49 protein-coding genes and 1 riboswitch (1 of these 50 running past the window's edge) are annotated in these 57,671 nt (G+C 70.2%); of the genes, 39 read left to right on the top strand and 10 right to left on the bottom strand.

What is annotated here, in order from left to right:
• Both ACIBEI_RS43295 and ACIBEI_RS43290 read left to right on the top strand, forming a co-directional pair.
• Nucleotides 1–706, top strand: the 3' portion of a protein-coding gene (locus tag ACIBEI_RS43295; protein WP_398896458.1) for a carbohydrate ABC transporter permease. The gene continues 254 nt to the left of window position 1, outside the view; only the last 706 of its 960 coding nucleotides appear in the window; its start codon lies beyond the left edge, outside the window; the stop codon is at nt 704–706.
• Between the two features lie 11 nt (nt 707–717).
• Nucleotides 718–1,632, top strand: coding sequence for a carbohydrate ABC transporter permease (locus ACIBEI_RS43290; protein WP_398896457.1), 915 nt, complete (start codon nt 718–720; stop codon nt 1,630–1,632).
• A 59-nt stretch (nt 1,633–1,691) separates the two neighbouring features.
• Here the strand turns inward: ACIBEI_RS43290 and ACIBEI_RS43285 are convergent, their stop codons facing one another.
• From ACIBEI_RS43285 to gcvT, 4 genes are all read right to left on the bottom strand, one after another.
• Nucleotides 1,692–3,059, bottom strand: a complete 1,368-nt coding sequence (locus ACIBEI_RS43285) for an L-serine ammonia-lyase (RefSeq protein WP_398896455.1) — start codon at nt 3,057–3,059, stop codon at nt 1,692–1,694.
• Nucleotides 3,060–3,196: 137 nt separating this feature from the next.
• The gene (glyA, locus tag ACIBEI_RS43280; protein ID WP_398896453.1) at nt 3,197–4,474 is read right to left on the bottom strand and encodes a serine hydroxymethyltransferase; all 1,278 of its coding nucleotides are present in this window, start codon (nt 4,472–4,474) and stop codon (nt 3,197–3,199) included.
• A gap of 13 nt (nt 4,475–4,487) precedes the next feature.
• Nucleotides 4,488–4,865: a glycine cleavage system protein GcvH gene (gcvH, locus tag ACIBEI_RS43275; protein WP_143640549.1), complete on the bottom strand. Its 378-nt coding sequence runs from the start codon at nt 4,863–4,865 to the stop codon at nt 4,488–4,490.
• Nucleotides 4,866–4,997: 132 nt separating this feature from the next.
• The gene (gene gcvT / locus ACIBEI_RS43270) at nt 4,998–6,125 is read right to left on the bottom strand and encodes a glycine cleavage system aminomethyltransferase GcvT (protein WP_398896451.1); all 1,128 of its coding nucleotides are present in this window, start codon (nt 6,123–6,125) and stop codon (nt 4,998–5,000) included.
• 163 nt (nt 6,126–6,288) lie between these two features.
• Nucleotides 6,289–6,394: riboswitch (glycine riboswitch) on the bottom strand.
• A 234-nt stretch (nt 6,395–6,628) separates the two neighbouring features.
• On the opposite strand from gcvT, the gene ACIBEI_RS43265 reads away from it, so the two are divergent.
• The 11 genes from ACIBEI_RS43265 (at nt 6,629) to ACIBEI_RS43215 (ending at nt 18,313) form a co-directional block, all read left to right on the top strand.
• Nucleotides 6,629–7,315, top strand: coding sequence for an AAA family ATPase (locus ACIBEI_RS43265; RefSeq protein WP_189843682.1), 687 nt, complete (start codon nt 6,629–6,631; stop codon nt 7,313–7,315).
• A gap of 91 nt (nt 7,316–7,406) precedes the next feature.
• Entirely contained in the window at nt 7,407–8,198 is a 792-nt protein-coding gene (locus ACIBEI_RS43260) for an enhanced serine sensitivity protein SseB (RefSeq protein WP_398896449.1), read from the top strand.
• A 233-nt stretch (nt 8,199–8,431) separates the two neighbouring features.
• Entirely contained in the window at nt 8,432–9,223 is a 792-nt protein-coding gene (locus ACIBEI_RS43255; RefSeq protein WP_398896447.1) for an enhanced serine sensitivity protein SseB C-terminal domain-containing protein, read from the top strand.
• A gap of 397 nt (nt 9,224–9,620) precedes the next feature.
• Nucleotides 9,621–10,634, top strand: coding sequence for an ABC transporter permease (locus tag ACIBEI_RS43250; protein WP_189843679.1), 1,014 nt, complete (start codon nt 9,621–9,623; stop codon nt 10,632–10,634).
• 61 nt (nt 10,635–10,695) lie between these two features.
• A complete protein-coding gene (locus ACIBEI_RS43245) occupies nt 10,696–12,486 on the top strand; it encodes an ABC transporter substrate-binding protein (protein ID WP_398896445.1) in 1,791 nt (596 codons plus the stop codon).
• 117 nt (nt 12,487–12,603) lie between these two features.
• Entirely contained in the window at nt 12,604–13,602 is a 999-nt protein-coding gene (locus ACIBEI_RS43240) for an ABC transporter permease (RefSeq protein WP_143640771.1), read from the top strand.
• Complete coding sequence (locus ACIBEI_RS43235; protein WP_398896443.1) at nt 13,599–14,696, top strand: ABC transporter ATP-binding protein; 1,098 nt, start codon at nt 13,599–13,601, stop codon at nt 14,694–14,696. Before ACIBEI_RS43240 ends, ACIBEI_RS43235 begins: the two co-directional genes overlap by 4 nt.
• 23 nt (nt 14,697–14,719) lie before the next feature.
• Nucleotides 14,720–16,009, top strand: coding sequence for an ABC transporter ATP-binding protein (locus tag ACIBEI_RS43230; RefSeq protein ID WP_398896500.1), 1,290 nt, complete (start codon nt 14,720–14,722; stop codon nt 16,007–16,009).
• Nucleotides 16,010–16,051: 42 nt separating this feature from the next.
• Nucleotides 16,052–16,753 (top strand): trimeric intracellular cation channel family protein, encoded by a 702-nt coding sequence (locus ACIBEI_RS43225; RefSeq protein ID WP_398896441.1) that lies wholly within the window; start codon nt 16,052–16,054, stop codon nt 16,751–16,753.
• 77 nt (nt 16,754–16,830) lie between these two features.
• A complete protein-coding gene (locus ACIBEI_RS43220) occupies nt 16,831–17,691 on the top strand; it encodes a thioesterase family protein (protein WP_398896439.1) in 861 nt (286 codons plus the stop codon).
• Between the two features lie 229 nt (nt 17,692–17,920).
• Complete coding sequence (locus tag ACIBEI_RS43215; protein ID WP_398896437.1) at nt 17,921–18,313, top strand: hypothetical protein; 393 nt, start codon at nt 17,921–17,923, stop codon at nt 18,311–18,313.
• Nucleotides 18,314–18,416: 103 nt separating this feature from the next.
• Here the strand turns inward: ACIBEI_RS43215 and ACIBEI_RS43210 are convergent, their stop codons facing one another.
• A complete protein-coding gene (locus ACIBEI_RS43210) occupies nt 18,417–19,034 on the bottom strand; it encodes a TetR family transcriptional regulator (protein WP_398896435.1) in 618 nt (205 codons plus the stop codon).
• 194 nt (nt 19,035–19,228) lie between these two features.
• On the opposite strand from ACIBEI_RS43210, the gene ACIBEI_RS43205 reads away from it, so the two are divergent.
• The 3 genes from ACIBEI_RS43205 (at nt 19,229) to ACIBEI_RS43195 (ending at nt 21,097) form a co-directional block, all read left to right on the top strand.
• The gene (locus tag ACIBEI_RS43205) at nt 19,229–19,393 is read left to right on the top strand and encodes a hypothetical protein (RefSeq protein ID WP_398896433.1); all 165 of its coding nucleotides are present in this window, start codon (nt 19,229–19,231) and stop codon (nt 19,391–19,393) included.
• A gap of 74 nt (nt 19,394–19,467) precedes the next feature.
• Complete coding sequence (locus ACIBEI_RS43200; protein WP_143640563.1) at nt 19,468–19,737, top strand: DUF4190 domain-containing protein; 270 nt, start codon at nt 19,468–19,470, stop codon at nt 19,735–19,737.
• A 190-nt stretch (nt 19,738–19,927) separates the two neighbouring features.
• Nucleotides 19,928–21,097 (top strand): cysteine desulfurase family protein, encoded by a 1,170-nt coding sequence (locus ACIBEI_RS43195; protein WP_398896430.1) that lies wholly within the window; start codon nt 19,928–19,930, stop codon nt 21,095–21,097.
• 116 nt (nt 21,098–21,213) lie between these two features.
• On the opposite strand, the gene ACIBEI_RS43190 is transcribed toward ACIBEI_RS43195, so the two are convergent.
• Nucleotides 21,214–21,918, bottom strand: coding sequence for an N-acetylmuramoyl-L-alanine amidase (locus tag ACIBEI_RS43190; protein ID WP_398896428.1), 705 nt, complete (start codon nt 21,916–21,918; stop codon nt 21,214–21,216).
• Between the two features lie 60 nt (nt 21,919–21,978).
• On the opposite strand from ACIBEI_RS43190, the gene mnmA reads away from it, so the two are divergent.
• Nucleotides 21,979–23,103, top strand: coding sequence for a tRNA 2-thiouridine(34) synthase MnmA (mnmA, locus tag ACIBEI_RS43185; protein WP_398896426.1), 1,125 nt, complete (start codon nt 21,979–21,981; stop codon nt 23,101–23,103).
• Nucleotides 23,104–23,126: 23 nt separating this feature from the next.
• On the opposite strand, the gene ACIBEI_RS43180 is transcribed toward mnmA, so the two are convergent.
• Both ACIBEI_RS43180 and ACIBEI_RS43175 read right to left on the bottom strand, forming a co-directional pair.
• Nucleotides 23,127–23,909 (bottom strand): alpha/beta fold hydrolase, encoded by a 783-nt coding sequence (locus ACIBEI_RS43180; protein ID WP_398896424.1) that lies wholly within the window; start codon nt 23,907–23,909, stop codon nt 23,127–23,129.
• A 37-nt stretch (nt 23,910–23,946) separates the two neighbouring features.
• Entirely contained in the window at nt 23,947–24,270 is a 324-nt protein-coding gene (locus ACIBEI_RS43175; protein ID WP_142940575.1) for a DUF427 domain-containing protein, read from the bottom strand.
• Between the two features lie 156 nt (nt 24,271–24,426).
• On the opposite strand from ACIBEI_RS43175, the gene ACIBEI_RS43170 reads away from it, so the two are divergent.
• The 16 genes from ACIBEI_RS43170 to ACIBEI_RS43095 all read left to right on the top strand — a co-directional run bounded on the left by ACIBEI_RS43170 (nt 24,427) and on the right by ACIBEI_RS43095 (nt 45,050).
• Nucleotides 24,427–25,233: a class I SAM-dependent DNA methyltransferase gene (locus ACIBEI_RS43170; protein WP_398896422.1), complete on the top strand. Its 807-nt coding sequence runs from the start codon at nt 24,427–24,429 to the stop codon at nt 25,231–25,233.
• On the top strand, nt 25,230–25,769 hold the full coding sequence (locus ACIBEI_RS43165; RefSeq protein WP_398896420.1) for a TIGR00730 family Rossman fold protein: 540 nt from the start codon (nt 25,230–25,232) through the stop codon (nt 25,767–25,769). Before ACIBEI_RS43170 ends, ACIBEI_RS43165 begins: the two co-directional genes overlap by 4 nt.
• Before the next feature lie 73 nt (nt 25,770–25,842).
• Complete coding sequence (locus tag ACIBEI_RS43160) at nt 25,843–26,541, top strand: SDR family oxidoreductase (RefSeq protein WP_398896418.1); 699 nt, start codon at nt 25,843–25,845, stop codon at nt 26,539–26,541.
• A 101-nt stretch (nt 26,542–26,642) separates the two neighbouring features.
• Nucleotides 26,643–27,662, top strand: a complete 1,020-nt coding sequence (locus ACIBEI_RS43155) for a methionine synthase (RefSeq protein ID WP_398896416.1) — start codon at nt 26,643–26,645, stop codon at nt 27,660–27,662.
• Nucleotides 27,663–27,677: 15 nt separating this feature from the next.
• Nucleotides 27,678–29,885, top strand: coding sequence for an NAD-dependent DNA ligase LigA (gene ligA / locus ACIBEI_RS43150; protein WP_398896414.1), 2,208 nt, complete (start codon nt 27,678–27,680; stop codon nt 29,883–29,885).
• A 259-nt stretch (nt 29,886–30,144) separates the two neighbouring features.
• Complete coding sequence (locus ACIBEI_RS43145; protein WP_398896412.1) at nt 30,145–32,448, top strand: putative bifunctional diguanylate cyclase/phosphodiesterase; 2,304 nt, start codon at nt 30,145–30,147, stop codon at nt 32,446–32,448.
• A gap of 356 nt (nt 32,449–32,804) precedes the next feature.
• On the top strand, nt 32,805–33,101 hold the full coding sequence (gene gatC, locus ACIBEI_RS43140) for an Asp-tRNA(Asn)/Glu-tRNA(Gln) amidotransferase subunit GatC (RefSeq protein ID WP_015036350.1): 297 nt from the start codon (nt 32,805–32,807) through the stop codon (nt 33,099–33,101).
• A gap of 5 nt (nt 33,102–33,106) precedes the next feature.
• On the top strand, nt 33,107–34,612 hold the full coding sequence (gene gatA, locus ACIBEI_RS43135; protein ID WP_398896410.1) for an Asp-tRNA(Asn)/Glu-tRNA(Gln) amidotransferase subunit GatA: 1,506 nt from the start codon (nt 33,107–33,109) through the stop codon (nt 34,610–34,612).
• On the top strand, nt 34,609–34,851 hold the full coding sequence (locus ACIBEI_RS43130; RefSeq protein ID WP_398896408.1) for a hypothetical protein: 243 nt from the start codon (nt 34,609–34,611) through the stop codon (nt 34,849–34,851). The genes gatA and ACIBEI_RS43130 overlap by 4 nt, the downstream gene beginning before the upstream one ends.
• Nucleotides 34,852–34,867: 16 nt before the next feature.
• Nucleotides 34,868–36,379 carry an Asp-tRNA(Asn)/Glu-tRNA(Gln) amidotransferase subunit GatB gene (gatB, locus tag ACIBEI_RS43125; protein WP_307521245.1) on the top strand — a complete coding sequence of 504 codons (1,512 nt, stop codon included), beginning with the start codon at nt 34,868–34,870 and terminating at the stop codon, nt 36,377–36,379.
• A 495-nt stretch (nt 36,380–36,874) separates the two neighbouring features.
• A complete protein-coding gene (locus ACIBEI_RS43120) occupies nt 36,875–39,130 on the top strand; it encodes an MMPL family transporter (protein ID WP_398896405.1) in 2,256 nt (751 codons plus the stop codon).
• Entirely contained in the window at nt 39,108–39,674 is a 567-nt protein-coding gene (locus ACIBEI_RS43115; RefSeq protein ID WP_398896403.1) for a GNAT family N-acetyltransferase, read from the top strand. Before ACIBEI_RS43120 ends, ACIBEI_RS43115 begins: the two co-directional genes overlap by 23 nt.
• Before the next feature lie 150 nt (nt 39,675–39,824).
• Nucleotides 39,825–40,436 (top strand): hypothetical protein, encoded by a 612-nt coding sequence (locus tag ACIBEI_RS43110; RefSeq protein WP_398896402.1) that lies wholly within the window; start codon nt 39,825–39,827, stop codon nt 40,434–40,436.
• 175 nt (nt 40,437–40,611) lie between these two features.
• Entirely contained in the window at nt 40,612–40,806 is a 195-nt protein-coding gene (locus ACIBEI_RS43105; RefSeq protein WP_398896401.1) for a hypothetical protein, read from the top strand.
• A gap of 659 nt (nt 40,807–41,465) precedes the next feature.
• Nucleotides 41,466–44,516, top strand: a complete 3,051-nt coding sequence (locus tag ACIBEI_RS43100; RefSeq protein ID WP_398896499.1) for an AAA family ATPase — start codon at nt 41,466–41,468, stop codon at nt 44,514–44,516.
• Nucleotides 44,517–44,690: 174 nt separating this feature from the next.
• Entirely contained in the window at nt 44,691–45,050 is a 360-nt protein-coding gene (locus ACIBEI_RS43095; protein WP_398896400.1) for a DUF6191 domain-containing protein, read from the top strand.
• A gap of 20 nt (nt 45,051–45,070) precedes the next feature.
• Here the strand turns inward: ACIBEI_RS43095 and ACIBEI_RS43090 are convergent, their stop codons facing one another.
• On the bottom strand, nt 45,071–46,213 hold the full coding sequence (locus ACIBEI_RS43090; protein ID WP_398896498.1) for a PQQ-dependent sugar dehydrogenase: 1,143 nt from the start codon (nt 46,211–46,213) through the stop codon (nt 45,071–45,073).
• A gap of 189 nt (nt 46,214–46,402) precedes the next feature.
• The gene (locus ACIBEI_RS43085; protein WP_398896399.1) at nt 46,403–47,410 is read right to left on the bottom strand and encodes an aldo/keto reductase; all 1,008 of its coding nucleotides are present in this window, start codon (nt 47,408–47,410) and stop codon (nt 46,403–46,405) included.
• 75 nt (nt 47,411–47,485) lie between these two features.
• On the opposite strand from ACIBEI_RS43085, the gene ACIBEI_RS43080 reads away from it, so the two are divergent.
• The 6 genes from ACIBEI_RS43080 to serA all read left to right on the top strand — a co-directional run bounded on the left by ACIBEI_RS43080 (nt 47,486) and on the right by serA (nt 57,472).
• A complete protein-coding gene (locus tag ACIBEI_RS43080) occupies nt 47,486–48,427 on the top strand; it encodes a 2-hydroxyacid dehydrogenase (protein ID WP_398896398.1) in 942 nt (313 codons plus the stop codon).
• A gap of 406 nt (nt 48,428–48,833) precedes the next feature.
• Nucleotides 48,834–51,812 (top strand): putative bifunctional diguanylate cyclase/phosphodiesterase, encoded by a 2,979-nt coding sequence (locus tag ACIBEI_RS43075; protein ID WP_398896397.1) that lies wholly within the window; start codon nt 48,834–48,836, stop codon nt 51,810–51,812.
• 239 nt (nt 51,813–52,051) lie between these two features.
• Nucleotides 52,052–53,908 (top strand): acetolactate synthase large subunit, encoded by a 1,857-nt coding sequence (locus tag ACIBEI_RS43070; protein ID WP_398896396.1) that lies wholly within the window; start codon nt 52,052–52,054, stop codon nt 53,906–53,908.
• A gap of 26 nt (nt 53,909–53,934) precedes the next feature.
• On the top strand, nt 53,935–54,462 hold the full coding sequence (ilvN, locus tag ACIBEI_RS43065) for an acetolactate synthase small subunit (protein WP_200395719.1): 528 nt from the start codon (nt 53,935–53,937) through the stop codon (nt 54,460–54,462).
• Nucleotides 54,463–54,592: 130 nt separating this feature from the next.
• Nucleotides 54,593–55,591 carry a ketol-acid reductoisomerase gene (ilvC, locus tag ACIBEI_RS43060; RefSeq protein ID WP_143640586.1) on the top strand — a complete coding sequence of 333 codons (999 nt, stop codon included), beginning with the start codon at nt 54,593–54,595 and terminating at the stop codon, nt 55,589–55,591.
• Nucleotides 55,592–55,882: 291 nt separating this feature from the next.
• Nucleotides 55,883–57,472: a phosphoglycerate dehydrogenase gene (gene serA, locus ACIBEI_RS43055; protein WP_398896395.1), complete on the top strand. Its 1,590-nt coding sequence runs from the start codon at nt 55,883–55,885 to the stop codon at nt 57,470–57,472.
• Nucleotides 57,473–57,671: the final 199 nt, after the last annotated feature.

Below are 57,671 nucleotides of genomic sequence, written 5' to 3'. Positions count from 1 at the left end.
CGCCCTGCACGACACCGAGTTCCGCACCGCCGTGATCTTCACGGTCGAGTACACGCTCATCACCACGCCTGTGCTGTTCGTCCTCGGACTCGCGATGGCCCTGCTGGTCCGCCGGAAGCACCGCGGTGCCCGCTTCTTCCAGGCCGTGTACTTCGTGCCGGTCGTGGTCGGTCTCGCCTCGTCGGCCTTCCTGTGGCTGTTCATGTTCCAGTCCGACATCGGTCCGGCCGGGGACCTCGCCGACCACCTCGGTCTCGGCAGCCGTACGACCAACTGGTTCGCCGGATCGACGTCCGCGATGCTCGTGGTCATCGGCATGGTGACCTGGAAAGTCGTCGGTCTGCAGATGCTTCTGCTGCTGACCGGGCTCCAGTCGATCCCCACCGAGGTGGAGGAGGCCGCCAGAATCGACGGCGCGAGCCGCCTGCAGACCTTCCGCTACGTCGTCCTTCCGCTGCTGCGCCCGACGCTGGCCCTGGTCCTGGTCTTCTCCGTCGCCGGTTCGCTGCTCGCCTTCGACCAGTTCTACGTCATGACCGGCGGCGGCCCGTCGAACTCGACGATCACCGCGGTGTACGAGATCTACCGCACGTCCTTCATCAAGTTCCAGCTCGGCTACGGCTCGGCCCTGTCCGCCCTGCTGATGATCGTGCTCGTCGCGGTCAGCGCGGTGCAGCTGCTGCTGTTGCGCTCTTCCGACCAATGAGGACCCGAATCGTGAGCACGCGCAGCACGAAGAGCCGAGACCTGGAGAGAAGGCCGGTGGGGACGGACTCCAAGAACCTGGTGGCCGCCATCCGGCAGTCGCTGCCGCGCGCCGCCTGGTGGGCGGTCTGCGCCGCCCTGGCCGTGCTGTTCCTCTACCCGATGTACGTGATGTTCTCGCAGAGCCTCAAGACACCGGGCGAGGCCGCCGCCGCGCCGCCCACCCTCTATCCGCACGAGCTGTCCCTGGACAACTTCCGGGCCCTCGGCGGTGACACGGGGATCGACATCGTGGCCAGCGCCGGCAACAGCCTGCTGGTGTCCCTCGGCGCCACACTGGCGACGGTGGTCCTCAGCACCGTCGCGGGCTACGGGTTCGCGCGACTGCGCTTCCCCGGCAGCAACGTCCTCTTCTTCGCCGCCCTCGCCACCTTCATGGTCCCCTTCCAGGCGGTCATCACCCCGCTCTACCTGCTCCTCAACAACCTCGGCCTCCAGAACTCGCTGCTCGGACTGGCCGCCGTCTACACCACCTTCCAGCTCCCCTTCGGGCTGTTCCTGATGCGCAACTCCTTCGCGGCCGTCCCCCGTGAACTCGAAGAGGCCGCGCTGATCGACGGCTGCGGCATCCTGAAGGCGATGTTCCGCGTCGTTCTGCCGGTCGCCGCGCCGGGCGTCATCACCACCGCCCTGCTCACCTTCTTCGCCTGCTGGAACGAGTTCTTCGCGGCGCTGATCCTCGTCACCGAGCAGGAGAAGTTCACTCTTCCGGTCAGCCTCGGCGTCCTCGCCAGCGGCAACCTCGGAAGCGTCGACTGGGGGGTCCTCCAAGCCGGCGTCGCGGTGACCATCGTCCCCTGCGTCGTCATCTACCTGCTGCTGCAGAAGTACTACGTCGGCGGACTGCTCAGCGGCCCGGTGAAGTAGGCGCCGGTGAAGTGGGCGCCGGTGAACGTGGTCGCTCCACCGCCGCCCGGCCCGGTCTCTCAGCACTCGATGATGTTGACCGCCAGCCCGCCCCGCGCCGTCTCCTTGTACTTGACGCTCATGTCCGCGCCCGTTTCCTTCATCGTCTTGATGACCTTGTCGAGGGACACCTTGTGGGAGCCGTCGCCGCGCATGGCCATCCTGGCCGCCGTGACGGCCTTGACCGCGGCCATGCCGTTGCGTTCGATGCAGGGGATCTGGACGAGGCCGCCGACCGGGTCGCAGGTGAGGCCGAGGTTGTGCTCCATGCCGATCTCCGCGGCGTTCTCGACCTGTTCGGGGGAGCCGCCGAGGACCTCGGCCAGAGCGCCCGCCGCCATCGAGCAGGCCGAGCCGACCTCGCCCTGGCAGCCGACCTCGGCGCCGGAGATGGAGGCGTTCTCCTTGAAGAGCATGCCGATCGCGCCGGCCGCGAGCATGAAGCGGACCACGCCCTCCTCGTCGGCGCCGGGCACGAAGTTGATGTAGTAGTGCAGGACCGCCGGGATGATGCCGGCCGCGCCGTTCGTCGGGGCGGTCACGACGCGGCCGCCCGCCGCGTTCTCCTCGTTCACCGCCATCGCGTACAGCGTGATCCACTCCATCGCGTGGGCCAACGGGTCGCCCTCCGCGCGCAGTTGGCGGGCCGACATGGCCGCGCGGCGGCGGACCCTGAGGCCGCCCGGCAGGATGCCCTCGCGGGACATGCCGCGCGAGACGCACGCCTGCATCACCCGCCAGATGGCGATGAGTCCGTCGCGGATCTCGTCCTCGGTGCGCCAGGCCCGCTCGTTCTCCAGCATCAGGGCGGAGATCGACAGGCCCGTCTCGCGGGTGAGGCGCAGCAGCTCGTCGCCCGTGCGGAAGGGGTACTTGAGGACCGTGTCGTCCAGCTTGATGCGGTCCGCGCCCACCGCGTCCTCGTCGACGACGAACCCGCCGCCGACCGAGTAGTACGTCTTCGACAGCAGCTCGGCGCCCGAGGCGTCGTACGCCCACAGCGTCATGCCGTTCGCGTGGTACGGCAGGGTCTTGCGGCGGTGCAGGACCAGATCGTCGTCGAAGGAGAAGTCGATCTCGTGCTCGTCGAGCAGGTTGATCCGCCCCGAGGACTTGATGCCCTCCACCCGGTCGTCGGCGCCCTCCACGTCCACCGTGCGCGGTGAGGCGCCCTCCAGGCCGAGCAGCACCGCCTTGGGGGTGCCGTGGCCGTGTCCGGTCGCGCCCAGTGAGCCGTACAGCTCGGCGCGTACCGAGGTCACGGAGGACAGGACGTCCTCGGTGCGCAGCCGGCGGGCGAACATCCGCGCGGCGCGCATCGGGCCGACCGTGTGGGAGCTGGACGGGCCGATGCCGATCGAGAACAGGTCGAAGACCGAGATGGCCACGGGGACTCCTCAAAGCGGGGGTGGTGCAGAAGAACGAAAGGCGCGAAGCGCCGCGACCGGGGCGGTGGTGGTGGGTGTCGGGCGGACGGGGCACCGCGCACACCTCCCAGTGTGCGCGGTGCCCCGGTGAAACGGGACTACTGGCCCAGACCGGGGTACAGCGGGTGCTTCTCCGCCAGTGCGGACACCCGGGCCTTCAGCGCCTGCGCGTCGGCCTCCCCGAAGGTCGCGGGGGCCTTCAGCGCCTCGGCGATGACGTCCGCGACCTCGGCGAAGTCCTCGGCGGTGAAGCCGCGGGTGGCGAGGGCGGGCGTGCCGATCCGCAGGCCGGAGGTGACCATGGGCGGGCGCGGGTCGTTCGGGACGGCGTTGCGGTTGACCGTGATGCCGACCTCGTGGAGGCGGTCCTCGGCCTGCTGGCCGTCCAGCTCCGAGTCGCGCAGGTCGACGAGGATCAGGTGGACGTCCGTGCCGCCGGAGAGGACGTTCACGCCGGCCGCGCGGGTGTCGGGCGCGGTGAGCCGCTCGGCGAGGATCCGTGCGCCCTCGACCGTACGGCGCTGACGCTCCTTGAAGTCCTCCGAGGCCGCGACCTTGAAGGAGACCGCCTTGGCCGCGATCACGTGCTCCAGGGGACCGCCCTGGAAGCCCGGGAACACGGACGAGTTGAGCTTCTTCGCGAAGGCCTTCTTGGCGAGGATGATGCCGCCGCGGGGCCCGCCCAGCGTCTTGTGGGTGGTGGAGGTGACCACGTCCGCGTGCTCCACCGGGTTCGGGTGGAGTCCGGCCGCGACCAGACCCGCGAAGTGCGCCATGTCGACCCACAGGAAGGCCTCGACCTCGTCCGCGATGCGGCGGAACTCGGCGAAGTCCAGCTGCCGCGGGTACGCCGACCAGCCCGCGATGATCACCTTCGGGCGGTGCTCCTTGGCGAGCCGCTCGACCTCGGCCATGTCGACCAGGCCGGCCTCGTCCACGTGGTAGGCGACCACGTTGAACTGCTTGCCGGAGAAGTTGAGCCGCATCCCGTGGGTCAGGTGGCCGCCGTGGGCCAGGTCCAGGCCGAGGATGGTGTCGCCGGGCTGGGCCAGCGCGAAGAGCGCGGCCTGGTTGGCGGAGGCGCCCGAGTGGGGCTGGACGTTGGCGTACTCGGCGCCGAACAGCTCCTTGACCCGGTCGATGGCGATCTGCTCGGCGACGTCGACGTGCTCGCAGCCGCCGTAGTAGCGGCGGCCCGGGTAGCCCTCGGCGTACTTGTTGGTGAGGACCGAGCCCTGGGCCTCCATGACCGCGACGGGGGCGAAGTTCTCCGAGGCGATCATTTCGAGGGTGGACTGCTGACGGTTCAGCTCGGCGTCGACGGCGGCGGCGACGTCCGGGTCGAGCTCGTGGAGGGACTGGTTCAGAAGCGACATCGGTCAGGAGTCCTTAGCTGCCGGAGAATTCGGTGTACTCGTCCGCGGAGAGCAGGTCCTTCGGCTCCTCCGCGACACGCACCTTGAACAGCCAGCCACCCTCGAACGGGGCGGTGTTCACCAGCGCGGGGTCGTCCACGACGTCCTGGTTGATCTCGGTGATCTCACCGGAGACGGGCGAGTACAGATCGCTCACCGACTTGGTCGACTCCAGCTCGCCGCAGGTCTCGCCCGCGGTCACCGTGTCACCGACCTCCGGGAGCTGGACATACACCACATCGCCGAGCGCGTTGGCCGCGTGCTCCGTGATGCCGACCGTCGAGACGCCGTCCTCGGCGCCCGACAGCCACTCGTGCTCCTTGCTGTAGCGCAGCTGCTGGGGGTTGCTCATGGCCTGAATTCTCCTGTACGCGGGGGAGTGCTGATGCAGGGGGACTGGGGGTGACCTGGGCTGATGTGCTCAGGGTCACTTCATGACGCTCGCGGACCGGGGTTCACGGTCCGGCGCTCGCCGTACCAGGGTCTACTTCTGGCGCTTGTAGAACGGCAGCGCCACGACCTCGTACGGCTCGTGGCTGCCCCGGATGTCCACGCCGACACCGGGCGTGCCGGGTGCGGAGTGCGCGGCGTCGACGTACGCCATCGCGATCGGCTTTCCCAGGGTGGGTGAGGGCGCGCCGGAGGTGACCTCGCCGACGACCTTGCCGTCGGCGACGACCGGGTAGCCGGCGCGCGGCACGCGGCGGCCCTCGGCGATCAGGCCGACGAGAACGCGCGGGGGCTGCGACTCGGCCCGGGCGGCGGCCTCCGTCAGCGCCTCGCGCCCCACGAAGTCGCCCTCCTTCTCGAACTTCACGACCCGGCCGAGCCCCGCGTCGAACGGGGTGAGCGCGGTGCTCAGCTCATGCCCGTACAGCGGCATGCCCGCCTCCAGGCGCAGGGTGTCCCGGCAGGAGAGGCCGCAGGGGACGAGCCCGACCGGGGTGCCCGCGTCGGTCAGCGCCTGCCACAGCTTCTCGGCGTCGGCCGGGGCCACGAACAGCTCGAAGCCGTCCTCGCCGGTGTAGCCGGTGCGCGCGATCAGCGCCGGGACGCCCGCGACCGTGCCGGGCAGGCCGGCGTAGTACTTCAGGCCGTCCAGGTCGGCGTCGGTGAGGGACTTGAGGATGCCGGGGGACTCGGGTCCCTGGATCGCGAGCAGGGCGTACGCGTCACGGTCGTCGCGGACCTCGGCGTCGAAGCCCCCGGCCCGCTCCACGAGCGCGTCCAGGACGGTCTGGGCGTTGGAGGCGTTGGCGACGACCATGTACGTGGTCTCCGCGAGCCGGTAGACGATCAGGTCGTCGAGGATGCCGCCGTCGGCCCGGCAGATCATGGTGTACCGGGCCCGGCCGGGCTTCACGCCCCCGATGTTGCCGACCAGCGCGAAGTCGAGCAGCGCGGCCGCCTGGGGCCCGGTCACGGTGATCTCGCCCATGTGGGAGAGGTCGAAGAGACCGGCCTTCGTCCGTACGGCGAGGTGCTCGTCGCGCTCGGAGCCGTATCGCAGGGGCATGTCCCAGCCGGCGAAATCGGTCATCGTCGCGCCGAGCGAACGATGGAGGGCGTCGAGCGCCGTATGGCGCGGTTCAACGGGGGCGTTACTGCTCACGGTGGGGCTCCCAAGGCATGACGGCGAGGTCGTTCCTCCCCATCTGTCATCGGAACCTGAGAGGTTCGCCGTGACCCCCGGTCGAACGGGACGGTCACTGACTTGCACCTTGGGTGGAGCCGACGCCCTGGCGACAGGGAGAAGACCCGCTTTTCAGATGTGCCTCGCCCGCGCGGTAACGGTGCCTGAGAGATTCAAGGGAGGGACTTGCTCCTTCGGCGCCCGGACCACGTACACAAACGTGTCCGGAACTCTCCCGCGCGGATTCAAGCGGCCGGTATGCAGTTGGCGGGCACATCATTGCACGCATCGGAGCGGCGCGGCAGGGGACTCTTCGCGAGGGGGCGGTGCACGGCGTCGCGGCCGGGCCCCACGGCGTCCGCACAGAGTCCACAGGCATCCACAGTGATCTGTGACGGGGCTGTGGCAGGACGGGAACAGAAATGAGGGGACCAGCGCATTACCTTCTCTTTACACTCGACGGGGATGGGTCTCCCGACCCCATGGGGAGGACGATCAGGGTGAACAGGACCACGGCGTACGCCACGAGCGCGGCCATCGCGCTGCCCAAGCAGCCCACTGCCCCGGCCGGGGAGGCGTGCGGCCCGCTTCCGGCGCCCGTCGTCCGCGATCTGCGGGAGCGCGCGGGACACAGCCCGCACGGCCTGCGCTTCGGCACGTCCGACCTGGTGGTGGTCACGGGCCTGCCCGGCAGCGGCAAGTCGACCCTGATGCGCCGGGCGGTGACGGGCCGCCGCATCGACTCCCAGGACACCCGCGACCGCTGGGACGGCCGCCTCGCCCGCTTCCTGCCGTACGCGGTCTACCGGCCCCTGGTCCGTGCCGCGCACTACGCGGGCCTGCGCCGGGCCCTGCGGTCCGGCGAGGGGGTCGTGGTGCACGACTGCGGGACGCAGGCCTGGGTGCGCAGCTGGCTGGCCCGGGACGCCCGGCGGCGCGGCGGCGCCCTGCACCTGCTGCTGCTCGACGTGGACCCGGGTACCGCCCTGGACGGCCAGCGCGAGCGGGGCCGCGGCGTCTCTCGGTACGCGTTCGCGCGGCACCGCGGCGCGTTCGGCCGGCTGCTGCGTTCCGTGGAGAAGGGCGACCTGCCGGAGGGCTGCGGTTCGGCGGTGCTCATCGACCGGGCCGCGGCGGACGTGCTGCGGCGGGTCGACTTCGGCGACTGAGGCCCCGGTGACCGGACGGACCGCCGCGCGTGACGGCGCGTACGCGTAATCTCGACAGCCGCAGACGGCGGTTCGAGCAGGCGGTAGAGAGATGGACTTCCCGGCACACGACATTCCGGTGCAAGCGCACCCACACCCCCATGTCGGCTGGCCCGGCAACGAGTTGGAGGAGGTACTGGCCGCCTCCCTCGGCGCGGCGCCGTCGCCTTCGGCGGGGGCCCGGATCGTGGAGGTCATGGGCCGCAGCTTCATCTGGGTGCCGCTGCCCGAGGGCGGCGGCCCGCACAGCGGTCCGCTCGACCTGCCCACGATGGAGTTCGGCGGCCAGGCGTTCGTGCCGGTCTTCTCCTCGGAGCAGCAGTTCCGCCAGGTCGTCGGCGACCACATGTCGTACACGGTGGCGCCCGCCGTCGAGTTCGCGCGCGGTCTGCCGCCCCAGGTGGGCATCGTGGTGAACCCGGACGGCACGGTCGGGGTACCTGTGCCGCCGCTCGCCGTGGCCGAGCTGTGCCGGGCCGGGCGTACAGAGCTGGACGGGTCGGCGAGCGGCGGCCGGGTGCGGCTCTTCCAGCCGGACTGGCAGCACGACCCGGTGGACTTCCTGGCCGCCGCCTCCGCCGAGTTCGCCGCGACCGGTGTCGTCCTGAGCGCCCGCCGCTGTCTGGCGAGCATCGAGGGCGCCGACCCCGTGATGTTCGTCGGCGTCGAGCTGGCCCACTGGCACGACGACGCCCGCACCCTCCCCCTGGACGCCGTGGGCCGGGCCCTCGGCCAGGTCCCCGTGCCACACCCGGTGAACCTCGTCTTCCTGGACGTGGCCCAGGACCCGGTGGGCGACTGGCTACGGGCCCAGGTACGGCCGTTCTACACCCGGGCCCACTAGGCGCCCCGAAGGGGCGCGGGGAACGGCGCGCTCAGCCACACACAACCCGCAGGCTGCAGCGAACGGAAAGTCCCGAGCTCTCAACAGCTTTCCAAGCGGAGCGCAACGGTGCTGTCGGGATCGCCACTTAAGCTGGTTTCATGGCTCGGTCGGGGTGGTGCCATGTTCAAGTGAGCACGACGCCCCGTCGAATGGACCCGTATGTCAGGGATGTCACGAAGGGGCGGTAGAAGGTGAGCGCGTCGGGCACGGCCGCGGCCGGGCAGGTCGAGCACATGCTGCGCCAAGTGACGCCCGGGCGTTACGACGCCTACGAGGCGCTGTTGCGCGCTCTCGCGACCCCGTCGTCCGGCCAGGTCTGGATGCTGCTCTGGCACGGCCAGGCGGGCTCGCCCGACGCCCAGTACGGGAACATGGAGGTCGACGGCTTCGGCTACGCGCCCTGTGTGACCTCCGCCCAGGAGCTCTCGGCGAGCGGCTGGAACCGCTCGTACGAGGTGGTCGACGGGCTCGACGTGGCCCGCACCCTCTACCCCGACCACTTCGGCCTCTGGCTGAACCCGCACGCGCCGGGCGGCGGCGTCGGCATCCCCTGGCTGGATCTTCGCCGGATCGCGACCGGCCTGGAGCGGCAGCCCGCGGGCCCGCTGCGGCTGTCCGAGCCGGGCATCGAGATCCCGCAGTTCTACGCCCTGCTCACGCAGAACGCGCACCGGACCACCGCCGTCAGATCGCTCCGCCGCGCCTGGGTGCAGCCCGCGCTCGGGGCGCCGTACCTCGCCATCGGGCTCGATGTGTACGACACCAGCCCGCCCGCCGTGGACTCGGTGCGGGCGATGATGCAGCAGTCCATCAGCGCGGTGCCGGACGGCCTGCCGGTGTCGACGGTCGCGATGTCCGACGAGTACGACCCGGTGGCCCTGTGGCTGCGGATCAACGCACGGCCGTTCTACGATCGTGAGGCCCACGCGGCGCCCGCCCAGGCGCCGGCGGCCGGCGGATACGGATTCCCGGGCACCTACTGAGACGAATCGAAGCACCTGAGACGATCGGGTCGAAGTACCCGGGCGAAGCACCTGAGACGATCCGGGTCCGGTCGAGTCCAACCCGTGGAGCACCGGCTTCACCTCCCGCATCACGGGCGGGCGGTATGTCCAGATCTACGCGGGTAAATGGGCTGCGAGGCCCCTTTCGTACCAAAACTCCCGCGTCCGACCCCCGTTACCCGGCGTTCGGATAACGGAACCCTCCTGACAGCATCACGTTTGCGCATCCATTCACCGTCAGGTCTGGCAACAGATCGCCGAGGCGTTGAAGACTCCCGGTCCAGGGGGTTTCGCCCCCGTGTACGACGGACTGATCACGCCGCTACAGCGGCAAGTGTGGGCCGGCTACCGCCGGTTGAGAGGGGTCCCTGCCACGATGACGGCACCATTGCACGAGCCGACGGCCGAAGCCGCCCCGAGCGCGGCCGAGGAGGCGGCGCTCGTAGCCGGCTCCGCCGAGGCGAAGGCGGTACAGGGTCGTTCCCTCGGCCGCATCGCCTGGGAGCGCCTGAAGCGGGACAAGCTCGCCCTGACGGGCGGCGTCATCGTCCTCGTGCTGATCGCGATCGCGCTGCTCGCTCCCGTGATCACGAACCTGGTCGGGCAGGACCCCGAGACCCACCACGAGGACCTGATCGATCCGCTCTTCTCGACCCCCACCGGGTCCTTCGGTGGAATCAGCGGAGACCACCTTCTCGGCGTCGAACCGGTCAGCGGCCGCGACATCTTCGCCCGGATCGTCTACGGCGCCCGCATCTCGCTGCTCGTCGGCTTCCTGTCGGCCCTGGTGGCCGTGGTGCTCGGTACCGTGCTCGGCGTTCTCGCCGGCTACTTCGGCGGCTGGGTCGACGCCCTCATCAGCCGCGTGATGGACGGCCTGCTGGCCTTCCCGCAGCTGCTCTTCATCATCGCGCTGGTCTCGGTCATGCCGAACGAGATGCTGGGTCTGACGGGTACGGGCGTGCGCCTGTTCGTCATGATCCTGGTGATCGGCTTCTTCGGCTGGCCCTATGTGGGACGCGTGGTGCGCGGTCAGACGCTGTCCCTGCGTGAGCGCGAGTACGTGGAGGCCGCGCGCAGCCTCGGGGCCGGGCGGTTCTACATCCTGTTCAAGGAGCTGCTGCCCAACCTCGTCGCGCCCATCATCGTGTACACGACGATGATGATCCCGACCAACATCCTCACCGAGGCGGCGCTCAGCTTCCTGGGCGTGGGCGTCAAGCCGCCCACCGCCTCCTGGGGACAGATGCTCTCCTCCGCGATCGACTACTACGACTCGGACCCCATGTACATGGTGATCCCGGGTGTAGCGATCTTCATCACCGTGCTCTCCTTCAACCTCTTCGGCGACGGCGTACGCGATGCGCTCGACCCGAAGGGTTCCCGCTGAACTGCCGTACCCCCAGGGCCCCGTCATCTGTCGACGGGCCGCTACAAATCGGAGGATCCGAGTGAGTACCCAACGCACCACAGGGCGGCGCAAGCAGGCCGCGGCCGCCGCAGCCGTGGTCGCTGCGCTGCTGTCCACGGCGGCGTGCGGCGGCGGCGGCAGCGACGACGACGGCGGCTCGAAGAACGGCGCGGCCGGCTTCAACGCAGCCAACAACAAGGTCGCCCAGGCCTCCCTCGCCAAGAAGGGCGGCGAGCTGAAGTTCGCCGGCGCCCAGGACGCCGACTCGTGGGACACCACGCGCGGCTACTACGGCTTCGCCTGGAACTTCATGCGGTACTACAGCCGCACGCTGGTGACCGGCAAGGCGGAGCCCGGAGCCAAGGGCGCCGAGGTCACCCCGGACCTCGCCACCAGCACGGCGAAGATCTCCGACGACGGCAAGACCTACACGTACACGCTGCGTGACGGGGTCACCTGGGAGGATGGCAAGCCCATCACCTCCAAGGACGTCAAGTACGGCATCGAGCGCGTCTGGGCGCAGGACGTCCTGTCCGGCGGTCCGGTCTACCTGAAGGACGTGCTCGACCCCAAGGGCGAGTACAAGGGCCCGTACAAGGACACGTCCAAGGACAAGCTCGGTCTGAAGGCGATCGAGACGCCGGACGACAAGACCATCATCTTCAAGCTGCCCGAGGCCAACTCGGACTTCGAGGACATCCTCGGCCTGGCTTCGGCGTCCCCGGTCCGCCAGGACAAGGACACCAAGTCGAAGTACGGCCTGAAGCCCTTCTCCTCCGGCCCGTACAAGTTCCAGTCGTACACGCCGAACAAGAAGCTGGTCCTGGTCCGCAACGAGAACTGGAAGCAGTCCTCGGACCCGATCCGCAAGGCGTACCCGGACAAGATCTCGCTGACGCTGTTCACCAACGCCAATGACATGGACCAGCGTCTGATCAACGGCGACTACGACCTGGACATCGGCCAGACCGGTCTGTCCCCGCAGGGCCGCACCACCGCCCTGAAGCAGCACAAGGCCAACCTGGACAACCCGGTCTCCGGCTACATCCGCTACGCGGTCTTCCCGCAGAGCGTCAAGCCGTTCGACAACGTGCACTGCCGCAAGGCCGTGATCTACGGCGCCGACCACGAGTCGCTGCAGACCGCTCGCGGTGGCCCGGTCGCCGGTGGCGACATCGGCACCAACATGCTGCCGCCGTCCGTCCCCGGTTCCGAGGGCCAGAAGTACGACCCGTACGAGTCGGCCACGACGAACAAGAACGGCAACGTCGCCAAGGCCAAGGAAGAGCTCAAGGCCTGCGGTCAGCCGAACGGCTTCAAGACCACCATCGCGGTCCGTAACAACAAGCCGGTCGAGGTCGCAACGGCCGAGTCCCTCCAGGCCTCGCTGAAGAAGGTCGGCATCACCGTCGACATCGACCAGTTCGACGGTGCCCAGACCACCGGCATCATCGGTAGCCCCGAGAACGTGAAGAAGAAGGGCTACGGCATCATCATCATGGGCTGGGGTCCGGACTTCCCGACCGTCCAGGGCTACGGCATGCCGCTGTGGGACAGCAAGTACATCCTCGAGAGCGGCAACAACAACTTCGCCCTGATCAAGGACAAGTCGATCGACGGTCTCTTCGACGACTACGTCAAGGAGCTCGACGAGGCGAAGAAGGTCGAGATCTCCACGGAGATCAACCACAAGGTCTCGGAGGGCGCGTACTACCTGCCCTTCGTCTTCGAGAAGTTCATCAACTGGCGCTCCAGCCGGCTCGCGAACGTCTACACGACCGACAACTACAGCGGTCAGTACGACTTCGTGAACCTCGGCCTGAAGAAGTAACACCGACCGGCGCACCCGCCATACGGCACGAAAGGCAGGTGAAGGCCGGCGCGGCGTGACCCGCGGGCCACCGGACAACCTCCGGTGGCCCGCGGCACCGCCGCCGGGCCGAGAGCAGTGCTCGCATACCTCATCAGGCGGCTCTTCGCCGCCGCAGTGATGCTGGTGGTCATCATTCTGGTGGTCTTCGGCATCTTCTTCCTCGTCCCCCGCTGGGCGGGCGTGGACCCGGCCACGATGTTCGTGGGCAAGCAGGCCGACCCCGCGGCGATCGAGGCCGTGCGGCAGAAGCTCGGTCTGGCCGACCCGATCTTCGTCCAGGTCTGGGAGTTCTTCAAAGGCCTCTTCGTCGGGCGCACCTACGCGGCCGGCGGCGACGTGACGAACTGCGCGGCGCCCTGCTTCGGCTACTCCTTCCGTAATGAGCAGGCCATCTGGCCGGTGCTCACCGACCGCTTCCCAGTGACCCTGGCTCTCGCGCTCGGTGCCGCCTTCCTGTGGCTGATCTTCGGTGTCGCGGCGGGCGTGCTCTCCGCGCTCAAGCGCGGTTCCCTCTGGGACCGTGGCGCGATGATCGTCGCCCTCGGCGGCGTCTCGCTCCCCATCTACTTCACCGGCCTGCTGTCGCTCGCGATCTTCAGTTACGGACTGGGCTGGATCGACGCCCAGTACGTACCCATCGAGGAGAGCTTCACCGGCTGGTTCGGCGGCATGATCCTGCCCTGGGTCACGCTGGCCTTCCTCTACGCGGCGATGTACGCCCGGATCACCAGAGCCACCATGCTGGAGGTCCTGGGCGAGGACTACATCCGCACGGCCCGCGCCAAGGGCCTGCGCGAACCCGTCGTCATCGGCAAGCACGCGATGCGGTCCACCATGACGCCGATCCTCACCATGCTCGGCATGGACCTCGGCGCCCTGATCGGCGGCGCGATCCTCACCGAGACCACGTTCAGCCTTCCCGGTCTCGGGCAGGCGGTTCTCAAGGCGATCAGCGACAAGGACCTGCCCGTCATCCTGGGCGTCACGCTGATCACCTCGCTCGCGGTGATCGTCGCGAACCTCCTGGTGGACCTGCTGTACGCCGTGATCGACCCCCGCGTGAGGCTCTCATGACCGAACTCAGCAAGAGTGGAGCCGCGGTGGGCGAGCCCGTCAAGGACTCGCCCGCCCCCTCCGCCTTCCTCGAAGTCCGCGACCTGAAGGTGCACTTCCCGACCGACGACGGCCTGGTCAAGTCCGTCGACGGGCTCAGCTTCACGCTGGAGAAGGGCAAGACCCTCGGCATCGTGGGCGAGTCGGGCTCCGGCAAGTCGGTGACCTCGCTCGGCATCATGGGCCTGCACACCGCGGGCCAGTACGGCAAGCGCAAGGCGCAGATCTCCGGCGAGATCTGGCTCGACGGCACGGAACTGCTCTCCGCCGACCCCGACTACGTGCGCAAGCTGCGTGGCCGCGAGATGGCGATGATCTTCCAGGACCCGCTGTCGGCGCTGCACCCGTACTACACGATCGGCCAGCAGATCGTGGAGGCGTACCGGATCCACCACAAGGTCGACAAGAAGGTGGCGCGCAGGCGTGCCGTCGAGATGCTCGACCGGGTCGGCATCCCCCAGCCCGACAAGCGGGTCGACAGCTATCCGCACGAGTTCTCCGGCGGTATGCGCCAGCGCGCGATGATCGCGATGTCGCTGGTCAACAACCCCGAGCTGCTGATCGCGGACGAGCCGACGACCGCCCTGGACGTGACCGTCCAGGCGCAGATCCTCGACCTCATCCGGGACCTGCAGCAGGAGTTCGGCTCCGCGGTCATCATCATCACCCACGACCTGGGCGTCGTCGCCGAGCTCTCCGACGACATCCTGGTGATGTACGGCGGCCGCTGCATCGAGCGGGGCCCGGCCGAGAAGGTCTTCTACGAGCCCAGGCACCCGTACACGTGGGGTCTGCTGGGTTCCATGCCGCGTCTTGACCGTGAGCAGACCGAGCGGCTGATCCCGGTCAAGGGCTCCCCGCCCTCGCTGATCAACATCCCGTCGGGCTGCGCCTTCAACCCGCGCTGCTCGTACGCGGACGTCCCCAAGGACAACGTCACCCGCACGGTCCGCCCCGAGCTGACCGAGGTCGGCAGCCAGCACTGGGCCGCCTGCCACATGACGCAGGAGCAGCGGGAACGGATCTGGACCGAAGAGATTGCGCCGAAGCTGTGAGTGACAAAGCAGAGGACAAACCCGTGGTCATCCCCGCGCAGAGCGACGGCGTGGCGACCCTCACCAAGGACGCCGCCCCCGGCGAGACGCTCCTGAAGGTGACCGGCCTGCAGAAGCACTTCCCGATCCGCAAGGGCCTGCTCCAGCGGCAGGTCGGCGCGGTGCGGGCGGTCGACGGCATCGACTTCGAGGTCAGGTCCGGCGAGACGCTCGGTGTCGTGGGCGAGTCGGGCTGCGGCAAGTCGACGATGGGCCGGCTGATCACGCGGCTGCTCGAACCGACGGCCGGCAAGGTCGAGTTCGAGGGCAAGGACATCACGCACCTCAGCGTCGCCGGCATGCGCCCGATGCGCCGTGACGTCCAGATGATCTTCCAGGACCCGTACTCGTCGCTGAACCCGCGCCACACGATCGGCACGATCATCAGCGCCCCCTTCAAGCTCCAGGGCGTCATGCCCGAGGGCGGCATCAAGAAGGAGGTCCAGCGGCTGCTGTCGGTGGTCGGTCTCAACCCCGAGCACTACAACCGCTACCCGCACGAGTTCTCCGGCGGCCAGCGCCAGCGCATCGGCATCGCCCGCGCGCTCGCGCTCAACCCGAAGATGGTCGTGGCGGACGAGCCGGTCTCCGCGCTCGACGTGTCGATCCAGGCGCAGGTGGTGAACCTGCTGGACGACCTCCAGCAGGAGCTGGGCCTCACGTACGTGATCATCGCGCACGACCTGTCCGTCGTACGCCATGTCTCGGACCGTATCGCCGTGATGTACCTCGGCAAGATCGTCGAGCTGGCCGACCGCGAGTCGCTGTACAAGGCGCCGATGCACCCGTACACCAAGGCGCTGATGTCGGCGGTGCCGATCCCGGACCCCCGGCGCAGGTCGGCCAAGAGCGAGCGCATCCTGCTCAAGGGTGATGTGCCCTCGCCGATCTCGCCGCCGAGCGGGTGCCGCTTCCACACGCGGTGCTGGAAGGCCACGCAGATCTGCACGACGACCGAGCCGCCGCTCCTGGAGCTGAAGCCCGGTCAGCAGGTGGCCTGCCACCACCCGGAGAACTTCGAGGACCAGGCCCCGCAGGACACCGTGCTGCTGACCGCCGCCAAGGAGGCGGCGGAGCTGGTGGCCGACGAGGTGCTCGCGGAGTCCGCGGCCACGTCGGCGGCGGTCGCGGCCGAGGTGGCGGCTGCCACGGAGACACCGGCTGCCAAGGAGTCGCCGGCGGTTTCCAAGGAGGCTCCGGCGAAGGAGGCTGCTCCCGAAGCGGCCTCCGAGGCCGACGAAGCCTCCGCGGGTGACGCTCCCGCCAAGGAGTAGCCTGCCAAGGAGTAGTAAGTATCACCGAGCCCCTGCCTTGCAATGGAAGGCAGGGGCTCAGTGCTGGGCGAGAATGTTCGGGTGATCCAGGAACTCTTCACCCCGTCCGTCCAGCACACACTCGACCTGGTCGGCATCTTCGTCTTCGCGATCTCAGGTGCCCTGCTGGCCGTCCGCAAGAACTTCGACGTCTTCGGCATCGCGGTCCTCGCCGAGGTCACCGCGCTGGGCGGCGGGCTGTTCCGGGACCTGGTCATCGGAGCCGTGCCGCCCGCGGCCTTCACGGATCTGGGGTACTTCCTCACCCCGCTGCTCGCCGCCCTGCTGGTCTTCTTCCTCCACCCCGAGGTGGAGCGGATCCAGCTCGGCGTGAACATCTTCGACGCGGCCGGACTCGGCCTCTTCTGCGTCGCGGGCACGACGAAGGCGTACGAGTACGGGCTCGGCCTCACCGCCTCGGCGACCCTCGGACTCGCGACCGCGGTCGGCGGCGGTGTGCTGCGGGACGTCCTCGCCAACGAGGTTCCCTCGCTGCTGCGCTGGGACCGGGACCTCTACGCCGTGCCCGCCATCGTCGGCAGCGCGATGGTCGCGCTGTGCATCCGCTACGACGCCCTGAACACCTTCACCTCCGCGCTCGCCGTCGTCACGGCCTTCGCGCTGCGGCTGCTCGCGATGCGATACCACTGGCGCGCGCCCCGGGCGTGGCACCGGCGCTCGACGGCGGTCGAGGTGGCGGAGTGAGGCGGGCCACGGGCCGTTTCACGTGATCGAAACAGAAAAAGCTACTGCTTAGTAACGAACTGTTGTACCGTTCAGGCATGTCAGAAGCAGCTTCCGTGCACGCGGTAAAGGCCAGGATCGGCGACAGCGAGTTCGACCGCGACACCGCGGTCACCCGTCGCGCACCCGGCGTCTACGACATCGACCTGTCCGCCGGGTGGACGATCATCAGCGCGGTCAACGGCGGCTACCTGCTCGCCGTCCTGGGCCGCGCGCTCGCCGACGCCCTGCCGCACGCCGACCCGTTCACGATCTCCGCGCACTACCTGACCGCGTCCCAGCCGGGCCCGGCGGTCGTCCGCACCGACGTCGTACGCACCGGTCGCACCCTCTCTACCGGCCAGGCCTCCCTGTTCCAGTACGACGACCAGGGCCGCGAGGTCGAGCGGATCCGCGTGCTCGCCTCCTACGGGGACCTCGATGCCCTGCCCGACGACGTCCGTACGGCGGCCCGGCCGCCCGCGATTCCGCCCATGGACCAGTGCTTCGGACCCGAGGACGGACCCGCCCCCGTCTCCGGCAGCTCCGCGATCGCCGACCGGCTGATGCTCAAGCTCGACCCCGCCACCCTGGGCTGGGCCCTCGGATCGCCGTCCGGCAAGGGCGAGATGCGGTCCTGGTTCGGCCTGGCCGACGGCCGCGACCCGGACCCTCTCTCGCTGCTCCTCGCGGTGGACGCGCTGCCGCCGACCGCCTTCGAACTCGGCCTGTCCGGCTGGGTGCCGACAGTCGAGCTGACCGTGCACGTGCGCTGCCGTCCGGCGCCGGGCCCCCTCCGCGTCTCCATCACCACCCGCAACCTCGCGGGCGGCTTCCTGGAGGAGGACGCCGAGGTCTGGGACAGTGCGGACCGGCTCGTCGCCCAGTCGCGTCAGCTGGCCAGGGTGCGGCTCGGCTGATCCGTACGCGGTCGGCCGCCTCCTGGCCTCTGTCACGGACCTGTACCAGTGAGGGAGTTGGGCCGAGCGGATGTAAGTGCAGGTCAGGACGGGTTTGTTGAGGTGGTCTTTGCGTCGGCCACAGGCGGGCCACAGCGCGGGCCCAAGCTGGTCCTAAGGGCGGTTGGTTGCATGCGGCTCTCAGATTCCGCTCATCCAAACGGGAGTTGCCCTCATGAAGCCTGTCCGCATGACGCGCGTACGTCACGTCCCCGCCATCGCCCTGCTGGCGCTGTCACCGCTCCTGTTGACGGCCTGCGGTTCGAGCGACTCCTCGTCGTCCTCGGGCAATGGCAACGGCAACGGCGGCTCGGGGCAGCAGAGTTGCCAGGCACCGTCGGGCGCGCCGAGCGGTGCGCCTTCAGGGATGCCCAGCGGGGCGCCGTCCGGGGCGCCCTCGGGAGCGGCTTCCGGTGCTCCCTCCGGTGCCGCCACGGGCAAGGCCCCGTCGGGCGCGCCCTCCGGGATGCCGTCGGGCGCGGCCGGCGGCGGCCCCGGCGGCGGGCAGGGCGGCGGCCCGGGCGGAGGCTGCGGGACCGGCGGTCAGCAGGGGCAAGGGCAGGGGCAGCAGGCCCAGGGCTGACCCGCTCGCGGCCAGTGGTGAAGGGCGCGAAGGGTGCGAGGGGCGCGTACGGCACTGTCGTACGCGCCCCTCGCGCGTGTGGGCCGAGTCGTGTCGCGGGGTGTCAGCCCAGCCAGTGGCGGCGGCCGATGCTGATCAGCCGCATCCGGCGGGTGGCCACCCGGGCCACCTGGTCCTGTTCCTCGGGGGCGGCCTCCAGGAACGTACTGGCGGTCATCAGCATCTGGTCGACGTACAGTCCGGCGAGCATCAGCAGGTCGTCGTCGCTCCAGCCGGCGGACTCGGGCTGCTTGACCAGTTCGGCCTTCACCTCGTCGGCGAACCGGGCCATCTGTTCCGCGATCGCGGACCGGACCTTCTGTACCCCGCCGTTGCGCTCCCGGGCGATGAACCGGATGTGCGCCGGGTGCTCGCGCACATGACGGGCGATCAGGGCGACGGCGCGGTCTATGCGTTCGTCGCTGTCGCCGGACGCCGACACCGTTCCGGCGATCATCGGGTGCAGGCTGCCCAGCGCCTCCTCGACCAGGGCGACTCCGAGATCCGCGGTCGAGTGGAAGTGCCGGTAGAAGGCGGTCGGGGCGACGCCGACGGCTCGGGTGACCTCGCGCAGGCCCAGGCTGCTGAGGCTCTGCTCCTCCAGCAGGCTCAACGCGGCGTCCAGGAACGCCTGTCGGGTCTTCTGCTTCTGGGCCTGCCGGATGCCGAGGGTGTGACTCATGCCATGTAGTTAACAACTGTTCTCCGTGATGGGAAAGTCGTGGGGCGCGCTAGACTCTGGAGTCAGTGAACAACTGTAACCACAAGCGTTCACCGAGTTGTTGGGTCCCGGAAACATCCGGGGACATTCGCCTCCGTACGGAGCTGTGCGGAGCGGACACGGCGGCTCGCCGGACTCACCACGAGAGGCATCTCATGCTGTTCCTCGTCGCAGCGCTCCTGCTGCTGGGCCTCATGCTCGGCACCGTGGCCCACGCCCCGCTGTCCTTCACCCTCGTCGCCGCCGCCGTCATCGGCGTGTGGCTGGCCGTCTTCGCGGTCCGCGAGCGCCACGGCCGGCGCCGCGAGACGTCGGGCTGAACCGGCCCAACCGGCCGAACCCCTCAACCACCCACGCCCACCTGACTGTTCGACTGCCTGTTGGGAGCAGACACATGGAACTCACCACCGCCGCCCCGCGGCGCCGGAGCACCGTCCGTGACGCCGACGGCATGGCCGTCGCCTCGTTCATCCTCGGTCTCGTCGGCCTGCTGGCCCTGAACATCTTCCTCGGCCCCATCTCCATCGCCCTCGCCTCGGCGGCCCTCTACCGCGGCACCACCCGCCGCGGCCGAGCCTTCCTCGGCCTGGGCCTCGGAATCGCCGACCTCCTGGTCCTACTGGCGTTCATGTCGGCGGACAGCACGCTGTCCTGGAGCTTCTGAGGTCGCCGGCCCACTGTCGCTGTGGGCAGGCGTTCCGCAGGGCGGAACGGGTGGGCACAGCCTCCGACTCCGGGTGCCTGGCCTAGGAGAGGCTGAGAGAGAGCCCCGGTAGGCACCCCCGGCGTGCGCCCCGCAAACAACCCCCGCCCGACCAGCCCACCAGATAGCGGGCCCTAGAATCGGGCCTACCATGGCATACCTCGACCACGCCGCGACCACCCCGATGCTCCCGGAGGCGGTCGAGGCAATGACCTCGCAGTTCTCCGTCACCGGCAACGCATCCTCCCTGCACGCCGCCGGCCGCCGCGCCCGCCGGACGGTCGAGGAAGGCCGCGAAACCCTCGCGGACGCCCTGGGCGCCCGCCCGAGCGAGGTGGTCTTCACCTCCGGCGGCACCGAGGCCGACAACCTCGCCGTGAAGGGCCTGTACTGGTCCCGCCGCGACGCCGACCCGGCCCGCACCCGGGTCCTCGCGAGCCCCGTGGAGCACCACGCCGTCCTCGACGCGGTCCACTGGCTCGGCGAGCACGAGGGCGCCACGGTCGAGTACCTCCCCGTCGACCGGTACGGCCGCGTCGACCCCGAGGCGCTCCGCGAGGCCATCGCGCGCAACCCCGACGACGTAGCCCTCGCGACCGTCATGTGGGCCAACAACGAGATCGGCACGGTCATGCCGGTCCGTGAACTGGCCGATGTGGCAGGGGAGTTCGACATCCCGCTGCACGCCGACGCCGTCCAGGCCTTCGGTCAGGTCCCCGTCGACTTCGGCGCCTCGGGCCTCGCCGCGATGACCGTCTCGGGCCACAAGATCGGCGGCCCGTACGGCATCGGGGCGCTGCTGCTGGGCCGGGAGTACAGCCCCGTACCGGTCCTGCACGGCGGGGGGCAGGAGCGGCACGTACGCTCCGGCACCCTGGACGTGCCGGCCGTCGCCGCGTTCGCCGTGGCGGGCCGGACCGCCGCCGAGCAGCGCGAGTGGTTCGTCCGCGAGATCGGCGGGCTGCGCGACGACCTGGTCGACGCCGTGCTCCAGGCCGTGCCGGACGCGATTCTCGGCGGCGATCCGGCGAGCGGGGGCCGCCTGCCGGCCAACGCCCACTTCACGTTCCCCGGCTGCGAGGGGGACTCGCTGCTCCTGCTGCTCGACGCGCAGGGCATCGAGTGCTCCACGGGCTCCGCGTGCACGGCCGGTGTGGCCCAGCCGAGCCACGTACTCCTCGCCACGGGCACCGACCCCGACCTCGCCCGCGGCACCCTCCGCTTCTCCCTCGGCCACACCTCGACGGAGACGGACGTCGAGGCGGTCGCGAAGGCGATCGGGCCGGCGGTGGAGAGGGCGCGGACGGCGGGGCTGAGCTGAGCGCTCCGCTGGATGTGCGGTTCTTGGGTGCGGGCCGTTCGTAGCTGCGGGCCTGCCGTGGCTGAGCGCGCAGTTCCCCGCGCCCCTGACGGGCGCGCCAGCCGTCACGCGCCCGGCTACGCGCCGCGCGTGGACGGCTCCGCCGACGGGGAGGCCGACCGCTCGGCTGCCTCGCGCACCAGGGGTATGTATCTCTTCCAGTCCCAGTGCGGGCCCGGGTCCGTGTGGTCCGTGCCCGGTACCTCGACGTGGCCGATGATGTGCTCCCGGTCGACCGGGATGTCGTACCGGGCGCAGATACGGGCCGTCAGACGGGCCGAGGCCTCGTACATCGCGTCCGTGAAGTCCTTCGGGCGGTCCACGAAGCCCTCGTGCTCGATGCCGACGCTCCGCTCGTTGAAATCGCGGTTGCCCGCGTGGAAGGCCACGTCCAGCTCGCGGATCATCTGCGTGACGCGGCCGTCCTGGCGGACGATGTAGTGCGTGGCGGCGCCGTGCGCGGGGTTCTGGAAGACCTTCACCGCGCTCTCGTAACTGCCCTGGGTGACATGGATGATCACGCGGTCTATGCCGAAGTCGTCGGGCCGGTCGGCCATACGCCAGTTCGACGAGGACGCCGCCACCCAGCGCGCGCCCCGGAAGTCGACCGCCCCCTCCTCGCGCGGCTTCTCCACGCTCGGCAGCCGCCACCACATGCGTCTCAGATCGTCCTGGGCCAGCACGGCGGTGCCCACGGCGGCCACGGCCCCGCCGATGAGCAGCGCACGGCGTCCGATCCGCCGGTCCGTGTCCTTCGCCGTATCCCCACCCTGATCGTGCATGTCTAGTCGAACGGATACTCGTGGGCTCCGGTTCCCACGGACCCGTACCCTTGAAGGGTTATGACTGAGACCTCGCAGCGCCCCCTTCGCGTACTGGCCGCCATGTCCGGTGGTGTGGACTCCGCCGTCGCCGCCGCCCGTGCCGCGGAAGCAGGGCATGACGTGACCGGTGTCCACCTCGCCCTCTCGGCGAACCCGCAATCGTTCCGCACGGGTGCGCGTGGCTGTTGCACCATCGAGGATTCGCGCGACGCCCGCCGCGCCGCGGACGTCATCGGCATCCCGTTCTACGTGTGGGACCTCGCCGAGCGCTTCCGCGAGGACGTGGTCGAGGACTTCGTCGCCGAGTACGAGGCCGGCCGCACCCCGAACCCCTGTCTGCGCTGCAACGAGAAGATCAAGTTCGCGGCTCTGCTCGACAAGGCCCTCGCCCTCGGCTTCGACGCGGTCTGCACCGGCCACTACGCCAAGGTGATCGTGCGCGAGGACGGCACGCGTGAGTTGCACCGCGCCTCGGACATGGCCAAGGACCAGTCGTACGTCCTCGGTGTGCTGGACGACCGTCAGCTGGCGCACGCGCTCTTCCCGCTCGGCGACACGCTCACCACGAAGGACGAGATCCGCGCGGAGGCCGAGCGCCGCGGCCTGGCGGTCGCCAAGAAGCCGGACTCGCACGACATCTGCTTCATCGCCGACGGCGACACCCAGGGCTTCCTCGCGAACCGCCTGGGCAAGGCGGAGGGCGACATCGTCGACGAGTCCGGCACGGTCGTCGGCAGCCACGAGGGCGCGTTCGGCTTCACGATCGGCCAGCGCAAGGGCCTGCGCATCGGCACCCCGGCCCCCGACGGCAAGCCGCGGTACGTGCTCGACATCTCGCCCGTGGACAACACCGTGACGGTCGGCCCGGCGGCCGCGCTGGACGTCTCCGCCCTGACGGCCGTCAAGCCCCGCTGGTGCGGTGCCGCTCCGGCGGGCCCGGGCACGTACACGGCCCAGCTCCGCGCGCACGGCGGCGAGACGGAGGTGACGGCGGAACTCGTCGACGGCTCCCTGGAGGTCACCTTCACCGAGCCCGTCCGCGGCGTCGCCCCCGGCCAGGCGATCGTCCTCTACGACGACACCCGCGTGGTGGGCTCGGCGACGATCGCGACGACTACGCGCGTGGCGACCGCACTGGCCTGAGGCACCCCGGCCCTGCCGTACGGCTACACGGCGAAGAACTCCGCCAGCGCCGGAGCCAGTACCCCCGGATCCACCATGTGGGTCTGGCCCTCCAGCACGCGATACGCCCCGTCCGGTGCCGCCTCCGCGGTGGCCCGGGCGGACTCGCGCATCCACTCGGGGCTCGCGCCGCCCGCCAGGGCCAGCACGGGCACGGGGACGGAGGCGAGGCGCTTGCGGGGGACCAGTCCGTCGCCCATCACGGCGTTGTCGTACGCGAGGGTCGGGGCGACCGCCTCCAGGGCCGGCCACACCGCGGAGTGCCGCATGCCCCTGATGACCTCGGGGGGAGCCCCGGTCAGGGCGATGAACAGTTCCACCGCGTCTCCGCGCCTGTCCTGCGCCAGCAGCTGGGTGAGGCGCTCGGTGTACTCCGCGCGCTGTTTTTCGCCCCCTTCGTAGACGGCGAACGGCGGTTCGTAGACGGCCACTCTGCCGACCGGCAGCCCGCTCGCCGCCGCCTCCAGGACCAGTGCGGCGCCCGACGACATGCCGTACAGCCCCGCGCTGCCGTCGCCCGTGGCCTCGATGAGGGCCGCGATGTCCTCGACCTCCCGGGCCACCGCGAAGGGCTGTGTGTCACCGCTGTCGCCGCGGCCCCTGCGGTCGTACACGACCGCGCTGAACCGGTCCGACAGGAGCGAGGCCAGGGGCGCGTCGGAAGCGCCCGTGGCCATGGCCCCGGTCACGAGGATGACCGCCGGGCCCTCACCACTGACTTCGTACGCGATGGGCGTGCCGTCGCGCGAGATCGTCTTCTTCTCCATGCCGGTGAGGACTGCCGGGCGGTCCGGAACTCATCGGTCAAACGGCTTCTACTTCGTAGAAGCACAGGTGGTCCTTGATCTCGGCGACCTCCGGCTTGGGGTCGGGGTAGCTCCAGACGAGGTCGGGAGCGTCCGGCAGCGACCAGTAGGACGCGTCACCCTTGAAGGGGCAGTGGGTGCGGGTCTCCGACGGGGTCAGCAGATCGAGGCGTACGTCCTCCGCGGGGAGGTAGTAGCGCACGGGCAGGCCCGTCTCGCGAAGGAGCAATGGGCGTGTGCTCTCGGCGAGCACCTGTCCGCCGTGTACCACACGGACGTGCTCGGTGCCCTGCTCGATGGTGATGCGGTGGCCTTGGGTCACGGCTTTTCGGCCTCCTCGGGTAGCGGTCTCGTCCTCTACAGCGCAGGCTGCTGTCGTGTTCTTCCCCGGCTTTCCGGCCACTTTTCCCACCTTCTGCTGTCCTGTTCCGTCCGCTTCTTCCGTTTCTTTCCTGGCCGCTCTCCGGCGGAGGTCCTCATGGGAGCCACGCGCCTGACCCGCAACCGCAAGACCCTGGCCCACCAGGTGCGATACGCCCTGCGGTACCCCGAGAGGGTCCCCGCGCACGCGCGCAGGGCCACGCGTGACGCCTGGCTGCGGCTGAGGTACGGCCATGACCACATCGCGTACTACCGGGCCGTGATGGCCTCGGACACCGCGCGCGGCGCCGAATCGGCGGTGGGGCACAACCCGTCACGCGACCGGTGGACACAGATCGGCCGGATGCAGTTCGACTACCTGACGGGGCACGGGCTCAAGCCGGAGCACCGGATGCTGGAGATCGGCTGCGGGAACCTGCGCGCCGGGCGGCTGTTCATCGACTACCTGGAGAGCGGCCACTACTACGGGATCGACATCTCGCCGGACATCCTCATCGCGGCCCAGGACACCCTCGTACGGGAGGGTCTGCAGGACCGGCTGCCGCATCTGACGCTCACCGACAACCTGACGTTCGCGTTCCTGCCGGACGCGCACTTCGACGTGGTGCACGCGCACAGCGTGTTCTCGCACTCGCCGCCGCACGTCATCGAGGAGTGCTTCGCGCACGTCGGCCGGATCCTCGCGCCAGGCGGCTTCTTCGACTTCACCTTCGACCGGACCGAGGGCAGGGAACACCAGGTCCTCCGCGAGGACTTCTACTACCGCACGGAGACCCTCGTCGCACTCGCCGCGACCCACGGCCTGTCGGCCCGCTTCATGGACGACTGGGAGGCCCTGCCGCACCGTCAGTCGAGGATGAGGGTGACGGCGATGTCGGTGCCGGGTCGTAGCGTGGAGCCATGAATATCTGCGTCTTCCTCTCGGCCGCCGACCTCGACGAGCGCTACACCCGACCCGCCCGCGAGTTCGCCGAGCTGCTCGGCAAGGGCGGGCACACGCTGGTGTGGGGCGGTTCGGACGTCGGGCTGATGAAGGTGGTCGCCGACGGTGTGCAGGAGGCCGGAGGACGGCTGCTGGGCGTCTCCGTGGAGTTCCTGGCGGTCAAGGCGCGCACGGGCGCCGACGAGATGGTCATCGCTGGCGACCTCGCCGAGCGCAAGGCCCTGCTCCTGGAGAAGGCCGACGCGGTCGTGATCATGGTCGGCGGCACGGGCACGCTCGACGAGGCGACGGACATCCTGGAGCTGAAGAAGCACGGGCACACCGACAAGCCGGTCGTCCTGCTCAACACCGCGGGCTTCTACGACGGCCTGAAGGAGCAGTTCCGCCGCATGGAGGACGAGGGCTTCCTGCCGCTGCCCCTCACGGAGCTCGTGTTCTTCGCCGAAGAGCCTGTCGGGGCACTGGCCTACCTGGAGGAGAGCCAGGGCACTCAGTGAGCCGCCAGGGCTCACGGCGGGCCCGGGGCAGCGGCCGTAGGGCCCGGCGGGGGAGGGACATGCGCGTGCGAGCATGGCGGGCATGCCTACTCATCTGATCACCGGGGCCGGTTCCGGCATCGGCGCGGCCGTCGCCCGCCGCCTCCACGCGCGCGGGGACGAACTCGTCCTGCACGCGCGCGACGCGGGCCGCGCGAAGGAGCTGGCCGCCGAGTTCCCCGGATCCCGGACCCTCGTCGGCGACCTCGCGGACCCGGACCGGCTCTCCTGGGCGTTCTCGCACCAGACGCTGCCCGACCGGATCGACTCACTCATGCACATCGCGGGTGTGGTCGACCTCGGCCCGGTCGGCGAGCTGACCCCCAAGACATGGCGTCACCAGCTCGATGTGAACCTGATCGCGCCCGCCGAGCTGACCCGCCACTTCCTGCCCCAACTCCGCGTCACCCAGGGGCATGTGATCTTCGTCAACTCCGGCGCCGGACTCAGCGCCTCCGCCGGCTGGTCCGCGTACGCCGCCTCCAAGCACGGCCTGAAGGCCCTCGCCGACTCCCTGCGCAACGAGGAGCACGCGAACGGCGTCCGGGTCACGACCGTCTATCCCGGCCGCACCGCGAGCCCCATGCAGGCCAAGGTCCACCAGCAGGAGGGCAAGGAGTACGACGCCTCGAAGTGGATCGACCCCGAGTCCGTCGCGACGAGCATCCTCATGGCCCTCGACCTGCCCCGGGACGCGGAGATCAACGACATGACGGTACGTCCCGGCCGCTGACGGGGAGCCGAATCCGGACCCGCGCCCGGACCCGCGCCCGGACCCGAGCCCGGACACGGACTGTGGCGTCCCGTTCCGCGGGCATTCCGTAGGCTGCCCGGGTGAGCGAAAACAGCGAGTTCAGGCCCGGCCCCGCGACCGGTGTCGGGTCGATGCCGGGCGGGGACGCCCGGGAGGCCGCCAAGACCGTGGCCGGGACCTTCGAGGGCCCCGAGACGGGCATGCCGTTCCTGGCGGAACTGCCCGCGCGGGGCCCCGGCGCCGACATGATCGGGCGTACCGCCGGGATGCTCGCCGAGCTGTACGCGCGCGTGGAGCCCAGCGGCTGGCGGCTCGGGGACCGGCCGGGGCGGGACACCAAGCGGGCCAGGTCCTGGCTCGGCGAAGACCTCGACGCCCTTGAGGAGTTCACCCAGGGCTACCAGGGACCGCTGAAGGTCCAGGCGGTCGGCCCCTGGACGCTCGCCGCCGCTCTGGAACTGCGCAACGGCGAGGTGGCGCTCTCCGACCCCGGCGCCTGCCGCGACCTCGCCGGATCGCTCGCCGAAGGACTGCGCGAACACCTCGCCGAGGTACGCCGTCGCGTGCCCGGCGCCGATGTCGTCCTGCAACTCGACGAACCGTCCCTCTTCGCCGTACTGAGCGGCCGGGTGAGGTCCGCGAGCGGCTACCGCACCCACCGTGCCGTCGACCGGCAGCTCGTCGAGGCCACGCTGCGGGACGTCGTCGCAGTGCAGGCCGGCGGTCCGGTCGTCGTGCACTCGTGCGCCCCCGACGTCCCGTTCGCGCTGCTGCGCAGAGCCGGGGCGAGCGCCGTCTCCTTCGACTTCGCTCTCCTCACCGAGCGTGACGACGACACGATCGGGGAAGCGGTGGAAGGGGGGACCAGGCTCTTCGCCGGTGTCGTCCCCGGGACGGATGCCGCATTGTCAGACCCTGCCGGTAGCGTCATGGGTGTCAGGACGCTGTGGCGCAGGCTGGGGCTGAATCCGGGGCTTCTCACGGAGGCGGTCACACTCACACCGTCGTGCGGACTCGCGGGCGCCTCCCCCGAGTACGCGCGCCGGGCGCTCGCCCACTGCGCCCGGGCGGCGAGATCCCTCGCGGACAACCCAGAGTAACGGGAGGACGACACGGTGGCCGGCGACAAGGACGCACAATTGGCCTCGGCTGCGGGGCCCGTGCCCGCCGAGGCGCGGGAGAAGCACGCGCAGCTCGCTGAGCAGATCGAGGAGCACCGCTTCCGGTACTACGTGAAGGACGCGCCGGTCGTCAGCGACGCCGACTTCGACAAACTCCTGCGCGCCCTGGAGGCGTTGGAGGACGAGCATCCCGAGCTGCGCACCCCCGACTCACCGACCCAGAAGGTCGCGGGGGCGTACGAGACGGAGTTCACGGCCGTCCAGCACCGGGAGCGCATGCTCTCCCTGGACAACGCCTTCGACGACGAGGAGCTGGCCGGCTGGGCGGACCGCGTCGCCAAGGAGGTCGGCACCTCCGACCACCACTTCCTCTGCGAGCTGAAGGTCGACGGCCTCGCGGTCAACCTCACGTACGAGCACGGCCGTCTCACGCGCGCGGCGACCCGCGGCGACGGCCGCACCGGCGAGGACATCACGCCCAACGTCCGTACGATCACGGAGATCCCCGACCGCCTCCACGGCGACCGCATCCCGGACGTCGTGGAGATCCGCGGCGAGGTCTACTTCCCGATGGAGAAGTTCGAGGAGCTCAACGCCCGTCTGGTGGAGGCGGGCGACAAGCCCTTCGCCAACCCGCGCAACGCGGCGGCGGGTTCACTCCGCCAGAAGGACCCCCGCATCACGGCGACCCGGCCGCTGCACATGGTCGTCCACGGCATCGGCGCCCTCCAGGGCTTCGACGGCATGAGCCGCCTCTCCCAGGCGTACGACCTGCTGCACGCGTGGGGACTGCCGACCACCCGCTACGGCAAGGTGGTCGACGACCTCGACGGCGTACGGGAGTTCATCGCCTTCTACGGAGAGAACCGCCACTCCGTGGAGCACGAGATCGACGGCGTCGTCGTCAAGCTCGACGAGATCCCCCTCCAGGGCCGCCTCGGCTCGACCTCCCGCGCACCTCGCTGGGCGATCGCCTGGAAGTACGCGCCGGAGGAGGTCAACACCAAGCTGGTCAACATCCGTGTGGGCGTGGGCCGCACGGGCCGCGTCACTCCGTACGCGCAGGTGGAGCCCGTGACGGTGGCCGGCTCCGAGGTCGAGTTCGCCACCCTGCACAACCAGGACGTGGTGAAGGCCAAGGGCGTCCTCATCGGCGACACCGTGGTGCTCCGTAAGGCCGGAGACGTGATCCCGGAGATCCTCGGCCCGGTCGTCGACCTGCGGGACGGCAGCGAGCGGGAGTTCGTGATGCCCGCCGAGTGCCCGGAGTGCGGCACACCGCTGGCGCCCGCCAAGGAGGGCGACATCGACCTCCGCTGCCCGAACGGCCAGACCTGCCCGGCCCAGTTGCGAGAGCGCCTCTTCTACCTCGGCGGCCGCAAGTGCCTGGACATCGAGAACTTCGGTTACGTCGCCGCAGCCGCGCTCACCAAGCCCCTGCAGCCGGCCGAGCCGCCCCTGAGGGACGAGGGCGACCTCTTCGACCTCACCATCGAGCAGTTGCTGCCCATCAAGGCGTACGTCCTCGACCAGGACAGCGGACTGCCCAAGCGGGACCCGAAGACCGGCGAGGAGAAGATCGCCACGGTCTTCGCCAACCAGGAGGGCGCCCCGAAGAAGAACGCGCTCGCGATGCTGGACTTCATCGCGGCCGCCAAGGAGCGTCCGCTGGCCCGGATCATCACCGGCCTGTCCATCCGGCACGTGGGGCCGGTCGCGGCCGAGGCCCTGGCACGCGAGTTCCGCTCGATCGACCGCATCCAGCAGGCCACGGAGGAGGAGCTGGCCGCCGTCGAGGGCGTCGGGCCCACCATCGCCGCCTCGCTGAAGCAGTGGTTCACGGTGGACTGGCACCAGGAGATCCTCCGCAAGTGGAAGGCCGCGGGCGTCCGTATGGAGGAGGAGAGCTCGGGCGAGGACGAGGGACCTCGCCCGCTCGAAGGGCTCACGGTCGTCGTCACCGGCACCCTGGAACATCACACCCGCGACGGAGCGAAAGAGGCACTCCAGAGCCGGGGAGCGAAAGTGACCGGTTCTGTTTCGAAGAAGACGGCTTTTGTTGTCGTGGGTGACAATCCTGGATCGAAGTATGACAAGGCAATGCAGCTCAAAGTGCCGGTTCTGAACGAGGAGGGCTTCGCCGTTCTGCTCGAACAAGGACCGGAGGCAGCGGCCGAAGTCGCGCTTCCGATCGAGGAGTAGCGGTTGAAGACCACCCGTTCGGCGCATACCAGATGCATACGGGTGGCCGGGTCGCATTCGGGCAACCGTCGACGACCGCTGCCCGTGGAAGCCTTCTGCGGCCTACTGTTGAGATGTGCGCCTGCCGTGCCCAGCTGCGGTTGGGGCATCCCCTGCTCTTCGGGAGCCTGGGGAAGGGTTATCAGACGCGGTGCCGTTGAGGGTTAGTCGGGCATCGGGCCGCGTGGCGTGGGCACCGCCGGCTGTGAGAGGGACGGGAATGGAACCGACCGAGAGCGCCGCCCCGGACTCACGGCTGCGTCCACGCTGGGTGACCGGCGTGCGGCGATGGGGGCACCCCTTGCTGGAGCGAAGCCGGGAGTTCGGGGCGGGCCTCAGGGTCGCGCGGCCCACAGGGCGTCCGGGCGGGCAGGTGCGCGCCGCCGGACAGTACAGCGCGGCGGCCGGGAACGGCCCGGGCCGCCTCACCTCCGTCCCCGGATCCCCGTCCCACATGCCGGGCCACGAGTCCGAGAAGCAGCTGTCCTGGCCCGCGCTGCCCACGGCGGTCGTCACGTCGGCCGCGTTCGTCCTGGGCGCGGGCTTCTACCGGGCGTTCACCGGGAACCATGCGCTCTTTCCGTCCGGTTCCACCGGCTGGGCGCTCGCGGTCCTGGTCGGCGTCATCGTCGGCCACCTGGTGGCGCTCGGCCGTTCCCGCTGGTGGGGCGGCACGGGCTCCGGCGCGGCCCTCACCCTCGCCGTCCTGCTGCTGTACGGCTGGGTGCCCGCCGGGATGGTCAGCCTCACGGTCGTCGTCCTCGTCGGCATAGCCCGTCGTCATCGCTGGCGGCAGGGCGTGCTGCACGGCGCGGTGGACATCCTCGGCATCGGCGCCGGGGCGCTGGTGCTCGCCGTGTTCGGCCGGGTGCCGTCCGTCGAGACGCCCTGGAAACCGGAGACTTGGACGGTTTACACGGCTCCTTCGGTGGTGTTGGTGGCCGGGGCGTATCTCGTGGTCTCCCGCGCGCTGCTCTGGTACCTCCACGCGCCGCGTACGGGCGGACTGCCGACCGTGGCGCGAACGGCCCTGGTCAGACAGGGGCTGGTCGCCGTCGCGCTGCTCGGCATCGCCCCGCTGATCTGCGTCGTCGCGATCGCCCTCCCCGTCCTGCTGCCGCTCTTCTCGGTCCCGCTCATCGCTCTCGACTCCACGCTCTGGATAGCGCGGGCGCGGGCCGAGGAGCAACTGCGTGACCCCCTCACCGGACTGCCCAACCGGCAGTGGCTACTCGAACGGACCTGGCGGGCGCTGGACGACGCCGAACGAATCGGTGCACGTTCCGCTCTGATGCTGATCGATCTCGATCGCTTCAGGGCCGTGAATGACACGCTCGGTCACCTCGCCGGAGACCGGCTGCTGTTGCAGATAGCGGACCGGCTGCGGGTGGCGCTGCCGCGCGGGGCGGAGGCCGCGCGGCTCGGCGGGGACGAGTTCGCCGTGTTACTGCCCATCGTCGACTCGACGACGTCCGCGACGCGGGTCGCCCGCAATCTCGTGGCCACGCTCGGGTCACCGCTCGACCTCGACGGGCTCACCCTCGTCCTGGAGGCCAGCGCCGGGCTCGCCGTCTTCCCCGATCACGCGCTGGACGCGGAGGGGCTGCTGCGGCGGGCGGACGTCGCGATGTACCAGGCGAAGCGCGACCGCACGGGCGTGGAGGTGTACGAGTCCAAGCGGGACTCCAACACCCCCGACCGGCTAGGACTGCTGGGGGACCTGCGGCGGGCGCTCGACGCGGGAGACGTCGAGCTGCACTACCAGCCCAAGGTCCGCTTCGACGGACAGGTGGCGGGCCTTGAGGCGCTCGTACGGTGGGTGCATCCCGAGCGCGGGAAAGTGCCGCCGGACGAGTTCATAGCCATCGCCGAGTCGTCCGGGCTGATGCCGCATCTCACCGAGTACGTGCTGGAGACGGCGCTCGCCCAGGTGGCGCGGTGGCGGGCCCGGGGGCTGCGGGTCCCGGTCGCCGTAAACGTGTCACCGCGGGACGTGCACACGCCCGGGTTCGCCGGAGCGGTCGCCGCGCGGCTCGCCCGGCACGGGGTTCCCGCGGGAGCGCTTCAGCTGGAGATAACGGAACACGTGCTGCTCGAGGACCCGCAGCGCGCCGCGGACACCCTGGCGGGGCTGACCGGGCACGGCGTGAAGATGTCGCTCGACGACTTCGGGACCGGGTATTCGTCGCTGGTGCATCTGCGGCGGCTGCCCGTGAGCGAGCTGAAGATCGACCGGTCGTTCGTGGCGCGGCTCGCGGTGGACACCGAGGATGCCGAGATCGTGCGGTGCACCATCGATCTCGCCCACTCGCTCGGGCTGCTGGTCGTCGCCGAGGGGGTCGAGGACGACGAGACGTGGGAGCGGCTCCGGGATCTCGGGTGCGACGCGGTTCAGGGGTGGCTCGTCGCCGCGGCGATGCCTCCGGAGGAGGCCACGGCCTGGCTGCTCGCGCGGGGGTCTCGGGGGTGGCAGCGGCCCAAGGCTGCGTTGCCCGCGGCGTTGCCTGCGGCGGCTGAGGAGTAGTTCTTCGGGTGCGGGTCGGTGGGGTGTTTTCTTCCCGCCCGCACCGCCCGTTACTGGTACCTGAGGCGTGAAGGTTTCCCGTGGGGCGTCCTCGCCGTCGGCGGCCGTCCGGCCGTCTTGTGGCGGTCCGGCCGTTTTCCGGCTGACCGGCCGTTTTCCGGCGGTCCAGCCGTTTTCCAGCGGTTCGGCCGTTTTCCGGCCGTCCCGGTCGTCGTGCGGTGCGTGAGACCCGTACGGGCCGTACCGCCCGCATGCGTCCCCCACCGAGCCGTGCCCGGGAAACCGATGTACGGGGATGCCCGTGCGACCCATAGGATTGGGCCAAACCACACTCACTCACCCCTGAGGATCGCTGCATGCCTGGCATCACGCGCGAGGAGGTCGCCCACCTCGCCCGGCTGGCGCGTCTGGAGCTGAAGGGCGAAGAGCTCGACCACTTCGCCGGCCAGCTCGACGACATCATCGGCGCGGTCGCCCGCGTCAGCGAGGTCGCCGACCAAGACGTACCGCCGACCTCCCACCCGCTGCCGCTGACGAACGTCATGCGCGCGGACGAGGTCCGTCCGTCGCTCACCCCCGAGCAGGCGCTCTCCGGCGCCCCGGCCCAGGAGCAGCAGCGTTTCAAGGTGCCGCAGATCCTGGGGGAGGACTAATCACCATGACGGACAGCAACGTCAACATCATCAAGCTCACCGCCGCGGAGATCGCCTCCAGGATCGCCGCCGGTGAACTCACCGCCGTCGAGGTCACCGAGGCCCACCTCGCGCGCATCGAGGCCGTCGACGAGAAGGTGCACGCCTTCCTGCACGTCGACCGGGACGGGGCGCTCGCCCAGGCCCGTGCCGTCGACGAGAAGCGGGAGAGGGGCGAGAAGCTCGGCCCGCTCGCCGGCGTCCCCCTCGCGCTCAAGGACATCTTCACCACCGAGGGCATCCCTACCACCGTCGGCTCGAAGATCCTCGAAGGCTGGATCCCGCCCTACGACGCGACGCTCACCAAGCGGCTCAAGGCCGCCGACGTCGTCATTCTCGGCAAGACCAACATGGACGAGTTCGCCATGGGGTCCAGCACCGAGAACAGCGCCTATGGCCCGACCGGGAACCCGTGGGACCTCACCCGCATCCCCGGCGGCTCCGGCGGTGGCTCCTCCGCCGCGCTCGCCTCCTACCAGGCGCCCCTCGCCATCGGCACGGACACGGGCGGCTCCATCCGGCAGCCCGCCTCGGTCACCGGCACGGTCGGTGTGAAGCCGACGTACGGCGCCGTCTCGCGGTACGGCATGGTCGCGTTCTCGTCCTCCCTCGACCAGGGCGGGCCCTGCGCCCGTACGGTCCTCGACGCCGCCCTCCTCCACGAGGTCATCGCCGGGCACGACCCCCTCGACTCGACCTCCATCGACGCGCCCGTACCGGCCGTCGTCGAGGCCGCCCGCAACGGCAGCGTCGAAGGCATGCGCGTCGGTGTCGTCAAGCAGTTCCGCGGCGAGGGCTACCAGGCCGGTGTCGTGCAGCGCTTCGACGAGTCCGTCTCGCTCCTCAAGGAGCTGGGCGCCGAGATCGTCGAGCTGGACTGCCCGTCCTTCGACCTCGCCCTTTCGGCGTACTACCTCATCGCCCCGTCCGAGTGTTCGAGCAACCTCGCCCGCTTCGACGGCCTGCGCTACGGCCTGCGCACCGGCGACGACGGCACGCACTCCGCCGAGGAGGTCACCGCCCTCACCCGCGAGGCCGGCTTCGGCGACGAGGTCAAGCGCCGCATCATGCTCGGCACGTACGCGCTCAGCTCCGGCTACTACGACGCGTACTACGGCAGCGCCCAGAAGGTCCGTACGCTCATCACGCGCGACTTCGAGAAGGCGTTCGAGCAGGTGGACGTGATCGTGTCGCCCACCACGCCGACCACCGCCTTCCCGATCGGCGAGCGCGCCGACGACCCGATGGCGATGTACCTCGCCGACCTGTGCACCATTCCGACGAACCTCGCGGGCAACGCCGCGATGTCGCTGCCCTGCGGTCTCGCGCCGGAGGACAACCTGCCCGTGGGCCTGCAGATCATCGCCCCCGCGATGCAGGACGACCGCCTCTACAAGGTCGGTGCTGCTGTCGAGGCCGCGTTCGTGGAACGCTGGGGGCACCCGCTGATCGAGGAGGCTCCGTCGTTGTGAGTGCCACGGCCGCCAAGGCAAAGAACTTCAAGAAGTCGAAGAAGGGGCTGTACCTGTCGCTCGGCAGTACAGCGTTCGGCGCGATCAGTGTCGCCAAGCAGGCCAAGCTGGCCCGCAGTGACGGGGACACCCTGAGGCTCATCGACGCCGCCGTATCCGCCGCCGCCATCGTCACCGGCCTTGCGATCATCTACCGGGAGCTCAAGCGCCTCGGTGACGACGACGTCCTGCTGGGCTGAGAGGGAAAGTTTCACCGTGACTGTCACGACTGACCTGGTGTCGTACGAGGACGCGCTGGCGTCGTACGACCCCGTCATGGGCCTCGAAGTCCATGTCGAACTCGGCACCAAGACCAAGATGTTCTGCGGCTGCTCCACCGAGCTGGGCGCCGAGCCCAACTCGCAGGCCTGCCCGACCTGCCTCGGCATGCCCGGCGCGCTGCCGGTCGTCAACGCGGTCGGCGTCGAGTCCGCGATCAAGATCGGTCTCGCACTGCACTGCGAGATCGCCGAGTGGTGCCGCTTCGCCCGGAAGAACTACTTCTATCCGGACATGCCGAAGAACTTCCAGACCTCCCAGTACGACGAGCCGATCGCCTTCAACGGCTATCTGGACGTCCAGCTGGAGGACGGCGAGGTCTTCCGCGTGGAGATCGAGCGCGCCCACATGGAGGAGGACACCGGCAAGTCGCTGCACGTCGGCGGCGCGACCGGCCGTATCCACGGTGCCTCGCACTCGCTGCTCGACTACAACCGCGCCGGTATCCCGCTCATCGAGATCGTCACCAAGCCGATCGAGGGCGCCGGCGAGCGCGCTCCCGAGGTCGCCAAGGCGTACGTCGCCGAGCTGCGCGAGCTCATCAAGGCGCTCGGGGTCTCCGAAGCCCGCATGGAGCAGGGCCAGATGCGCTGCGACGTGAACTTGTCGCTGCGCCCGCACGGTCGCGAGAAGTTCGGCACCCGGAGCGAGACCAAGAACGTCAACTCGCTGCGGTCCGTCGAGCGCGCCGCCCGCTTCGAGATCCAGCGGCACGCCGCGGTTCTCGGCAGCGGCGGAACGATCATCCAGGAGACCCGTCACTTCCACGAGGACACCGGGTCCACGACCTCGGGCCGCGTGAAGGAGGAGGCCGAGGACTACCGGTACTTCCCGGAGCCCGACCTCGTTCCCGTCGCCCCGTCCCGCGAGTGGGTCGAGGAGCTGCGCGCGGGCCTGCCCGAGCAGCCGCTGGCCCGGCGCAACCGGCTGCGCGAGGAGTGGGGCATCACCGCCCACGACATGCAGTCGATCCTCAACGCCGGTGCGATCGACTCCATCGTCGCCACCATCGCGGCGGGCGCCGACGCGGCCTCCGCCCGTAAGTGGTGGATGGGCGAACTGGCGCGCACGGCCAACGAGTCGGGTGTGTCCCTGGACGCGCTGGCCATCACGCCCGAGCAGGTCGCCCGGGTGACCGCCCTGGTCAACGAGGGGTCCCTCAACGACAAGCTGGCCCGCCAGGTCATCGAGGGCGTCCTCAAGGGCGAGGGCACCCCGGACGAGGTCGTCGAGAAGCGCGGTCTGAAGGTCGTCTCCGACGAGGGCGCCCTGACGACCGCCGTCGAGGAGGCCATCGCCGGCAACGCGGCCATCGCGGACAAGATCCGCGGGGGCAAGGTCGCCGCCGTGGGCGCCCTGGTGGGCGCGGTCATGAAGGCCACGCGCGGGCAGGCCGACGCGGCCCGCGTCAAGGAGCTGATCCTGGAGAAGCTCGGCGTCGAGGGCTGAGCCCTCGCTCTTTGCCTCGCGAAGGGGGCGTACACCTGAGTTGCAGGTGTGCGCCCCCTTCGGCGTTCCATCCTGGGGGCTGCGCCCCCAGACCCCGCGCCTATCGGTTCGGCCCGGGAGTGTGTTTTGTGCGGGTCGTTCGTGGCTGGGCGCGCAGTTCCCCGCGCCCCTGAAGGGGCGCTCACCGTGTGGGGCTCGCTGAACGCCGCCGCGGTCTCGTGCGTACATGTCTCTGAGGCCGCTCACTCCTACCGCGTGTAGGTCGATCGGGGGGTGCATCGGGACCGATGCACCCCCCATTGGCGTGTCGGCGGGCGTCGTGCGGGGCGACAGAGTTCATTGGATTGTCGTGTGAACTGCCTCGCACTCCTGTGAGTAAACCCACGAATGAGGCCAACGATCACTTTCGACTGCAAGAGTGATAACGAATTGGTCATGCGTTCTTTGCGGGCAGTTCCCGATAAAGATCCACAAAGCACCCAGGGGAGCTAGTCCGTGGCAGCTCTAGCACGTTGGTGCGTCCAGCACCGCCTCGTCGCCGTACTGCTCTGGCTCCTCGCCTTCGGCGGGATCACCGCCGCCGCTGCCGTCACCGGAACCGCGTACTCGAACGACTACGAGGCGCCGGGCACCGAATCGGGCCGCGCCAGCCAGCTCCTCCAGGACGGGTTCCCCGGCCTCGGCGGCGACAGCGACACCGTTGTCTGGCACACCACCGCCGGCACCGTCCGTGCCGCGGACGTCGAGCAGACCATGAGCCACACCCTCGACGAGATCGCCGACCTGCCCGGAGTGGCCGCGGTCGCCAGCCCGTACAAGGGCCACGGCGCGGGCCAGATCAGCGGCGACGGACGTACGGCCTATGCCACCGTGACCTTCGAGGACCCGGCCGAGGACATCGACCAGGGTGAGGCCACGGCCGTCGTGGACACCGCGAAGGCCGCGGCGACCGACGGACTCCAGGTGGAGCTGGGCGGCCAGGCCGTCGCCCTCACCGAGTCGTCGGGCGGCCACATCGCCGAGGTCGTCGGGGTGATGGTCGCCGCCGTGGTGCTCTTCCTCGCGTTCGGCTCCCTCGCCGCCTCGCTGTTGCCCATCGCCACGGCCCTGGTCAGCGTCGGCACGGCGTACGCCGGGATCGCGCTCCTCGGGCACGCGATGACCGTCGCCGACTTCGCGCCGATGCTCGGCATGCTGATCGGACTCGGCGTGGGCATCGACTACGCGCTGTTCATCGTGACCAGACACCGACGCGGCCTGAAACGCGGACTCTCCGTCGAGGAGGCCGCACGGAACGCGGTCGCCACCACCGGGCGCGCGGTCGTCTTCGCGGGCGCCACCGTCTGTATCGCCCTGCTCGGCATGCTCATACTGCGGCTCGGCTTCCTCAACGGGGTCGCGATCGCCGCGTCCCTCACCGTGGTCCTCACCGTCGCGGCCTCCGTGACCCTGCTGCCCGCGCTCCTCTCCCTCATCGGCATGCGCGCCCTCAGCCGCCGTGAGCGCCGCCGCCTGGACGAGCACGGCCCCCAGCCGGAGATCCCCACCGGGCTCACCGCCCGCTGGTCCGCCTTCGTCGAGAAGCACCCCAAGCTCCTCGGGGGCGTCGCCCTCGCCGTCATGGCCCTGCTCGCGCTCCCGACCTTCTCCCTGCACCTGGGCACCTCCGACCAGGGCAACAACCCGGAGACGGCCACCACCCGGCAGGCGTACGACCTGCTCGCCGACGGCTTCGGGCCCGGACTGAACGGGCCGCTGACCCTTGTCACGCACGTCGGCGGGGCCCAGGACCGGGTCGCCCTCGACAACCTCGACGCCACGCTCCGGGCGACCGAGGGCGTCCGGACGGCGACCCCGGTGACGTACAACAACGTCGGTGACACGGCCTACCTCAGCGTCGTGCCGACGTCCTCGCCGCAGTCCGAGCGGACCAGCGACCTCGTCGACCGGCTGCGTGACGACGTGCTGCCGCGGGCCGAGACCGGGACCACGCTCGACCTTCAGGTGGGCGGCATGACCGCCGGGTACGACGACTTCGCCGACGTCATCGTCGGCAAACTGCCCCTCTTCGTGGGCGTCGTCATCGGCCTCGGCTGCGTCCTACTGCTGCTCGCCTTCCGCTCCATCGGCATCCCCCTGAAGGCCGCCGCGATGAACGTCGCGGCCGTCGCCTCCTCCTTCGGGGTCGTCGTCGCGATCTTCCAGTGGGGCTGGGGCAGCGAACTGCTGGGCCTCGGCCGCGCCGGCCCGATCGAGCCCTTCCTGCCCGTGATCATGGTCTCCGTGCTCTTCGGGCTCTCCATGGACTACCAGGTGTTCCTGGTCAGCAGGATGTACGAGGAGTGGCTGGAGACCGGCGACAACCGGCGGGCCGTCCGCGTGGGCCTCGCCGAGACCGGCCGGGTGATCAACTCCGCCGCCGTGATCATGATCTCGGTCTTCCTGGCCTTCGTGCTCAGCGGCGACCGCGTCATCGCGATGTTCGGCATAGCGCTCGCCGCGGCCGTCGCCCTCGACGCCTTCGTGCTGCGTACGCTCCTGGTGCCGGCTCTGATGCACATGCTGGGCGGCGCCAACTGGTGGCTGCCCCGCTGGCTCGACCGGCGCCTGCCGCGCATCAGCATCGAGCCGCCGGAAACCCTTACCGTCGACGCCGAGGGCCGTGCGAGGATCCCGAGGGCGCGCGAGGACGCGCTCGTGGAGGTACTCGTGAAGGAGCAGGAGCAGGATGTACGCGATATCCCTGGGTGACGACGGCGCCGAACTGCGTCCCCTGGAGCCGTGGCACGCGGAGGAGTTCCTGGCGCACCTGGACCGGGGGCGCGAGTTCATCGGGCAGCACATTCCGTTCGGGGCCAAGGCCGTCGACGTCGACTCCGCGAAGGAGCTCCTTCAGGCGTACGCCGACAAGCGCGCCGCCGACACCGGCAGCCTGCACGGGCTGTGGCTGGAGGGGAAGCTGGTCGGTGGTGTGCTTTTCCTGCACTTCGACGCCGAGCGGGGCACCTGCGAGGTCGGCTGTTGGCTGGAGCCGGCCGGCGCGGGACGCGGACTGGTCACGCGGGCCATGCGGATCCTCATCGACTGGGCGGTCGAGGAGCGGGGCATCCACCGCGTGGAGTGGCAGGCGTCGTCCGTCAACGAACCGAGCATCAACGTGGCGCGGCGGCTCGGCATGAACCGCGACGGGGTGCTCAGGGAGAGCTTCCCGTACCGGGGCGTACGCCAGAACCTGGAAGTGTGGTCGGTGCTCGCGCCCGAGTGGCGTGCCGCACGCGCGCGTTCCTGGAAGTGACGTGAAGTGCCGTGAAGTGCCGTGAAGTGATGTCCCGACCGTGGTCGGGACGATGGCGTATGGGTGCCGAGTAAGGCGAAAAGCCGCCCGGCGCGTGAGGATCTTGGGATCTTAAAGAAATTCTCAGACAGCGTCCGTACGGTGCGGAGCATGGGAACCAAGACAGAGGACGAAGCCGGAGCCAAGACCGGCACCGAGGCACAGCGCGACGAGGAGGCCGTGAAGCTCAGCAAGGGCGAGGAGACGGCCGCGATCGGGGAGGTCGAGGAGGCCGAGGCCGCCGAGACGGCTGACGACCAGGCCGACTCCGAGGTCCTCGGTGAGGATGAGGACGACGAGGCGGTGGTCGCGGTCGAGCGCGGTTCCGGCGTGGGCCTGGGTGCCGCCGCCGTCGTATCCGCCGGGCTCGGCGTCGTGTCGCTGACCGGCAGCTGGGTCGGCACCATCGCGCAGGCGCGCGACGGGCTGTTCGGCCAGCTGGAGACCGCGCAGAGCGCCGGTGTGGCCGAGCAGATCAAGCAGGTCTACTCCGACTCCTGGAACGCCAACGCGCTGGTCGCCGGGATCTTCGCGCTGACCGCGCTGATCGTCGGCGTCGTGGTGCTGGCCCGGCCCGCGTTCGGCAACCCCGACCGGATTCCGGCGCAGGCCCCGTGGGTCAAGTCGGTCGCCTGGGCGGGTGTCTCGCTCGGTGTCATCGGCCTCCTGCTGGCCGTGCTCAAGTACTCAAACATCCTGCTCGACATGCCGTCCCCGAGCTGACGAACCGCACTTCTGAGGGGCCTTAGTCCCGCCGTAGGCCACCTGCGGCGGAACTAAGGCCCTTCCTGCGCTCAAGATGCGGAACTCTCCCGATGTGGCGCACCCCCCTTGGAGACGAAGGTTGAGGCATCGCAACAGAGCGAGGCCGGAAACAACACTTCACGAGGGGTACGAGATGTTCGAGTACGAGCTCCAGCAGATCCGCACCGCGGAGATGATCCGCGAGGCCGACAACTACCGACTGGTCCGCGAGGCCGTTCGCGGCCGCCGCGCCGCCAGGCGCGAGGCCGAGCGATCCGGCCGCGACGAAGCCGAGGGGCGGGTGCATAGCCGGCACCACCGCAGGTCCCGGTCCGCACGCGTCGCGTGAGCGCCGGCGCGGGGGAGGGCGGCCGCACGGGGGTCGACCGCCCTCACCGGGTCGGCACCACCGTGACCGCCCTCCCGGCCGTGAACACCTACCCCGGAACCACGGGCCCGTCCGCCGCTGCGGGCGGGCCCGAGGTCTTGAGCGGGGTTGACGCGGTGCGTGGGCCCGCGATGGTGAGCGCGGCTGAGGCCGTGGGCAAGCCCGAGGCCGTGGGGAGGTCCGAGGCCGTGGGTGAGCGTGAGGTTGTGGGCGGGTCTGAGGGCGCGGGCGGATTCGGAGCGGTGGGCGTGCCTGAGGGCGCGGGCAGGTTCGGAGCGGTGGGGGAGCCCGAGGCCGTGAGCAGGCGTGTGGGCGTGGGCAGGTCCGAGGTTGTGGGCGGGACCGCGGCCGTCGGCGCCGCAGTCGCGGGCGGGTCCGAGTTCCTCGGTGGGGTCAAGGGCGTGCGCAGGGTCGAGGCTGTGGGCGGGACCGGGACCGGGACCGGGACCGGGATCGGGGCCGGCTCCGGAGCCGGGATCGGGGCCGTGGGCGCCGCAGTCGCGGGCGGGCCCGCGGCCCTCGGTGGGCTCGTGGGCGTGCGCAGGTCCGAGGGCCCGGAGCGGTCCGGAGGTGTGGGGCGGCCCGCGATAACCAGTGCCGTCGTGTCAGAGGGCTGTGCGATGCTCGGCGTTGTGGAGACCAGGTCCGTCAGTCCGGTCTTCGTCGGCAGGGTCGACGAACTGGGCGTGCTGAACGACGCGCTCGCCCGTGCCGCCGCGGGCGAGCCGCAGGCGTTGCTGCTCGGCGGTGAGGCGGGTGTCGGAAAGACCCGGCTCATCGAGGAGTTCGCCACCGCGGCCTGTCGCGAGGGGGCCGTCGTGGCGCTCGGCGGCTGTGTCGAGATCGGCGCCGACGGCCTGCCCTTCGCACCCTTCTCCACCGCGTTGCGCGCCCTGCGCCGCCACCTGCCCGACGAGCTGGCCGCCGCGGCCGCGGGGCAGGAGGAGGAACTGGCCCGGCTGCTGCCCGAGTTGGGCGACACCTCACGCGGGCGGCACGACGAGGACGGCATGGCCCGCCTCTTCGAACTCACCGTCCGGCTGCTGGAGCGCGTCGCCGCCGACCGCCCGGTCGTCGTCCTCCTGGAGGACCTGCACTGGGCCGACGCCTCGACCCGCCACCTCCTCGCCTACCTCTTCCGTACGCTCCGCAGCGGCCGCCTCCTCGTCGTCGCCACCTACCGCGCCGACGACATCCACCGCCGCCACCCGCTGCGCCCACTGCTGGCCGAACTCGACAGGCTGCGCACCGTCCGCCGTATCGAACTGGGCCGGTTCAGCCGCGCCGAGGTCGGCCGCCAGATCGCCGGAATCATTGCCTCCGAACCCGACCCGACCAGGGTCGACGAGATCTTCACGCGCTCCGACGGCAACGCCTTCTTCGTCGAGGAACTGGCCGTGGCCGCCAACGACGGCTGCCGCACCGGCCTGACCGACTCCCTGCGCGATCTGCTCCTCGTCCGCGTCGAGAGCCTGCCCGAGGAGTCCCAACGGGTCGCCCGGATCGTCGCCGAGGGCGGCTCCACCGTGGAGTACCGGCTGCTCGCCGCCGTGGCACGGCTCACCGAGGACGACCTCATCGAGGCACTGCGGGCCGCCGTCGGCGCCAACATCCTGCTCGCGACACCCGACGGGGACGGCTACCGCTTCCGCCATTCCCTGGTGCGCGAGGCCGTCGGCGACGACCTGCTGCCCGGCGAGCGCTCCCGCCTCAACCGCCGGTACGCGGAAGCGCTGGAGGCCGATCCCGCGCTGGTCCCGGCCGACGAGCGCGCCGCCCGCCTGGCCAGCCACTGGTACCACGCGCACGACGCGGCCAAGGCCCTCCCCGCCGTCCTCGACGCCTCCGTCGCGGCCCGCCGCCGGCACGCCTACTCGGAGCAACTGCGGCTCCTGGAGCGGGCGATGGAACTCTGGGACACGGCCCCCGACTCCGTACGCGCCGAACTGCGGCCCGTCGACTACACCGAGGTCTACCCTCCGTGTGGCTGCGACCCGGCCACCACACCGCTGCGCTACCTGGACCTGATGGCCGAAGCAGCCGTCGCGGGCCGGTTCTGTGGGGAGCGCGAGCGTGCCCTGAAGATCACCAAGCGGGCCCTGCACATCCTGGAGGACGAGGACGATCCGCTGCGCGCGGCCTGGTTCTGGATCCAGCGCTCCCGTCTCATCGAGGCGGTGGCCCGCGGCGACGGGTGGAAGGAACTCGCCACCGCCCAGGAACTGGTGCGCGGGCTGCCGCCGTCCGAGGTGCACGCCGACGTCCTCGCCAATGTCGCCAACTGGTCGATGATGCACAGACCGGGACCGGAAGCCCTCCAGGCCGCCGAACGCGCCGTGGAGTACGCCCGGATGGTGGGCGCCCGCGACATCGAGCTGAACGCGCGGCTCACCCTGGGCGGCCTCCTCGTCGAGTCGGGCGACATCGAGGCGGGCCTCGCCGAGGTGCACGAGGTCAAGGAGCGGGCGGGAAAGGTCGGTGCCGCCTATGTGGTGGGCCGCGCCCACGTGAACCTGCCCTCCCACCTGGAGGGCATCGGCCGCTCCCAGGACGCCGTCCGGATCCTTGAGGAAGGCGTCCAACTCGCCCGCAAGTTGGGTCTGTTGGACACCGAGGCCTGGGTGTGGGGCAATCTCGCCGAGTCCCTCTTCTCCCTGGGCCGCTGGGACGAGGCCGGTGCGGCCGGGTTCAACTCGGACCGCGTCGGCCAGAGCGCCAAGCCCCGCGGCTTCCGCACCACCCTCCACGCCCATCTCGCGCGCGCCCGGGGCGACCTCCCCGAGGCCGGCCGCCAACTGGCCGCCGCGCGCGAGCACTTCGGCACCCATGACACCGTGCCCCAGCACGCGCTGCCGCTGACCACCCTCGCGATCGGCATAGCCGCCGCCGAGGGCCGTCTCCTCGACGCCCGTGCCGAACTGGACGAGGCCCTGAGCACCGGCTTCCCGCCGGGCACCCAGCGCTACGCCTGGCCCCTGCTGCTCGCCGCCGCGACCGCTGAGGCCGACGCCCGCGGACTGCCTGTCGCCGAACAGGGCCGCGCCGACGTCCTGGAAAGCCTGCGCAAGGCCGCCAAGTCCCTCACCACGAACGTGCCCGTCTGGCAGGCCCACGAGCACTGGGTGCGAGCCGAACTGCTGCGCGCCGAGGGCCGGGACACCCCGGGTGAGTGGTCCGAGGCGGTCACCGCCTTCGAGCCCCTTGAGCGCCCGTACGAACTCGCCCGGGTGCGGCACCGGCTCGCGGAGTCCCTGCTGGCCTCCGGAGGCGGTGAGGAGGAACGGGACCGCGCCACGGAACTGCTGCGGCTGGCCCGCGCCGTGGCCGACCATCTCGGCGCGCGCCCGCTCGCCGATGCCGTCGCCCTGCTCGCCCAGCGCGCCCGTCTCACCCTCGCCCGCGCTCCCGGGCGGTCCGCCCCCGCTCCCGCCGACCCGGTCGAGGCGCTCGGCCTGACCAGCCGCGAGCGCGACGTCCTCCGCCTGGTCGCCGCCGGCCGCAGCAACCGTCAGATCGCCGAGGAGCTCTTCATCTCCCCGAAGACGGCCAGCGTCCATGTCTCCAACATCCTCGCCAAGCTCAACGTCTCGGGCCGCGGCGAGGCGGCCGCGCTCGCGCACCGGATGCGGCTGTTTCCACCACACCCGGCCGGCACCCGGACGGCCGGGTGAGATCCACGCGCACGGACCCGCACGTGCGGATCCACGCGCACGGACCCGCACGTGCGGATCCACGCGCACGGACCCGCACGCACGGATCGGCGCGGACAGCTCCACCCAGTGGGATCCACGCCGTGAGGTCTACGCTGTAAGAGACCCCGGGGCGAGGGAGGCACTGTGTTCAACATGATCGAGGAGCTTTTCGCACCAGGCCGCAAGCACACCGACGAGGAGCGCAAGCGGCTGGAACTGACCCGCGTCGACCTGAACGACGGGGACCCCGGACGAGGTCCGATAGACCTCGCCTCCGGCAAGGTGGTCGTCCGCCTGCCGACACAGCCCGGGGATGAGCCCGAGCCCGAGTCCAAGCCGGGTCCGGCCGCCACTCCGGACCAGGCTCTGCCCCCGGCTCCGGACCAGACCCCGACTCCGAAGCACTCTCCATCTGGAGGCCAGGCCCCAGCTCCAGAACAGGCCGCGGCTCAGGCTCAGGCCCCAGTTCCGGAGCCATCCCCGGGCCCGGCCCCCGAGGAAGCTCCCGAATAGCTGCCCCTGCTTCGGGTGTCCTACGTGACCTCCAGTTCCAGAATCTTGTCGTCGCCCGACTCCGGGGTCCCCCGGCCGTCCGTCTCGCTCGTCACCAGCCACAGCTTGTTGCCGCCCGCCGAGACCACCGTGCGCAGACGGCCGTAGTCGCCCTCCAGGAAGGCCTGGGGGTCCGCCGACTCCTCCGTGCCGTTGAGCGGGATGCGCCACAGCCGCTTGCCGCGCAGCCCCGCCATCCAGATCGAGCCTTCCGCGTAGGCGATGCCGCTGGGGGAGGCCTCGTCGGTGCTCCACTGGTCGATCGGGTTGTGGTACTTGGAGTCGTCGGACTGGCCCTCCGCATCCGGCCAGCCGTAGTTGTCGCCCGGCTTGATGTGGTTCAGCTCGTCCCAGGTGTCCTGGCCGAACTCGGAGGCGAACAGGCGCTGCTTGGAGTCCCAGGCCAGGCCCTGCACATTGCGGTGGCCGTACGAATAGATCGCCGAGTTGAACGGATTGCCCGGCGCCGGCTCGCCCTCCGGGGTCAACCGGAGGATCTTGCCACCGGTGGACTTCTTGTCCTGGGCCAGCTCGGTCACGTAGGTCTCGCCCGTGCCCACGTACAGCATCTTGTCCGGGCCGAAGGCGATCCGGCCGCCGTTGTGGTTGGTGCCCTTCGGGATGCCCCTGAACACCGTGTCGGGCGCGCCGAGCTGCTGACCGGCCGGCTTCTTCGCGTCGTACAGCATGCGCACGATGCGGTTGTCGGAGTCCGAGGTGAAGTACGCGTAGACCATGTGGTCCGACGCGTACGAAGGAGAGAGGGCCAGGCCCATCAGGCCGCCCTCGCCGGCGGGGGCGACTCCGGGCACGGAGCCCAGCTCGGTCTTCTTGCCGGTCTTCTCGTCGACCCGGGTGATCGTCCCCTCGTCCCGCGAGGACACCAGGAGGCCGCCCTCTGGCAGCGGCGCCAGGCCCCAGGGGGTCTTCAGGCCCTCGGTGACGGTTCGCACGACCTTCACGGAGCCCTTGGCGGGCGGGGTCTCCTCGGCCGTCTGCCCGGAGGCCGGGGCCGAGGCGCCGGGCGCCGAGCTGCTCGGGGAGGTGCTCCCGCCGCCGCCCGACTCCTCCCCGTCCCCCGAGGAGCACCCGGCCGTCACCAGGAGCGTGGCCGCGGCCAACATGGCCGTCACAGCTCGACGTTGCACGATCAGGATCCCTTCGACGCGGCAGGTTCTACTTTTCATACACCGCTCGCGCCTCATGGGTTCCCGATCACCGAACCCCGAAGCGACAAACTCCGAAACGCCGGGCCCGCGCGAACCGTGCCATTAGGTCCCAAGGGCCCCCGATCGGTGCCGGGCGGGACCCTCTCAGTCCCAGGATCCCCGTGCCGAAGGCAGCCCCGCCACCTCCGCGAGATCCTCCGTCGTCAGACGGAGTCCGGCCGCCCCCGCGTTCTCCGCTGCCCAGCACTCCCGCTTGGTCCCCGGCACCGGCACCACGTGCCGCCCCCGCCCGAGCACCCACGCGAGCGCCACCTGCGCGGGAGTGACGGCCGCTCCCTGCGCCGAGTGCCGGGCCGCTATGCGCCGCAGACCGGCGACGATCGGCTGGTTCGCGGCCATCATCTCGGCGGTGAAACGGGGGTGCCGGGCCCGGACGTCGTCGGGTTCGAAGCCCTCGCCGGGAGTGAGCGTCCCGGTCAGGAAGCCGTTGCCGAGCGGCATCGCCGCCAGGAAGCCGACGCCGCGCGCCTCGCACCACGGCAGCAGACCCTCCAGCGCCTCCGGCGACCACACCGACAGCTCGGCCTCCACCGTGCTCACCGGGAAGACCTGCTGCACCCGCTCCAGCTGGCGGATCGTTCCGTCGTGCAGCCGGGCTCCCGAGCGGCGGTGGGAACGCGCGCCCACCGCGCACAGCCCGAGCGCCCGCACCTTGCCTGCCGAGACGAGCTCGGCCATCGCGCCCCATGTCTCCTCGACCGGTATCTCCGGGTCGGCGCGGTGCAGTTGGTACAGGTCGATGACGTCCGTCTGGAGGCGGCGCAGCGAGGCGTCGCACGCCCGCTTCACATAGCCGGGGCGGCCGTTGGCCACGATGTGCTGTTCGCCCACCAGGAGGCCGACCTTGGTCGACACGAAGGCCTCGGAACGCCGCTCCTTCAGCGCCCGCCCCACCAGCAGCTCGTTGGTGAACGGTCCGTACATGTCGGCGGTGTCCAGGAGCGTCGCGCCCCGGTCGAGGGCCGTGTGCACGGTCCGCAGCGACTCGTCGCCCCGCTGCCGCGAACCCGAGTACGCCCAGCTCATCGGCATGCACCCGAGGCCGACAGCCCCCACCTCGAGCGCCGCCGCCCCGATCGTCCTGCGCTCCACCTGGCCGTGCCCTCCCTTTCCTGGCACCCCAAACTAACCTCTGCGTCCCCAGGTGCTTCGCATAGCCTCCTGACCATGACGTACGAAGTGTGGCTTCCGTTTCACCCGGACGACCTCGACGGCCTCCCCGACGGCCCCAATTACCGCTTCTGGGACGGTGAGCAGGACTTTCCCGCCGATCCCGCCGACTGCTCCTTCTATGTCGTGCCCTATATGAAGGGCAGCGACATCTCGGTGCGTCCCCTGGCCGAAATGACGTCCGTCCAGGTCGTGCAGACCCTGTCCGCCGGTATCGACCACGTACAGCCGGGCCTGCAACTGCTTCCCGAGGGCGTGAAGTTGTGCAACGCGCGCGGGGTGCACGACGCGAGCACCGCCGAACTCACCCTCACCCTGATCCTCTCCTCGCTGCGAGGCATCCCCGACTTCGTCCGTGGGCAGGACAGCGAGGAGTGGCGGTCCGGATTCCGTCCCGCGCTCGCGGACAAGTCCGTACTGATCGTCGGCTACGGAGCGGTCGGTTCGGCCATCGAGGACCGGCTCGTTCCCTTCGAGCTCGCGCGGGTGGCGCGCGTCGCGCGCTCCGCACGCGAGACGGCGCGCGGTCCCGTGCATCCGATCAACGCCTTGCCCGAACTTCTCCCGGAGGCCGATGTGGTGGTGCTCATCACGCCCCTCACCGAGCAGACGAAGGGCCTGGCAGGGGCCGAGTTCCTGGCCCGGATGAAGGACGGCGCCCTGCTCGTGAACGTCTCCCGTGGCGGAGTCGTCGACACCAAGGCGCTCCTCGCCGAGCTGGAGAGCGGCCGGATCACGGCCGCCCTGGATGTCACCGATCCCGAGCCGCTGCCCCCGGGGCACCCCTTGTGGCATGCGCCGGGCGTCCTGATCAGCCCCCATGTGGGCGGCCCGACCTCCGCGTTCTTCCCGCGCGCCAAGCGGCTCCTGGGCGACCAGTTGAACCGTTTTGTGAACCGGGAGCCGCTGCGGAACGTGGTCCTTACGACGGGCTCCTAGTCCTCCTCCACCCCCGGCCGCGCCCGGGCGGGGACTCCATCGGGCACCCTCCGCAGTCTTCCGAATGCGGGCCGTGCCCGTATTCCCGCTGGTCGTCACGGAGCGTAGAGAGACTATGTCCCTGAGTGACGAGACTGGTGTATCGTCCCGACAGGGGCTGCGCCGTGCACCGTTCGGCGCCGGGGAGCGACAGACAGCAACAGCGAGGGGGGCGACGGGCGATGCACGGTCTATGGACCAACGATCCGACGCGGCGGGGCCGCCGACGACGACCCTGGCGCGTACCGACGCACAGACGCGGTCACGGCGGCCATCACCACCGAAGGCCCGGCGGTCGCAGGAGGCACGCACATCCGGCACGCCGGGACCAGAGGGACTCGGGGGCGGCACGGTCCGGAGAGACACAGTGAGCTCCCCGGCGGCGCTGCTCGCCCGTCGTCCGGTCCCCGGGGGCGGAGTGGGTGTCGTACCGCAACTCGTGCTGGCCCTGGTGTGCGCGGGATACGCCGTCGGTTCCGCGTTCGGCTGGGGATCTCCCCGACTCGCCCTGATCATGGGCGACTTCGGACTGAGTGCGGCGGCCGCCACCGCGGCCGTCTCCTGCTTCCTCTGTGCCCGCACCCGTCGCAGCCGCTTTCGACCCGCATGGCTGCTCTTCGCGCTCTCCTCCGCCATGGCGGCGGCGGGCAACTTCGTCTGGGGCTGGTACGAGGTCGTACTGGAAGCCCCGGTGCCCAGCCCGAGCTACGCGGACCTGTTCTTCCTGTGCTTCGCACCACCGGCCATCGTGGGACTGCTCGTCCTCGCCAAACGGCCGGTGAGCAAGGCCGGCTGGGTCTGTCTGGGCCTGGACGCCTGGCTGATCGGCGGCTCGCTGCTCACGCTCTCCTGGAGCCTCGCGCTCGCCCAGGCGGCGAAGGCGGAGGGTCCGAGCGTCCCGCACACCGCGCTGTCGCTCGCGTATCCACTGCTGGACATCGCCCTGGTGAGCATGGTGCTCGCACTGCACTTCAGGCGCTCGGCCGTGAACCGCTCCGCGGTGAACACCGCGATCGGCGCCCTGGCCCTGACGGTCATGTGCGACGCCCTGTTCACCTCACCGCTGATGCACAACGACTACCGTTCCGGGCAACTGCTCGACGCCGGCTGGTTCGCCGGATCACTACTGCTCGCGTACGCCCCCTGGGTGGGGCAACGACGCGGACACACGGAAGAAGAGGGGCACACGCGCGTGGTGTACGGCTACGTGCCCGGGCCCCAACAGGGACAAGCGGCACACGTGCCCCTCCAGGAAGGAGGTCACAGTCGGTATCCGGCCAGCCGGCCCATCAGCAGTTCACTGGCGGCACTCACTCCCTACCTGGCCGCCGCCGTCTGCACACTCGGCATCCTCTACAACGTGCTCAACGGCCGCAGCGTCGACCGCGTGGTGCTCGTCACCGGCGGCACGGTCGTGCTCGCCCTCGTCGTGCGCCAGGGCATCATGCTCCTCGACAACATCACCCTCACCCAGGAACTGGCGCAGAAGGAGAACCACTTCCGCTCCCTGGTGCAGGGCTCCAGCGACGTCATCATGATCGCCGCCCCGAACGGCATCCTCCGGTACGTCAGCCCGGCCGCGGCCGGGGTCTACGGACGGCCCGCCGAGGAACTCGTCGGCTCCGAGCTCGCCTCGCTGATCCACCCGGAGGACCTGGGCTGCGTGGTGCACGAGGTGCGCCGCTTCCTCGCCGCCAGCCCCGGCGAGGAACCCACCACCCGCATCGAGTGCCGCTTCAAGTCCGGCGGCGGAGGAGGCTCCGGCGGTGGGGGAGGCTGGCTCAACGTCGAGTCGACCGTCAACCGCCACCACGGCGGCCTCATCTTCAACAGCCGTGACGTGACCGAACGGGTCCGCCTCCAGGCGCAGCTGCAGCACAACGCCGAGCACGACCCGCTCACCGACCTGCCCAACCGCGCCCTGTTCACCAAGCGCGTCGGACAGGCGCTTTCCGGCCGCCGTTCCTCCGACCGCGGCACCGCGGTCCTCTTCATCGACCTCGACGGCTTCAAGGCCGTCAACGACACCATCGGGCACCAGGCCGGCGACGAACTGCTCGTCCAGGCCGCCCGCAGACTCCAGGACGCCGTCCGGCAGAGCGACACCGCCTCCCGTCTCGGCGGCGACGAGTTCGCGGCCCTGATCGTCGGCGACGGCGGCCGCGACCGCACCGCGCGCGAGCACCAGATCTTCGAACTCGCCGACCGGCTGCGCGTGACCCTCTCGCAGCCGTACACCATCGACGGCAACGATGTCCGGGTCGCCGCCTCCATCGGTGTCGCCTTCTCCGAGCCCGGCCTCGGCGCGGGCGAACTGCTGCGCAACGCGGACCTCGCGATGTACCGGGCGAAGGCCGCGGGCAAGGGCCGTGTCGAGCTGTACGCGCCGCAGATGCAGCAGGACGTCGTACGGAAGGCCCAGCTCGCCACCAGGCTGCGGGCCGCCCTGCACGACGGCGAGTTCGCGCTGCTGCACCAGCCCGTGGTGTCCCTGGACACCGGCCGGATCACGGCGGTCGCGGCCCAGGCGCGCTGGCGCTCGGCCCAGGGCGTGCTGTTCACCCCCGCCGAGTTCCTGCGCGTCGCGGAGGACAGCGACCGCACCGCCGAGCTGGGCCGCTGGATGCTGGAGGAGGCCGTCGAACAGGCCGCCGAGCGTGCCGCCACGGGGCTCGCCGTGCCCGTCGCCGTCCGGATGACCGCCCGCAGGCTCCTCGACCGGTCCATGCCCCTCGGCTCCGTCGAGGCCCTGCTGACCCGGCACGGCCTGCCGTCCGGTGCCCTCGTCATCGAACTGGCCGAAACCGATCCCAAGATCTCCCTCGACGAGCTGGAGCGCCGCCTCAACGCGCTCAGGCGGCTGGGCGTCCGGATCGCCCTGGACGGCTTCGGCAACGGCTACGCCACGATCACCGCACTGCGCCGCCTCCCCGTCGACGTACTGAAACTGGACCGCGGTCTGGTGGAGGGTGTCGTCGAGTCCGCCCGGCTCCACAAGATCACCAGCGGGGTGCTGCGTATCGCGAACGACCTGGGCCTGCAGACCGTGGCCGCCGGAGTGGACCTGCCCGAGCAGGTCATCGCCCTGCGCTCGATGGGCTGCACCCACGGACAGGGCAACGCGTTCTCCGGACCGCTGGACGAGTACCGACTGCGCCGCGCCCTCGCGGCCGGCGCCTACCCCGTGCCCCACGGCCCCGTCGAACCGATCTTCGTGGGAGGTGGCAGCAGCGGTGTCTACGCAGGTGGGAGTACGAGTGCGTACGTGGCCGGAGTGTCCTCGGCCGCGTACGGAACCGGTACGGCCCTTCGCTCACATGATGAGACTCCCGTCCCACCCACTTGACACGCACTGCGTGCCGGGGGGAGGGTCTGTGCCATGCGCACCCGAATTCTCGTACTTGGAAAGCGCGTCGGCTGAGCTGGGAAGCACCGGATCGATGACCCGGAACTCCCAGCGACCGCACCCGGCGCGCTCCCCTCGCTTGCCTCACGGCACGAGGGGTTTTTTGTTGCACAGGTGCAGGCCGAGCAGCAACTGAACACCGCACAAACCTCGCAAAAACCCTCAGCATCGAGAAGAGAATGCCGATGACCGAGCAGGCCACCGGGGCCCACCACCCGCAGCCGCGGCCCCGTTCCGGAGGACAGCAGTCCGCCCCCGAGCAGGTGACGGGAGCGCAGTCCCTCATCCGTTCTCTCGAGGAGGTCGGGGCCGAGACGGTATTCGGCATTCCCGGCGGTGCGATCCTTCCGGCCTACGACCCGCTGATGGACTCCCGGCGGGTGCGCCACGTGCTCGTCCGCCACGAGCAGGGCGCGGGCCACGCGGCCACCGGCTACGCGCAGGCCACCGGCAAGGTCGGCGTCTGCATGGCGACCAGCGGCCCCGGCGCCACCAACCTGGTGACGCCGATCGCCGACGCACACATGGACTCGGTGCCGCTCGTGGCGATCACCGGGCAGGTCGCGTCCAAGGCGATCGGTACGGACGCCTTCCAGGAGGCGGACATCGTCGGCATCACGATGCCGATCACCAAGCACAACTTCCTCGTCACCAAGGCCGAGGACATCCCGCGGACGATCGCGGAGGCCTTCCACATCGCCTCCACCGGCCGCCCGGGCCCCGTCCTCGTCGACATCGCCAAGGACGCCCTCCAGGCGCGCACCACCTTCCAGTGGCCGCCCGCCCAGGACCTGCCCGGCTACCGCCCGGTGACCAAGCCGCACGCCAAGCAGATCCGCGAGGCCGCCCGGCTGATCACCCAGGCCAAGCGGCCCGTCCTGTACGTCGGCGGCGGCGTCATCAAGGCCGGGGCCACCGCCGAGCTGAAGGTCCTCGCAGAACTCACCGGAGCGCCCGTCACCACCACACTGATGGCGCTCGGCGCATTCCCCGACAGTCACGAGCTGCACGTGGGAATGCCGGGCATGCACGGTGCGGTCACCGCCGTCACCGCGCTGCAGAAGGCCGACCTGATCGTCGCCCTCGGAGCCCGCTTCGACGACCGCGTCACCGGCAAGCTGTCCAGCTTCGCCCCGTACGCGAAGATCGTCCACGCCGACATCGACCCGGCCGAGATCGGCAAGAACCGTGCCGCCGACGTGCCGATCGTCGGTGACGCCCGCGAGGTCCTCGCCGACCTGGTGCAGGCGGTGCAGAAGGAGCACAGCGAGGGACACCGGGGCGACTACACCGCCTGGTGGAAGGACCTCAACCGCTGGCGAGAGACGTACCCCCTGGGCTACGACCAGCCGGACAACGGCTCGCTCTCGCCCCAGCAGGTCATCGAGCGCATCGGACAGCTCGCCCCGGAGGGCACGATCTTCGCGGCGGGCGTCGGCCAGCACCAGATGTGGGCCGCGCACTACATCCAGTACGAGAAGCCCGCGACCTGGCTGAACTCGGGCGGTGCCGGGACGATGGGGTACGCGGTCCCGGCCGCGATGGGTGCCAAGGCCGGCGCCCCGGACCGTACGGTCTGGGCGATCGACGGCGACGGCTGCTTCCAGATGACCAATCAGGAGCTCACTACCTGCGCCCTGAACAACATCCCGATCAAGGTCGCCATCATCAACAACGGCGCCCTCGGGATGGTCCGCCAGTGGCAGACCCTCTTCTACAACCAGCGGTACTCCAACACCGTGCTGCACTCCGGCCCCGACGCCGACGGCAAGCAGCCGAGCGCCGGCACCCGCGTCCCCGACTTCGTGAAGCTGTCGGAGGCCATGGGCTGCTACGCGATCCGCTGCGAGTCCGCGGACGACCTGGACAAGGTCATCGAAGAGGCGAACTCGGTCAACGACCGTCCCGTCGTGATCGACTTCATCGTCCACGAGGACGCCATGGTGTGGCCGATGGTCGCCGCCGGCACCTCGAACGACGAGATCCTGGCCGCCCGGGACGTCCGCCCCGACTTCGGCGACAACGAAGACGACTGAGAGCCGTAGGTAAAGGAAGCAGACCCATGTCCAAGCACACGCTCTCCGTCCTGGTGGAGAACAAGCCCGGTGTCCTCGCCCGGATCACGGCCCTGTTCTCCCGGCGCGGCTTCAACATCGACTCGCTCGCCGTCGGCGTCACCGAGCACCCCGACATCTCGCGCATCACGATCGTGGTGAACGTGATCGAGGAACTGCCGCTCGAACAGGTCACCAAGCAGCTCAACAAGCTCGTCAACGTCCTGAAGATCGTCGAACTGGAGCCGTCCGCGGCCGTTCAGCGCGAACTCGTTCTGGTGAAGGTGCGCGCCGACAACGAGACGCGCTCCCAGATCGTCGAGATCGTCCAGCTGTTCCGCGCCAAGACCGTGGACGTCTCCCCGGAGGCCGTCACCATCGAGGCCACCGGCGGCAGCGAGAAGCTGGAGGCCATGCTCAAGATGCTGGAGCCGTTCGGCATCAAGGAGCTCGTCCAGTCCGGCACGATCGCCATCGGCCGCGGCGCCCGGTCGATCACCGACCGTTCGCTGCGCGCCCTCGACCGGTCCGCGTAAGCCTCGTACGACTTCACGTACGACCCGTACGTGAAGTCGTACGCGCCCGTATTCCGAGACCCCGAAACCTCCCTTTCCCCTCCCGCCGTACGGTGGGACGCAACACCCAGCACACATAGGAGAGAACCCAGTGGCCGAGCTGTTCTACGACGACGACGCCGACCTGTCCATCATCCAGGGCCGCAAGGTCGCGGTCATCGGCTACGGCAGCCAGGGCCACGCCCACGCGCTGTCGCTCCGTGACTCGGGTGTCGACGTCAGGGTCGGTCTGCACGAGGGCTCCAAGTCCAAGGCGAAGGCCGAGGAGCAGGGCCTGCGCGTGGTGACCCCGTCGGAGGCCGCCGCCGAGGCCGACGTCATCATGATTCTCGTCCCGGACCCGATCCAGGCCCAGGTGTACGAGGAGTCCATCAAGGACAACCTCAACGACGGCGACGCGCTGTTCTTCGGCCACGGCCTGAACATCCGCTTCGGCTTCATCAAGCCCCCGGCCGGCATCGACGTCTGCATGGTCGCCCCGAAGGGCCCGGGCCACCTGGTCCGCCGCCAGTACGAGGAGGGCCGCGGCGTTCCGTGTATCGCGGCCGTCGAGCAGGACGCGACCGGCAACGGCTTCCCGCTGGCGCTCTCGTACGCCAAGGGCATCGGTGGCACGCGTGCGGGCGTCATCAAGACGACCTTCACCGAGGAGACCGAGACCGACCTGTTCGGTGAGCAGGCCGTTCTCTGCGGTGGTACGGCCGCGCTGGTCAAGGCCGGTTTCGAGACGCTGACCGAGGCCGGCTACCAGCCGGAGATCGCGTACTTCGAGTGCCTCCACGAGCTGAAGCTGATCGTGGACCTCATGTACGAGGGCGGCCTGGAGAAGATGCGCTGGTCGGTCTCCGAGACCGCCGAGTGGGGCGACTACATCACCGGCCCCCGCATCATCACGGACGCCACCAAGGCCGAGATGAAGAAGGTCCTGGGCGAGATCCAGGACGGCACGTTCGCCCAGCAGTGGATGGACGAGTACCACGGCGGTCTGAAGAAGTACAACGAGTACAAGCAGCAGGACGCCGAGTCTCTCCTGGAGACCACCGGCAAGGAGCTGCGCAAGCTGATGTCGTGGGTCAACGACGACGAGTGACTCCGTCGGTTCGGCCGTGGTGTCGGGGCTGCCCGGCACCACGGCCTGACCGCCTGCCTCGGGCCACGCCTCGGGGCTCCGCCCCGGACCCCGCTCCTCAAACGCCGGAGGGGCTGAAATTCACGTCCGGGTGATCCTTCTGTGGAGGCGTAAGACGACCTCCGTTGCGGCACTAGACTGCTCCACTAAATACGCGTCGGGCCCACAGCGTCGTGCGTCTTCCACGCGGCAACCCCTCCACCGCATGCGGCCGTCGGGACGGCCGTCCGCATTGGACCTGTGAGGACTCACGTGAGCTCGAAACCTGTCGTACTCATCGCTGAAGAGCTGTCGCCCGCGACCGTCGACGCCCTGGGCCCGGACTTCGAGATCCGGCACGCGAACGGCGCGGACCGCGCCGAACTGCTGCCCGCCATCGCCGAGGTCGACGCGATCCTGATCCGTTCCGCGACGAAGGTCGATGCCGAGGCCATCGCCGCCGCGGGCAAGCTGAAGGTCGTCGCACGAGCCGGCGTCGGCCTGGACAACGTCGACGTCTCCGCCGCCACCAAGGCCGGCGTGATGGTCGTCAACGCCCCCACCTCGAACATCGTGACCGCCGCAGAGCTGGCCTGTGGCCTGCTCCTGGCAACCGCTCGCCACATCCCGCAGGCCAACACCGCGCTCAAGAACGGTGAGTGGAAGCGCTCCAAGTACACCGGCGTCGAGCTGGCGGAGAAGACCCTCGGTGTCGTGGGTCTGGGCCGCATCGGCGCCCTCGTCGCCCAGCGCATGTCGGCCTTCGGCATGAAGGTCGTCGCCTACGACCCGTACGTACAGCCCGCGCGGGCCGCGCAGATGGGCGTCAAGGTCCTGTCGCTGGACGAGCTGCTCGAGGTCTCCGACTTCATCACCGTGCACCTGCCCAAGACGCCCGAGACCGTCGGTCTCATCGGCGACGAGGCGCTGCACAAGGTCAAGCCGTCGGTGCGGATCGTCAATGCCGCGCGCGGCGGGATCGTCGACGAGGCCGCGCTGTACTCCGCGCTCAAGGAGGGCCGCGTCGCCGGCGCCGGCCTCGACGTGTACGCGAAGGAGCCCTGCACGGACTCCCCGCTCTTCGAGCTCGACGAGGTCGTCTGCACCCCGCACCTCGGTGCCTCCACGGACGAGGCGCAGGAGAAGGCCGGTATCTCCGTCGCCCGCTCGGTGCGCCTCGCGCTCGCCGGTGAGCTGGTCCCGGACGCGGTGAACGTCCAGGGCGGCGTCATCGCCGAGGACGTCAAGCCGGGTCTGCCGCTCGCCGAGAAGCTCGGCCGCATCTTCACCGCCCTCGCGGGCGAGGTCGCGGTCCGCCTCGACGTCGAGGTGTACGGCGAGATCACCCAGCACGACGTCAAGGTGCTCGAACTCTCCGCGCTCAAGGGCGTGTTCGAGGACGTCGTCGACGAGACCGTGTCGTACGTGAACGCTCCGCTGTTCGCGCAGGAGCGCGGTGTCGAGGTGCGGCTGACCACGAGCTCGGAGTCCTCGGACCACCGGAACGTGGTGACCGTGCGCGGCACCCTCGGTGACGGCCAGGAGGTCTCGGTCTCCGGCACGCTCGCCGGCCCCAAGCACCACCAGAAGATCGTCGCGGTCGGCGAGTACGACGTGGATCTGGCGCTCGCCGACCACATGGTCGTCCTCAACTACACCGACCGTCCCGGTGTCGTCGGCACCCTCGGCCGGATCCTCGGCGAGGCGGGCATCAACATCGCGGGTATGCAGGTTGCCCGGGCGGACGTTGGTGGCGAGGCGCTTGCAGTGCTGACCGTGGATGACACGGTGCCGCAGACTGTGTTGACTGAGCTGGCCGAGGAGATCGGAGCCACGCAGGCCCGGTCGGTCAACCTCGTGTGAGGATGCCCGCCACTGAGGGCTGCCGCCCCCAGGCCCCCGCATCGCGCTGACGCGCTCGTCCTCAAACGCCGGACGGGCTGAGAGCTTTTTGGCTGCGGGTTGGGTGTGGCTGGTCGCGCAGTTCCTCGCGCCCCTAAAAGCCAAAAGATTGCGCAGTTCCCCGCGCCCCTGAAAAGGGGCGCGGGGAACTGCGCAATCT

Source organism: Streptomyces sp. NPDC050988 (assembly GCF_044456225.1).
Taxonomy (GTDB): Bacteria; Actinomycetota; Actinomycetes; order Streptomycetales; family Streptomycetaceae; genus Streptomyces.
This window is presented reverse-complemented; position numbering and strand designations above follow the sequence as displayed.

What these genes read in the sequence shown, in the direction of transcription:
- glyA (WP_398896453.1), bottom strand. Translation starts at nt 4,474, where the DNA reads ATGTCGCTTCTGAACCAGTCCCTCCACGAGCTCGACCCGGACGTCGCC.
- gcvH (WP_143640549.1), bottom strand. Translation starts at nt 4,865, where the DNA reads ATGAGCAACCCCCAGCAGCTGCGCTACAGCAAGGAGCACGAGTGGCTG.
- ACIBEI_RS43265 (WP_189843682.1), top strand. Translation starts at nt 6,629, where the DNA reads ATGGGGAGGACGATCAGGGTGAACAGGACCACGGCGTACGCCACGAGC.
- ACIBEI_RS43260 (WP_398896449.1), top strand. Translation starts at nt 7,407, where the DNA reads ATGGACTTCCCGGCACACGACATTCCGGTGCAAGCGCACCCACACCCC.
- ACIBEI_RS43250 (WP_189843679.1), top strand. Translation starts at nt 9,621, where the DNA reads ATGACGGCACCATTGCACGAGCCGACGGCCGAAGCCGCCCCGAGCGCG.
- ACIBEI_RS43235 (WP_398896443.1), top strand. Translation starts at nt 13,599, where the DNA reads ATGACCGAACTCAGCAAGAGTGGAGCCGCGGTGGGCGAGCCCGTCAAG.
- ACIBEI_RS43225 (WP_398896441.1), top strand. Translation starts at nt 16,052, where the DNA reads ATGGAAGGCAGGGGCTCAGTGCTGGGCGAGAATGTTCGGGTGATCCAG.
- ACIBEI_RS43220 (WP_398896439.1), top strand. Translation starts at nt 16,831, where the DNA reads ATGTCAGAAGCAGCTTCCGTGCACGCGGTAAAGGCCAGGATCGGCGAC.
- ACIBEI_RS43215 (WP_398896437.1), top strand. Translation starts at nt 17,921, where the DNA reads ATGACGCGCGTACGTCACGTCCCCGCCATCGCCCTGCTGGCGCTGTCA.
- ACIBEI_RS43210 (WP_398896435.1), bottom strand. Translation starts at nt 19,034, where the DNA reads ATGAGTCACACCCTCGGCATCCGGCAGGCCCAGAAGCAGAAGACCCGA.
- ACIBEI_RS43205 (WP_398896433.1), top strand. Translation starts at nt 19,229, where the DNA reads ATGCTGTTCCTCGTCGCAGCGCTCCTGCTGCTGGGCCTCATGCTCGGC.
- ACIBEI_RS43200 (WP_143640563.1), top strand. Translation starts at nt 19,468, where the DNA reads ATGGAACTCACCACCGCCGCCCCGCGGCGCCGGAGCACCGTCCGTGAC.
- ACIBEI_RS43195 (WP_398896430.1), top strand. Translation starts at nt 19,928, where the DNA reads ATGGCATACCTCGACCACGCCGCGACCACCCCGATGCTCCCGGAGGCG.
- ACIBEI_RS43190 (WP_398896428.1), bottom strand. Translation starts at nt 21,918, where the DNA reads ATGCACGATCAGGGTGGGGATACGGCGAAGGACACGGACCGGCGGATC.
- mnmA (WP_398896426.1), top strand. Translation starts at nt 21,979, where the DNA reads ATGACTGAGACCTCGCAGCGCCCCCTTCGCGTACTGGCCGCCATGTCC.
- ACIBEI_RS43180 (WP_398896424.1), bottom strand. Translation starts at nt 23,909, where the DNA reads ATGGAGAAGAAGACGATCTCGCGCGACGGCACGCCCATCGCGTACGAA.
- ACIBEI_RS43170 (WP_398896422.1), top strand. Translation starts at nt 24,427, where the DNA reads ATGGGAGCCACGCGCCTGACCCGCAACCGCAAGACCCTGGCCCACCAG.
- ACIBEI_RS43165 (WP_398896420.1), top strand. Translation starts at nt 25,230, where the DNA reads ATGAATATCTGCGTCTTCCTCTCGGCCGCCGACCTCGACGAGCGCTAC.
- ACIBEI_RS43160 (WP_398896418.1), top strand. Translation starts at nt 25,843, where the DNA reads ATGGCGGGCATGCCTACTCATCTGATCACCGGGGCCGGTTCCGGCATC.
- ACIBEI_RS43145 (WP_398896412.1), top strand. Translation starts at nt 30,145, where the DNA reads ATGGAACCGACCGAGAGCGCCGCCCCGGACTCACGGCTGCGTCCACGC.
- gatC (WP_015036350.1), top strand. Translation starts at nt 32,805, where the DNA reads ATGCCTGGCATCACGCGCGAGGAGGTCGCCCACCTCGCCCGGCTGGCG.
- gatA (WP_398896410.1), top strand. Translation starts at nt 33,107, where the DNA reads ATGACGGACAGCAACGTCAACATCATCAAGCTCACCGCCGCGGAGATC.
- ACIBEI_RS43115 (WP_398896403.1), top strand. Translation starts at nt 39,108, where the DNA reads ATGTACGCGATATCCCTGGGTGACGACGGCGCCGAACTGCGTCCCCTG.
- ACIBEI_RS43110 (WP_398896402.1), top strand. Translation starts at nt 39,825, where the DNA reads ATGGGAACCAAGACAGAGGACGAAGCCGGAGCCAAGACCGGCACCGAG.
- ACIBEI_RS43105 (WP_398896401.1), top strand. Translation starts at nt 40,612, where the DNA reads ATGTTCGAGTACGAGCTCCAGCAGATCCGCACCGCGGAGATGATCCGC.
- ACIBEI_RS43100 (WP_398896499.1), top strand. Translation starts at nt 41,466, where the DNA reads ATGCTCGGCGTTGTGGAGACCAGGTCCGTCAGTCCGGTCTTCGTCGGC.
- ACIBEI_RS43095 (WP_398896400.1), top strand. Translation starts at nt 44,691, where the DNA reads ATGATCGAGGAGCTTTTCGCACCAGGCCGCAAGCACACCGACGAGGAG.
- ACIBEI_RS43090 (WP_398896498.1), bottom strand. Translation starts at nt 46,213, where the DNA reads ATGTTGGCCGCGGCCACGCTCCTGGTGACGGCCGGGTGCTCCTCGGGG.
- ACIBEI_RS43080 (WP_398896398.1), top strand. Translation starts at nt 47,486, where the DNA reads ATGACGTACGAAGTGTGGCTTCCGTTTCACCCGGACGACCTCGACGGC.
- ACIBEI_RS43070 (WP_398896396.1), top strand. Translation starts at nt 52,052, where the DNA reads ATGCCGATGACCGAGCAGGCCACCGGGGCCCACCACCCGCAGCCGCGG.
- ilvN (WP_200395719.1), top strand. Translation starts at nt 53,935, where the DNA reads ATGTCCAAGCACACGCTCTCCGTCCTGGTGGAGAACAAGCCCGGTGTC.